The sequence below is a fragment of the Flavobacterium melibiosi genome (assembly GCF_048158545.1).
Taxonomy (GTDB): Bacteria; Bacteroidota; Bacteroidia; order Flavobacteriales; family Flavobacteriaceae; genus Flavobacterium; species Flavobacterium melibiosi.
Window position 1 is genome coordinate 1 of record NZ_JBLNKU010000002.1, and the last position, 57,671, is coordinate 57,671.

Here is a 57,671-nt window from a genome sequence, read left to right on the forward strand (position 1 = left end):
GGACTGCTACTGATTCTTGTGGTCTTACTACAACTCATACTCAAATTGTGACTGTTGAAGATACAACGGCTCCTGTATTTGTTGAAGCTTTACCAGCGAATGTTACTGTTCAATGTGGTGCTGTTCCAACTGCTGCTACACTAACCGCTACTGATAATTGTAGTGATGTAACTTTAACTTACGATCAAACAACTACTCCAGGATTATGTGCCAGTGCTTATACACTAACGCGTACTTGGACTGCTACTGATTCTTGTGGTCTTACTACAACTCATACTCAAATTGTGACTGTTGAAGATACAACGGCTCCTGTATTTGTTGAAGCTTTACCAGCGAATGTTACTGTTCAATGTGATGCTGTTCCAACTGCTGCTACGCTAACCGCTACTGATAATTGTAGTGATGCTACTGTGACTTACGAACAAACAACTACTCCAGGATTATGTGCCAGTGCTTATACACTAACGCGTACTTGGACTGCTAATGATTCTTGTGGTCTTACTACAACTCATACTCAAATTGTGACTGTTGAAGATACAACGGCTCCTGTATTTGTTGAAGCTTTACCAGTGAATGTTACTGTTCAATGTGATGCTGTTCCAACTGCTGCTACGCTAACCGCTACTGATAATTGTAGTGATGTAACTTTAACTTACGATCAAACAACTACTCCAGGATTATGTGCCGGTGCTTATACACTAACGCGTACTTGGACTGCTACTGATTCTTGTGGAAATGTTACTACGGCTATACAAGCAATCAATGTAATTGACACTACTAGTCCTACAACAACTACTGAATTCAATACAACAGTAAATGCTAATTGTAATGCAATTCCTGAGAAACCTGAACTTGTATTTGTAGACAATTGTTCTGTAGTTACAACAGCAGTATATACAGAAACAATTATTAACAAAACTGATAATTCCTATTCAATTGTTAGAAAATGGTCTGTTGCAGATACTTGTGGAAATGCATCTGAGTTTATTCAAATCATCAATGTTACTGTTCCTAATAGTATTGTCTCTATAAACGGTTCCGTTTGTAATAGCGGAGAAATTACAACCGCCAATCTAAGAGAGCTTTTACCACTAGGAACACCTACAAACGGAACTTGGATTGATGTAAATAATTCTGGTTCATTACAGGGTGACATTCTTAATGCTTCGGGACTTACTGGTGGAAATTATACATTTGAATATAAAATCGAAAATGCTTGCTCAGAAACTATAAGAATTATAATGGCTATAGATACTGATTGTGGCGGTATTGTATTAGCCTGTGGAACTGTATTAGTTCATAATGCCTTCTCACCAAATGGAGATGCAATCAATGAGGTATTTGTAATCGACAATATTGATGATACCGTTTGTTATCCAGAGAACACTGTTGAAATTTATAACCGTTGGGGTGTATTGGTTTTTGAAACCAAAGGATATAACAATACTGATAAAGCATTTAAAGGGTTCTCTGAAGGGAGAGCAACTGTTAGTGGATCGTCAGGATTACCTACCGGTACTTACTTTTACATCTTGAATTATACTTCGGTTGATAATGACGGAAAAATTTTAACGAATAAAAAAGACGGGTATTTATACCTTACTAAATAATGAAATGTATACCTGAGGCTTTTTGTCCTCAGGTATAATAACAACAATAAGAATAGCCCTATTTCACTAACTAATAACCGTTAGTAAATTTATCAACTGACCTGCCGGACTCTTACAAATGAGTTCGATAGATAATTTAAATAATAAATATCTACTATGAAAACAAAATTATTTTCTTTCGTTTTGATGTTTACAGCCATAGTAAGTTTTGCGCAACAAGACGCTCAATTTACTCAGTATATGTACAACACAATAAATATTAATCCCGCTTACGCAGGATCTAGAGGTGCCTTAAGTATTTTTGCATTACACCGTACACAATGGGTAGGTTTAGATGGAGCTCCTGTTACTAATGCTGTGTCTGTAAATACACCCCTTAACGGAAATAATTTAGGTTTGGGAGTATCTATTATAAATGATAAAATTGGGCCTACCACTGAAAATACGATTTCGGCTGATTTATCATACACGGTTCCTACTTCTGAAACGTTTAAACTATCTTTTGGAATCAAAGCAACTGCAAATCTTTTCGATTTGGATGTAACCCGATTAAATCCTGTTGACGATGATCCTAGCCTGCATGATTACAATAATAAATTCTCTCCAAATATTGGAGCTGGTGTTTATTTACATTCTGATAAGGCTTATATAGGGTTTTCAATACCCAATTTCATCGAAAGTAACCGTTATGATGATAATGAAGTGGCTATTTTTAAAGAGAAAATTAATTACTACTTAATTGCAGGTTATGTATTTGATTTAAACAATTCAATTAAATTTAAACCTGCCGTACTTTCTAAAATAGTTGAAGGCGCACCTCTTCAAGTGGACGTATCAGGGAATTTTATGTTTAACGATAAATTTGTTGTTGGGCTTGCCTACAGATGGAGTGCTGCGATGAGTGCTATGGTTGGATTTCAAGCTACTCAAGGGTTGTATATCGGATATGGATACGATCTTGAAAATACTAATTTAGATAATTATAATTCTGGTTCGCATGAAATTTTCCTGCGATATGAAATATTCAGAAATAACAAAAAAATTACAACTCCAAGATTCTTCTAAAAACAATTATTATGAAAAATAATATACTCTTTTACATAACAATAGTAAGTGTTTTTTCTATTAACATTTATTCCCAAAAAGCAAAATTGGCTACAGCCGATAAAAAGTATGACGGCTATGCTTATGTAGATGCCATCAAAACCTATGAAAGAGTTGCTGAAAAAGGATATAAATCAGCAGATCTGTTTAAAAAGTTAGGCAATGCCTATTACTTTAATGGGGAGCTTGATAAAGCCGCTAAATGGTATGGTGAATTATTTACTATGGATACCTCCAATCTAGAACCTGAATATTATTATCGTTATGCTCAATCTTTAAGATCAATCGATCAAAATGATAAAGCGAATGAAATGATGGAACTATTCAATCAAAAATCAGGAAACGATAGCAGAGCTAAACTGTTTAAAAAAGACACAAATTATTTAGAAGCTATAAAAGCGAATTCTGGAAGGTATAAAATTGAAGATGCCGGAATAAACTCTATGTATTCTGATTACGGAACAGCACTCTATTCAAATAAATTAGTTTTTGCTTCAGCAAGAGATACCGGAAGTCTTGGACAGAGAAAACACAAATGGACCAATCAGTATTTTACAAATTTATACACGGCTGATTTGGGGGAAGACCTTGCGCCTAGTACTCCGAAAAAGTTTGATGGAACTATAAATTCGAAGTTTCATGAATCTACACCTACTTTTACTAGTGATGGAAAAACCATGTATTTTACACGAAACAACTATCTGGATGGCAAAAAAGGAAAAGATGGAAATAAAATTACTTTAATAAAAATATACAAATCCACTTTAGAGAATGACAAATGGACAAATGTAACCGAACTGCCTTTTGACAGTGATAATTACAGTACAGCACATCCTGCTTTAAGTCCTGATGGAAAAACATTGTATTTTGCATCTGATATGCCTGGAACATTAGGCCAGTCTGATTTATTCAAAGTAAAGATAAATGAAGATGGTACTTTTGGAACCCCTGAAAATTTAGGGAATACAATTAATACCGAAGGAAGAGAAACATTCCCTTTTATTAATGATGAAAATGAAATTTACTTTGCATCAGATGGACATCCTGGACTTGGAGGATTAGATATCTTTATGTCTAAAATAAATGAAGATAGTTCTTTCAGTGAAGTTCAAAATGTAGGTGCTGATGTGAACTCTCCTAAAGATGATTTTGCTTATTTAATCGATACAAAATCAAGAAGAGGATTTTTTACTTCCAATAGAGATGGTGGTCAAGGCTATGACGATATTTATAAATTTTTGGAAACAAGAAGACTTATTTGCGAACAACTTCTTTATGGTGAAATTACCGATATAAAAACGGGAGAAATACTTGCTAATACAAAAATAACCTTATACGATAGTCAATTTAAGGTTGTCAATACTGCTACTTCAGATGAAAAAGGAAATTATAGCTTTACAGTTGAATGTGGAAAAACGTACAATGTAAGAGCTGAAAGACCAGAATACACAACCAAAGAAGAAAAAATCACTATCACTGCAACAACTGGAAAAACATATTTACCAATTGCATTAGAAAAAGAAATATGTAAAGTAGCTGTTGGTGATGATTTGGGTAAATGTTTTGGTATCAAAATGATTTATTTCGATTTAGACAAATCGAATATTAGACAAGAAGCAGCTTTAGATTTAGAAAAAATATTAGACGTTTTAAATCAAAATCCAACAATGAAAATTGACATACGTTCTCATACTGACAGCAGACAAACCTTCAAATACAATGAAGCATTATCTGAAAGAAGAGCAAAATCAACCATTAACTGGTTAGTTAAAAATGGCATTGATTCAAGCAGATTGGCAGGTAAAGGATATGGTGAAACTCAACTGGTAAATAAATGCGCTGATAACGTAATTTGTACCGAGGATGAACACCAACTTAATAGACGCAGCGAATTTATAATCACTGCACTATAAAATATAGCTTTATGTAAAAAATAGCTGATTTATATCAGTCCATAAAATCTTATGAACTAAGCCTCTGAAGTAAAACTTTGGAGGCTTTTTTATTTTAAATACAAAACTTTTAAATAACTATTAAATGTTAAAATTAATATAGATTTTGCAATCCCAAATCTTTATTATTTTTAAATTCAACTTTAAAAAAATTTTAAAAAAGATTATATCCATAATTCCTTTGTTATCATTTTTTAACTTCTTTTTAATAACTATTTTTTCTCTTCCTTAACTTTTTTTTACAAAACATTTTAAAATTATTAGGGCATAACTTATTTTACAACTAAATAAATGTTAAAATTTTTGCGTCAAAAATTGTTTTTTTTAATTAAAAATTACATTTCAACGAGTATTTTGGTTACTCGTAGAAAAAAAAAATCAATAGTATTAATTCTTTGTAACTTTGATTGTATATACTAATAGTCTGTTAAACATCTAAAAAACAGCTAATTATTTTACGAGGAAAAGATTCTTTAACCCCAAAAAAGAAAGCTTTCATCCCTGAAAAAATTTAGAAATACATCTAAATTTTTAGAATTTAATTTTGAAAGAATAGATTAACTATTGATTCAAAAAAGGGTTAATTAAAAATATACAGATTAAACTATATTTTAAATAGTTTAAAAAACAAAAAAAGATAATTGCCATACGAGAAAAAGATTCTTTAACCCCAAAAAAGAAGGCTTTTATACCGGGAAAAATTTAGAAATGCACCTAAATTTTAGATTTTGATTTTGAAACAATAGATCTACTGTTGCTTCAAAAATTGCTCTTAAAAAAGTAGAAGTTAAACTACATTTTAAAAATAGTAAAAAAAGATAGTTACTATACGAGGAAAAGATTCTTTAACCCCAAAAAAGAAGCCTTTTCTACTGAAAAAAAATTAGTAATATACCTAAATTTTAGATTTTTGATCATACGAGGAAAAGACTCTTTAACCCCAAATAAGAAGCTTTAATCCCTGAAAAAATTTAGAAACACATCTAAATTTTTAAACTTTTATTTAGAAATAAAAAATAATTAATTCAAATTATTATAGCAATGAAAACAGGCAAAAAAATAGCCCATTTTTGCTTTTATCAAATTTTAAAACATAAACCTCCCCAATACTATTTAGATATAATTAAATACCGCTATACCAGAAAAATAATACCCCAGAATCAATCAGTTTTATAACTAATAAATTAAAATTTGAGCGTATGAATTCAAAAATTACTTTCCATTTACTAGCTTTCTTATTGTTTGGTAGTACTCAATATTCTCAATTCAATGTACAAAAGTATTGGCATACACTATTTCAGTGTTTCAATCAAGATATTTTATATTATAGTCAAATAATAAACTACTTGAGTACCTATTCAATTAGTATTATTTCTAAGCTCTTTAGGCATGAAAGTGCAGCAAGAACTAACCATCCATCAAATTACATAACAACTTTCAAATATGAATTTTGCTATGTATAATCATTTCACTTTCTAACGATTTAAAACAAATCAATATGAAATCAATTTTTACTAATTCGACAAGACTATTTACTATTTTTTTATTAGTTTTTTTAAGTTTTCCAGCAGTAACACTTGCCCAAATAGGCCCTGGTATTGCACCCGTTAGTACGCCCACGGGTGGATTTAATATTGACGGAACACTACTAGCAAATTCAGCCACAGGAGATTGGGTCGATGGGACAGGCACTGGCGGTTTTACACTTAATAATTTAGGAGTTCCTTTAAATGCTGGAACTACCTATCATCTGTATGACCCATACAACACCTCTTCAGATAATATATTTGGAGGAGGTGATAAAGTAGGTGACAATCCAAACAGTTGGTCTTGGGTTACCGGTACAGCGAACGATAAAACCGATATGAACAATGCACTTATTCATTTAACTACCGATACAAATGGAAATGTATGGGTTGTTTTTGCGGCTGACCGTTTGAGCAATAGTGGTAATGCTTACGTGGATTTTGAATTCCTACAAGCACCTATGACTAAAACTGCTAGTGGATTTTCAACCTCAGCTCCAACCTCAACTGGAGGTCGGACGGAAGGAGATTTTTTACTAACTGTATATTTTGAAAGCGGAGTCGCCAAATTTGACATTCAAAGATGGGAGGAAACTTTCATTGGAAGTGGCGTTTGGGAATACAAAACTTATTTTACATCCCTCCCTATACCTACACCTCCAAATCCGTCATCAGTCTATGCAGCCGGAAATACAACCAATGTCCCTGTACCCTATCCTGCATTTGGCACCACTAGTTATATTCAGAACACATTTATAGAATCGGCAGTAAATTTATCAGTTGTTTTAGGGACAATCGACCCATGTACTAGCCTTAAAATAAAAACCATTTTTGTTAAATCTAAAACTTCTACATCGCCATCCGCAGCCATTAAGGATTTTTTTAACCCATTAGCTATTGATAACCTCACCCTTGGAAGTGCTGATGCTGGAGATGATGATAGTGTTTGTTCCGGATCATCCTATATGCTTCAAGGATCTGCTATACCTAGCAATGGATATCAAGTTATATCCAAAACTTGGTCTGTTTTAAGTGGTTCCGCTACCATAGCAGACCCAACAAATCTCAATTCAAATGTTAGCATCACTGGAAATTCTGCAACATTCCGACTTACAGTAGTAACAGGTCCAATAAGTGGCGCAGGATCGCAATGTACAGTATTTGATGATGTAACTATAACAGTTAATCAACCATCTATATGTTCCATTACAGGTCCAGATGGACCGTTATGCCCCTCCTCCACTTCTAATATTTATTCAGCCCCAGTAAGTGCTTCTTATGCATGGAGCATTTCAGGAAACGGGTCAATAGTTGGAAGTACAAATTCTCAAAGCGTTTCAATTACTGCAGGTTCCGGTTGTAATGCAACATTCTTGTTATCATTGATAATTACAGATGCAAATGGATGCATTTCAACTTGTACAAAAACAGTTACTGTCATCGATACTACAGTACCGCTAATAAGTACTGCTGCAACTACATTGAATCAGACCCTTCAATGTAACAATACTGCTGCTATAAACGCTGCGTTAGCCCAGACGCCAACAGCTACTGATAATTGTACGCTAACTCCAACCATACATTTAGTCAGTGATATAACCACTGCAGATGCAAATTGTAGCAACGCATATGTGAGAGTCCGTACTTGGAACTTTAGTGATGGCTGTGGAAATACCAGTGCCAACTTTGTGCAAACAATTACGGTTATCGATACTACAGCACCACTAATAAGCACTGCTGCAAGTAGTTTGAATCATATCCTCCAATGCAACAATACTGCTGCTATAAACGCTGCGTTAGCCCAGACGCCAACAGCTACTGATAATTGTACGCTAACTCCAACCATACATTTAGTCAGTGATATAACCACTGCAGATGCAAATTGTAGCAACGCATATGTGAGAGTCCGTACTTGGAACTTTAGTGATGGCTGTGGAAATACCAGTGCCAACTTTGTGCAAACAATTACGGTTATCGATACTACAGCACCACTAATAAGTACTGCTGCAACTACATTGAATCAGACCCTTCAATGCAACAATACTGCTGGTATAAACGCTGCATTAGCCCAAGCGCCTGCAGCTACTGATAATTGTACGCTAACTCCAACCATACATTTACTAAGTGATATAACCACTGCAGATGCAAATTGTACTAACGCGTATGTGAGAGCCCGTACTTGGAACTTTAGTGATGGCTGTGGAAATACCAGTGCCAACTTTGTGCAAACAATTACGGTTATCGATACTACAGCACCACTAATAAGTACTGCTGCAACTACATTGAATCAGACCCTTCAATGCAACAATACTGCTGGTATAAACGCTGCATTAGCCCAAGCGCCTGCAGCTACTGATAATTGTACGCTAACTCCAACCATACATTTACTAAGTGATATAACCACTGCAGATGCAAATTGCACTAACGCGTATGTGAGAGTCCGTACTTGGAACTTTAGTGATGGCTGTGGAAATACCAGTGCCAACTTTGTGCAAACAATTACGGTTATCGATACTACAGCACCACTAATAAGTACCGCTGCAACTACATTGAATCAGACCCTTCAATGCAACAATACTGCTGGTATAAACGCTGCATTAGCACAAGCGCCTGCAGCTACTGATAATTGTACGCTAACTCCAACCATACATTTGCTCAGTGATATAACCACTGCAGATGCCAATTGCACTAACGCATATGTTAGAGTCCGTACTTGGAACTTTAGTGATGGATGTGGAAATACCAGTGCCAACTTTGTGCAAACAATTACGGTTATCGATACTACAGCACCACTAATAAGTACCGCTGCAACTACATTGAATCAGACCCTTCAATGCAACAATACTGTTGGTATAAACGCTGCATTAGCCCAAGCGCCTGTAGCTACTGATAATTGTACTGTAGCTCCAACCATACATTTGATCAGTGATATAACCACTGCAGATGCAAATTGCACTAACGCATATGTGAGAGTCCGTACTTGGAACTTTAGTGATGGCTGTGGAAATACCAGTGCCAACTTTGTGCAAACAATTACGGTTATCGATACTACAGCACCACAAATAAGCACTGCTGCAAGTACATTGAATCATACCCTTCAATGCAGCAATACTGCTGGTATAAACGCTGCGTTAGCTGAAGTCCCTACAGCTACTGATAATTGTTCTCCAGCTCCAAGCATACATGTGGTCAGTGATGTAACGACCGTAGATGCAAATTGTACTAACGCCTATGTCAGAGTCCGTACTTGGAACTTTAGTGATGGTTGCGGAAATACCAGCGCCAACTTTGTGCAAACAATTACAGTAATTGATAACACTAAACCAACCTTCTCTGCTCCTGCAAACATCACAATTTTCAAAGATGCAAACTGTACCTATAATGGATCAGTGGGAATAACAGGAGATGTAACGGATGAAGCCGACAATTGCGACACTACTCTCAACGCAACATTCACTGATGCAACAGCAAACGGAACTTGTATAGGAGAACAAATCATTACGCGTACATGGAATTTGATTGATGACTGTGGTAACTCAACAACACACATGCAAACTATTACTGTTAAAGACAATACTGAACCAGTATTAACTGTCCCAGAAAATATAACTGTAGAATGCAATAATTTACCATCATCTGGAACGGTAGCAAACGCAACTGCAACAGATAATTGCGACCCCGCACCAATCGTAACTTATCTTGGTGAAGAACGTATCGATGGTAATTGCGTAAGTAATTATACTTTAAAAAGAACTTGGAAGGCAGAAGATGCTTGTGGAAATTCAGCAACGAAATCTCAAACAATAAAAGTTCAAGACACTACACCTCCTACTTTTACACCCCCTGCTAACATAACACTAATTAGTGATGAAAATTGTTTTGCTGATATTAGTACAGCTTCAACTGGAAAAGTAACAAATATCCAAGATAACTGCGATTCCAATGCAACAGCTACATTTGTAGACTTTAATTGTTTTGGAAACTCAGATTATACAGCCATAAATACTGGAACTGGTAATTATTTCCCATTCACTATCTCAGGTTTTGATGATTTAACGGCTAATAATATCGAAAAGCTTACTTTAGAATTTGAAGCAAACCAAGGAAAAGGCAGAGTCGAATTTACTTTAGTCTCACCAAGCGGTCAAGGTATTGTTTTAGTTGCTCCCTATTGTTCTGGTGGAAATTGTGATACCGCATCACCAAGTAATCCAGAATTATACCTACCTGTATTTTATCCCAATAGTGCTGCTTATCCTAAATGGGATAACAATAATCCTATACCGACTGATGTTATTCAAAACTTTACCCCCTACGGAGCCCTTTCTTCTACAAATACTATCACTGGTTTAAATTCATATGTATCCAGTTTTGAAGAACTTACCGGTAGTATGAATGGGGATTGGTTTATTTATGCAAGAAAAAATGGAACGGAACTTGGTACTGTTCATTTCAAAAAGGTTTGTTTAACGCCTGTTAATTTATGTCTAAATAATAAAGTAGTTGTACGACACTGGTCTGTTAGTGATACTTGTGAAAATACGGTTGGATTTAATCAGGTAATTAAAATAGTTGATAAAACTGGGCCAACTTGGATTACGGAAGCTTCAGCTTTAAATACTACTATAGAATGTCTTGATGATGAAGCTTTGACTACTGCTCAGGCAATGTTTCCAGTAGCTAAAGACAATTGCGATACTGATGTAACCAATATTTTCAAAAATTGGGGTCTATTTATACCTTCTGAAGGTTGTGCCAGTGCTGGTACTTATACTAATACTTGGACTGTAAAAGACGATTGTGGCAACCCTTCGTTAGTCTTTACTCAAGTAATCACTATTGAGGATACTACAAAACCTGTTATTACTGTTACAGCTTCCAATTTAACCGTTGAATGTGATGGTCAAGGAAATCAAAATTCCATTGCGGATTGGTTAGCCAATAACGGAGGAGCAAGCGCTTCTGATAATTGTTCTGCTGTAACCTGGTCCAATGACTTTAATGCACTTGCAAACGATTGTTCGGCGGAAGTACCAGTAATTTTTACAGCAAAAGATGCATGTGGAAATACTTCTTCAACTTCAGCTACATTTAAAGTGCAAGACAGTACTAATCCGATAGCTCCAATAGCTCCTGACGCGGTAACTGTGGCTTGCGTTGCGGATGTTCCAATAATGACTTCACTTACCGCTACTGATAATTGCGCTGGTGAAATAATTGCTCAAGGGATTGATACTATTGTTCAGGGTGACTGTATTAACTCGTTTGTTATTACCAGAACTTGGACTTTTACTGATGCTTGCAGCAATTCATCTTCTACTTCACAAACTATTAACGTGATTGATAACACTGCACCTGTTATTGCAGCACTTCCAGAAGAGTCAACTATCTCTTGTCCTACAATGCCTGAGTTCACAACAGCTATTGCGACGGATAATTGTGGTTCTGATGTTAAATTGACTTTTGCAGATGTAACCACTACTGGTGCATGTGCCGGTTCGTATGCTGTAACTAGAACTTGGACAGCAACCGACGCTTGTGGAAATGCCTCAACAGCTTCACAAACTATCAATGTTCAGGATATAACTGCTCCAGTTATTACTGTATTGCCTGAAGCTTCCACTATATCTTGTCCTGCAGTACCTGAGTTCGCTCAAGCTTCTGCAACTGATGCGTGTGGTTCTGATTTCCAATTGACTTTTGTAGATGTCACTACAAATGGTCAATGTGCCGGCTCCTATTCTGTAACAAGAACTTGGACCGCAACTGATTCGTGTGGAAACGACGCAACAGCTTCTCAAACTATCAATGTTCAAGATATTGCTGCTCCGGTTATCGCTACATTGCCTGAAGCTTCAACTGTATCTTGTCCTGCAATACCTGAGTTTGCTCAAGCTTCTGCAACTGATGGATGTGGTTCTGATTTCCAATTGACTTTTATAGATGTTACTACAAATGGTCAATGTGCCGGTTCGTATTCAGTAACTAGAACTTGGACTGTTACCGATACTTGTGGAAATGCCGCTACAGCTACACAAACTATTAATGTTCAAGATACAAATGCTCCGATTTTCGCTGCATTGCCTGAAGCTTCAACTATATCTTGTCCTGCAGTACCTGAGTTCGTTCAAGCTTCTGCTACTGACGGATGTGGTTCGGCTGTTACTTTGACTTTTACAGATGTAACTACAAATGGTGCGTGTGCAAGTTCCTATTCTGTAACCAGAACCTGGACTGCTACCGATGCTTGTGCAAATAGCGCTACAGCTTCTCAAACCATTAACGTAATTGATATAACTGCTCCGGTAATCGCTGCATTACCTGTAGTTTCAACCATCTCTTGTCCTGCAGTACCTGCGTTCGCTACTACTACCGCTACGGATAATTGTGATCTTGCTGTAACTTTGACTTTTGCTGATGTAACCATAAATAATCAATGTGCCAGTTCCTATTCTGTAACCAGAACTTGGACCGCTACCGATGCCTGTGGAAATGCTTCAACAGCTACTCAAACCATTAACGTAACTGATACAACTGCTCCAGTTATCGCTGTATTGCCTGAGGCATCAACTATATCTTGTCCTGCAACACCTGAGTTCGCTCAAGCCATTGCTACTGATGAGTGTGGTTCGGCTGTAACTTTGACTTTTGCAGATGTAACTACAAATGGTCAATGTGCAGGTTCCTATTCTGTAACAAGAACGTGGACCGCAACCGATGCTTGTGGAAATGCTTCAACAGCTGCACAAACAATTAGCATTCAAGATACAACTGGTCCTACAACGACAACCGAGTTTAGTGCAACCATAGATGTTGGTTGTGATGCAATTCCTGCCAAACCGGAACTTGTATTTGTAGACAATTGCTCCGCAGTTTCTCCTGCAGTATTTACAGAGAATATTATTAACAGAACCCAAAATTCTTACTCAATAGTTAGGGAATGGAATGTTGCTGATGCTTGCGGAAATCCATCAAAATTTGTTCAAATATTAAATATAACTGTTGCCAATGGTGGAGTAGCGATAGTAAGTTCTGCCTGTAATGCCGACTCATCAATCGTTGATCTAAATAGTTTACTACCTCAGGGTACCTCTACAAACGGAACATGGACTTGGACAGATGCCGTTAGTGCGAGTGCATTACAAGGCAGTATATTCTCCCCTCTAGACATTCCTGTTGGTGACTATGTTTTTGAATATAAAATCAGTGGTGGGGATTGCCCTCTAAGCTTAATAGTAAATATGAATGTAAACTTTGATTGCAAAGTGCTGGGATGTGGAATAATATTAGTTCACAATGCCTTTTCACCAAACGGAGATGGAATCAATGAAAATTTCATAATCGATAATATCGATGATAGTATCTGTTACCCGGATAACACCGTTGAAATTTACAATCGTTGGGGTGTATTGGTTTTTGAAACTAACGGTTATAACAATACAAGTAAAGTGTTCAAAGGTATCTCTGAAGGTAGATCAACCATTAGTCAATCTTCTGGTTTACCTACCGGTACCTACTATTATATCTTGAATTACACTTCATTTGATAGCACCGGAAACACACTAACCAATAAAAAAGACGGGTATTTATACCTTACTAAAAACTAAATTTTATTACCTGAGGACTTTATTGTCCTCAGGTTTAATAATGAGTATAGCAATAGCCCTATTTCCTGAATGATAAACAGTAATCCAATTTATCAACTGACCTGCCGGATTCTTATAAATGAGTTCGATAGATAATTAAAATAATAAATAGCTACTATGAAAACAAAACTATTTTCTATCGTTTTGATGTTTACAGCCATTGTAAGTTTTGCCCAACAAGATGCTCAATTTACGCAATACATGTACAACACAATAAATATCAATCCTGCTTATGCAGGATCTAGAGGTGCCTTAAGTATTTTTGCATTACATCGTACGCAATGGGTAGGACTCGATGGAGCTCCAGTTACAAACGCTGTCTCCATGAATACGCCATTAAACGCAAATAATTTAGGATTGGGAGTATCGATTATAAATGATAAAATTGGGCCTACCCATGAGAACACCATCTCGGCTGATTTATCTTATACCATTCCAACTTCTGAGACTTTTAAGCTTTCTTTTGGAATTAAAGCAACTGCGAATCTTTTCGATTTGGATGTAACCCGATTAAATCCTGTTGATGATGATCCTAGCCTACATGATTACAATAATAAATTCTCACCAAATATCGGTGCCGGTGTATATTTACATTCAAATAAGGCTTATGTGGGGTTTTCCGTTCCTAATTTTATAGAAAACAATCGTTATGATGATAATGAAGTGGCTATTTTTAAAGAAAAAATTAATTACTACTTGATTGCAGGGTACGTATTTGATTTGAATAATTCTATTAAATTCAAACCTGCAGTTCTAACCAAAATGGTTGAAGGTGCGCCGCTTCAAGTAGATGTATCCGGGAATTTTATGTTCAGTGAAAAATTTGTTATAGGACTTGCTTATAGATGGAGCGCTGCGATGAGTGCAATGGTTGGTTTTCAAGCTACTGAAGGTTTGTATATAGGATACGGTTATGACCTTGAAACGACTAATTTAGACAACTATAATTCCGGTTCGCACGAAATTTTCCTGCGATATGAATTATTCAGAAATAACAACAAAATAACAACTCCAAGATTCTTCTAAAAACAAGTATTATGAAAAACTACATATTCCTTTACATAACACTAGTGGCTATTTTTTCTTTTAAAGGATATCCTCAAAATTCAAAATTTTATGTAACTGATAAAATAAGTGACAAATATGCCTATGTAGATGTAATAAAAACTTATGAAAGGGTCGCAGAAAAAGGTTATAAATCAGTAGATCTATTTAAAAAAATAGGAGATTCTTATTTTTTTAACACAGAGTTGGAAAAAGCAGCTGAATGGTATTGTGAATTATTTGCAATGAATACCAACGATTTAGAACCGGAATATTATCATCAATATGCTACATCTTTGAAATTTATTGGTCAACATGATAAAGCCAATGAAATACTAGAGAAATTAAAACAAAAATCGAAGGTTATAGCAAAGACAAAAAATCAAAAATAAAGATAGAATCACAACACCGAAATTCTTTTAAAAACAATTATTATGAAAAATAATCTACTCCTTTACATAACAGTAGTAAGTGTTTTTTCTTTTAACATTTATTCCCAAAAAGCAAGAGTAACTATAGCTGATCAAAAATATGACAACTATGCTTATGTAGATGCCATAAAAACCTATGAGAGGGTTGCCGAAAAAGGATACAAATCAGCTGATATGTTTAAAAAATTAGGTAATGCCTATTATTTTAATGCGGAACTGGACAAAGCTGCTAGATGGTATGGTGAATTATTTGCCTTGGATACCACCAATTTAGAACCGGAATATTATTACCGTTATGCGCAGTCTTTGAGATCAATTGGCGAAAATGATAAGGCTAATGAGATGTTAGAGCTATTTAATCAAAAAGCGGGAAATGATATGCGAGGAAAACTTTTCAAAAAAAACACCAATTACTTAGAAGCCATAAAAGCTAATTCTGGAAGATACCAAGTGGAAGATGCGGGTGTTAACTCGAAATATTCCGATTATGGAACAGCACTATATTCAAACAAAATAGTATTCGCCTCAGCAAGAGACACCGGAAGCTTAGGACACCGAAAACACAAATGGACCAATCAGTATTTTACAAATTTATACACTGCCGATTTAGGAGATAACATGACTCCAACGGCAGCTCAAAAGTTTGATAAAAATATAAATTCAAAGTTCCACGAATCTACACCTGCTTTTACAAAAGATGGAAAAACCATGTATTTTACCCGAAACAACTATATTGATGGTAAAAAAGGAAAAGATGGAAATAATATCACTTTAATAAAAATATACAAAGCCACTTTAGAAAATGACAAATGGTCAAATATAACTGAACTTCCTTTTGACAGTGACAATTACAGTACGGCACATCCTGCCTTAAGTCCGGATGAAAAGACATTATATTTTGCTTCTGATATGCCGGGAACAATAGGCCAATCAGATTTGTTTAAAGTGAAAATAAATGATGATGGTAGTTTTGGTACACCTGAAAACTTAGGAAATGCAATCAATACAGAAGGAAGAGAAACTTTTCCGTTTGTAAATGAAAGTGAAATCTATTTTGCCTCAGACGGTCATCCTGGTATGGGAGGATTGGATGTTTTTATGTCCAAGATAAATGAAGACGGCGCTTTCAGTGAAGTCCAAAATGTAGGTGCAGATGTCAATTCTCCTAAAGATGATTTTGCATATTTAATTGATACAAAATCGAGAAGAGGATTTTTTACTTCAAACAGAGATGGTGGTCAAGGCTATGATGATATTTATAAATTTTTAGAAACGAAAAGGCTAATTTGTGAACAACTTTTATATGGTGAGATAACGGATTTAACTACTGCAGAATTATTGCCAAATACTAAAATAACCTTATATGACCGCCAATTTAATTTGGTCAGTACAACTACTTCGGATGAAAAAGGAAATTACTCTTTTACTGTCGAATGTGGAAAAACCTACAATGTAAGAGCTGAAAAAACAGAATACACCACCAAAGAGCAAAAAATAACTATTGCTTCAGAAGATGGGAAAACCTATTTACCAATCACATTGGAAAAAGCAAAATGTAAAGTAACCATTGGCGATGATTTAGGTAAATGCTTTGGCATTAAAATGATTTACTTTGATTTTGACAAATCTAATATTAGAGTAGAGGCGGCTTTAGATCTAGAAAAGATATTGGATGTTCTTAATCAATATCCAACTATGAAGCTTGATATACGCTCCCATACAGATAGTCGTGGAACCTTTGAGTACAATGAAGCACTATCAGACAGAAGAGCCAAATCCACTATAAACTGGCTAATCAAAAATGGAGTTGATTCAAGTAGATTGATAGGTAAAGGTTATGGAGAAAATCAACTCGTAAACAATTGTTCTGACGAGGTAGAATGTACTGAGGATGAACACCAATTAAACAGACGCAGCGAATTTATAATTACTGCACTGTAATTATTAAAAGCTAAAGAAGCTATATTTTTCGGCAGCTTCTTTTAAGATGATTCACAATAATATAGAAAAGCCTAATGAAAGTGATTTCATTAGGCTTTTCTATATTATTAAACATTAAAGTTATGTGTTTTTAAAACATTATGCAGTTTAGTTCTTTTTAGGTTTCTAATACTCTTAAAATATAAGAGGCTGTCTTTTGGGGGGAAGACAGCCTCTAAATTCCAAAAAAAAACAAAAAATTAACTTATATTTTTGCAAAGATATTTGTGTAATATTTTTTACCTGTCGCTGGATCCTCTTTAATTGCAATTCCAAAATGAGTAAAATTACCTTCAATATTTTCTTTATGTCCTGGACTAGCCAACCAAGCATTCAAAACTGCCTGAGGTGTACTATAATTGTAAGCAATATTCTCGCTAACAGTTTTAGCACCCAAAGTTTTCATAATATTTTCAGAGCGAGCAACAAAATCATTATGATTAACTACATTATTAGCAATCATATAGTTATCATGCTCTTCTGACTTATAAGACATGTGATTAATTTTTTCTAAAGGATTTAACCCAATACTTACTCTATAGGAATTTATCAAATCCATCGTTTCTATTTCGATAGCATTATAAGAATAATTAACTACCTTTTGTGATGTTGTATCTACTACTGGTGCATCAGAAGCATCAGAAGAACAAGAATTCATAGTGCATATCACAGCCACGAGCAATAATGCGCGAAGTAATTTTATTTTCATAATAGTAGTAGTTTAAGTTTAAAGTAGATTGTGGGGCAAACTTCTTTAAGGTATTTACAAATATTGTTCTTTATTATATTTTAAAACTACATATTTTATCGCTAAACTACCAAATAAAATCGATAAACTACATCATAAAAATAATTAAATATATAATTTTCTTACATTAAGGGGATAATCGTTCAATTTTCCAAGAGAAATCTTCTTGACTTGTGTATCTGATTCTATCATGCAATCTGTTAGGTCTTCCTTGCCAAAATTCAACTTCTAAAGGAGTTACCAAAAAACCTCCCCAATGCTTCGGTCTTGGAATAACCATACTATCATAATCTTTTTCTAATTGTTTTAGATTTTCCTCTAAATATGCTCGCGAGGGTACTACCTCACTTTGGTTTGATACTATCGCTCCCAATTTACTTCCGTCAGGTCTGGAATCAAAATAATTATCTGAAATGGTTTCAGTAGTTTTCTGTGCAATACCTTTTATAATAACTTGACGTTCCATGGTATGCCAAAAGAAAGAAAGACATATTTTAGGATTATTATCAATAGCCTTACCCTTTTCTGAATTATAATTGGTATAAAAAATAAATCCTTCTTCATTAAATTTTTTCAATAAAACAACTCTAGACTTTGGAAAGCCATCCAAACCAATTGTAGAGACAGTCATTGTATTAACTTCTTCGGTACCTCCCAAATCCTCTGCTTCATGAAACCATCTATTAAATAGGTTTATTGGATCTTCTGGAATATTGGACTCTAATAGTTCACTCTTTTCGTAGGATTTTCTGTAGTTGCTTAAGTCGCTCATTTTTTTATTTTTAAGATTGTTCGATTTTAAGATTATTCAGAATCGATAATCTTAAAAATACAAGTGCCAATTTTATATGTTGTAGATTATAATCTTTTTTTAAAACTCAAAAATTTTTCCGTCATCGGCTAAAAGAACCTCTGAGAAAATAGTTTCAGCTTCTTCCTTAAATAGTTCGATACTATCGTATCGGGTAGAATAATGTCCTAAAATTAATTGCTTCACATTAGATTTCAAAGCAATCATTGCCGCTTCTTTTGCAGTGGAATGCAATGTTTTTTTAGCCAGATTTTCTTCTGATTGCAAGAAAGTAGATTCATGGTATAAAACGTCTACATTTTCAATAAATGGTATCATTAATTCATTATAAACTGTATCGGAGCAAAAAGCATAATTCTTTGCGGGTATGGGGTCAAAAGTTAATTTATCGTTTTCAATGACTCTTCCGTCTTCAAGAGTAATGTCTTTCCCATTTTTTATTTTCTGATAATAACAGGTATCAATTTCATAATTTTGAACGGCATCCAGATTAAGTTTTCGCTCTCCTATCTTTTCTTGGAACAAAAAACCATTGGTATAAATACGATGTTTTAATGGAATGGTTTTCACCAAAACCTTTTCATCTTCAAAAATCACTTCGCTGTCAACCGATTCTAATTCATGAAAAAACAGACCATAATTTGTCCAGGAATTAGACAATCTCAATTGTAACTTGATGATTTCTTTAATTCCTTTTGGACCATAAATATGCAAATCAGTCGTTCTGTTTAGTAAGGTGAAAGTAGACACTAAACCTACTAATCCAAAGAAATGATCTCCATGTAAATGCGAAATAAAAATATGATTAATCTTAGAAAATCGGATTTTGTTTTTGCGCAATTGCACTTGGGTTCCTTCTGCACAATCAATCAGAAAAAGTCTGTTTTTTATTTCTAAAATCTGTGAAGTAGGATTAGTAAATGTCCGAGGAGTTGCTGCGTAGCAACCAAGTATTGTTAATTTCAATTTTTTGTGTATTCGGTTATTTGGTTAACCGGTTAATCGGTTATTACGTATTTGGTTAAATCAATTAAACGGTTAAACAAATAACCGAATACACTAATTTAAAAACCTAATTCTCTTTCAATCTCTTCCATTTCTATAATATCATGCGCTTCTAATAAGGAAGGCACAACAGTTAATTTGTCAGGAACTGCATTATAATCAAAATCTGAGGCTACAATAACAAATGACTTTTTACCTTTTTTGTGTTGTTTTGATAATGGTAAAAATAACTTTATACTATTTATAGGTAAATCTTTGTAAAACAAAAGATCAATAATCAAGTTGTGTTTTTCAAATGTTTTGTATTGGTGGGTTACCTTCATCAAAAAAGAGGTAAAATCACCTTGTGTATCTTTAATTGTAATCGTGTGGCCTTTTTGATCTACTTTCATTTTTTTGAGTTTCAGAGACTGCGTAGCGGCAGACAGGTTAGTATATAGCTAAGTTACTAAGTTTTTCTTTGAAATTACTGAATTTTTGAAGCCAAAAGATAAATAACTGCCATTCTAATCGCCACACCATTTTCTACTTGGTTTAAAATCACCGATTGATTCGAATCAGCTACTTCACTGGTAATTTCCACACCACGATTAATAGGTCCAGGATGCATGATTACGATTTCTTTATTGAGTGAATCCAATAGTTTTTTATCAACTCCATATTGCTGTGCATATTCTCTTGTTGAAGGAAAATAATTCACGTCCATTCTCTCGTTTTGCACACGCAACATGTTAGCTACATCGCACCATTCCAATGCTTTTCTCAAATTAGGTTCTACACTTACTCCAAGCGATTCAATATGTCTTGGAATAAGCGTTTTAGGACCGCAAACTTTTACCTCCGCACCTTGCATTTGCAAAGCATATATATTAGATAATGCCACCCTGGAGTGCAACACATCACCTACAATAACTACTTTTTTACCTGCAACTTCTCCCAGTTTTTCTCTAATCGAGTAACTGTCTAATAAAGCTTGTGTAGGATGTTCATGCGCTCCGTCACCTGCGTTTACAATACTGGCTTTTACGTTTTTGGATAAAAAATAAGCTGCGCCAGGATTTGCATGTCGCATCACTACCATGTCTACTTTCATCGAAAGTATATTATTAACAGTATCTATTAGTGTTTCTCCCTTTTTGACTGAAGATTGTGCAGCCGAAAAGCTAATAAAATCTGCAGATAAACGTTTTTGTGCTAGTTCAAAAGAGAGTTTTGTTCTGGTACTGTTTTCGAAAAAAATATTGGCAATGGTAATATCTCGTAAAGAAGGTACTTTCTTAATTGGTCGATTGATAACTTCTTTAAAATGATCGGCAGTTTCAAAAATTAAGTCAATATCATTCTTGTTGATGTATTTTATTCCTAATAAATGATTTACGCTTAATTCTTTCATTTTTTTTTACGATTATTAGTTTTTTAATAATTAGATTTCAAATAGAATGTTGTCTAACTTGTAATTAAATATACGCCATCTTCACCATCATTTTCTTTCCAACTCACTTTTACTTTTTCGTTATTTATAGCATCAACCTGTCTTCCTCTATAATCCGGTTGAATGGGTAAATTGCGACTAAAACGTCTGTCTATCAAAACCAGCAATTCTATTTCTGAAGGTCTTCCGAAGGATTGAATGGCGGTCAAAGCGGAACGAATGCTTCGTCCGGTAAATAAAACATCATCAATGAAAATAACTTTTTTATTTTCAACAATAAAATTAATCTTGGTTTTATTTGCTTCTAATGGCTTATCAGTTCTTCGAAAATCATCTCTGAAAAATGTAATATCCAAATAGCCCAATTGAATTTCAGGTGTTTGGTATTCTTTTTCTAATATTTCTTTCAAACGTTCCGCTAAAAAAACGCCTCTAGGTTGAATACCCACTAAAATAGTGTCTGAAAAATCTAAGTGTTTTTCAATTAATTGACAGGCCAAACGATGTAATATGATAGTAACTTCTTTTGCAGTAAGTAATACTTTTTGACTCATGTTAAAGTGTGTTGTTTGGTTTTACAAATATACGAATTCCACTTTATGATTTAATGATTATAAAGAGAGAAAATAATTGCACTTATTATTTACCGAATGAAATCCATGTTGCTTTGTGCCAAATATATTCTAAAGGTCCTTGCTTATGGGTTTTAAGCCACCAGGTACAAAATGATAATTGAACAATAAATAATATAATCCCTATCAATAAACAATATGTTGCCCCAGTATATTCAAAAAGGCCAAGACCATATCGATAATAAATAAAGGCCCCAATCATAGATTGCATGATGTAATTAGTCAAACTCATTTTTCCAAAAGGAACTAGCTTAGAAAGCACTTTAGTAACCGAATCCTTTTGATACAATAGAACAAATCCTGAAACGAGAACTAACATAAATGCTACGTTTGACCAAGAAGCAAATATAACCGTGAGTTTATTAGATAACGTTACTCTCGCTATAACATCTACCGTATGAGTCTTTAATACAAATAATGGTATAAATAAAATACTTGAATATAGTAATACTTTTTTCCAAAACTGTTGGTTTGCATCGGTTGCATTAAAAAGTTGTTTTCGACCCAGTAACATTCCAAACAAGAATAAAGCCGGAGCCTGAAAAAACCTTCCATTTTCCCAAGACCATAATAAAGAGGCAATTTTTCCTAATGTCAAGTTTCCAACTACGTAATCTACGAAAGAACCATTTTTCATAAAAAGTCCAATGCTTTCATAATAGGCATTAGACAAATTAGGTGGTGCAACATAATCCGGATTTAGAATATAATAAATACATCTTCCCCATTCTAAAGGTTGCAGCATCAAAATAACTGCAGTAATAAAAACAGCTTTGTTACTCCAGTTGACAACCGGTATCAATAAAAGTCCTAGAAATGCATATAAAGTTAGAATATCTCCTTGATAAAATGCAGTATTAATAAGTCCAAAAACTAATAACAACATCATACGCCAAAAAAATCGCCCTCGAAAATCATTTCCTTTTTTAGCTTGATTATCATTTTGAATGTAAAAACTAAAACCAAAAAGAAGCGCAAAAATGGCATAAGACTTTCCTCCAAAAAGAAAAAATAAAGAATCCCAAACTATTTTATCCAAAGCTACAAGCCAAATTGGAAAATTTTCCGGTAAATGATAATATTCAAAATGTTCTACATTATGAAGTAACATAATAGACATAATAGCAAAACCACGTAAGGCATCTACCACTTCTATTCTAGGAGATTTTAAATTTAAAGTAATGTTGGTCATATTTTGAATTGGATAAAAATAAGAAAATTCAAAAATATATTTTTTTTTGGATGAAAAGTAGTTTAAAAAAAATAATTCATAGTTATAAACAAACATTTTGTTATTTTTTTTTCAATAACTATAAAATTTTACAAAAAACTGCAAAAATTATATAATGAATCGTTAATCTGATTCTATACCTTTATTATGATATAAAACTTTCAAAATTAAAAAATCATGCAAAAAGAAACAACAAGATTATTGATACTTTTTATAATACTAATTTCATTTACAAGCTGCTCAGTAATAGAAGGTATATTTAAAGCCGGAATGGGTGTCGGTATTTTTATTGTAATTGCAGTAATCGCCATCGTAGTTTTTATCATAAGTAAAATCTTTGGAAGGAAGTAAACTGTACTTAATCTATTTACATTTTCAATTAGACAAAAAAATCTCCCACAAGTGCGGGAGATTTTTCTTTAATCTTTTGGACATTATTGCTTTTATACTGTGTACATCTTAACTCTCAATTCCTTTACTTTTTCATCGTCAAGGTAATCATCAAAAGTCATATAACGGTCAATCGCACCATTTGGAGTCAATTCAATAACTCTATTAGCAACCGTTTGAGAAAATTCATGATCATGAGTAGTAAAAATTACTGATCCTTTGAAGTTTTTCAATGAATTATTAAAGGCTGTAATGGACTCTAAATCCAAGTGATTCGTAGGTTCATCAAGCATTAAGACATTGGCTCTTTCCATCATCATTCGAGACAACATACAACGTACTTTTTCTCCTCCAGACAATACTCTACAAGTTTTCAACGCTTCTTCTCCAGAGAAAATCATTTTTCCAAGAAAACTACGAATATTTACCTCATCACGCTCTTCTTCTGTTTTTACCCATTGACGCAACCAATCTACAAGCGAATAATCACTTTCAAAAAACGAATGATTTTCTACTGGCAAATACGCTTGGTTTGTAGTGACTCCCCAATCATAAGTTCCTGAATCTGCTTTTTGGTTTCCATTTAAAATTTCATAGAAAGCAGTTGTAGCACGAGAATCTTTTGAGAAAAGAACGATTTTGTCGCCTTTCGCCATATTCAAATCTACTCCTTTAAACAAAACATCACCATCTATAGAAGCACTTAGATTTTGTACGTTCAAGATTTGATCTCCTGCTTCACGCTCTTGGTCAAAAATAATCGCAGGATAACGACGACTTGATGGTTTTATCTCAGAAATATTCAACTTGCTAATCATTTTTTTACGAGAAGTAGCTTGTTTTGATTTGGCCACATTCGCACTAAAACGACGAATAAATTCTTCTAATTCCTGTTTCTTTTCTTCCGCTTTTTTGTTTTGTTGAGCACGTTGTTTTGCAGCTAATTGGCTTGATTCATACCAAAAAGTATAATTACCTGAATAATGATTTATTTTACTGAAATCAATATCCGAAATATGTGTACAAACTGAATCTAAAAAGTGTCTATCGTGAGAAACTACAATTACTGTATTTTCATAGTTGGCCAAGAAGTTTTCTAACCAAGCGATAGTTTCAAAATCCAAATCATTGGTAGGCTCATCCATAATAAGTAAATCCGGATTTCCAAACAGTGCTTGTGCTAAAAGGACACGAACTTTTATCTTTCCTTCCAAATCTCCCATTAAAGTATAATGATGTTCTTCTGTAATACCAAGATTTGATAACATTGATGCGGCATCAGAATCAGCATTCCAACCGTTCATTTCTTCAAATTGAACTTGTAACTCTCCTATTCTGTCTGCATTTGAATCATTGTAATCTAAATACAAAGCATCCATTTCTTTTTTGATGGCATACAACGTTTTATTACCCATCATTACGGTCTCAAGAACGGTACTCTCATCAAACATATTATGGTTTTGGTTTAAAACCGACATACGTTTACCTGGTTCCAAATGAATATGTCCCGATGTTGGATCCATTTCACCTGCAATTATTTTAAGAAAAGTAGATTTTCCAGCACCGTTGGCTCCAATAACTCCGTATATATTACCGTGTGTGAAGGTAGTATTTACTTCGTCAAACAAAATTCGTTTGCCAAACTGAACTGATAAATTATTTACTGTTAACATGAATATTTTTTTATAAAATTTTTGCAAAAATACGAAAAAAATACTGATTTTTTTAATTCGGAAAATACATTTTTATGAATTGTAATTTGCTTAAACATTAAAGCGCTAATCAAAAAAAATCCTGACAGAATCATACCTGTCAGGATTACAATATTAATTTTCTTTAAAACAAACCATTAACCAAATAGAAAAAAACTAATATTTTATATCGATTTAGAACTTAAAGTAATTTTTTTAAACTATTGTAAACTGCTAATTCTACATCGGCATTCTTCTTAGAATTACATTGTTCCAATAAATCATTTAATACCGTTGGGTTTACCGTTTGTTTTTTCTCCATTACGAGTAACAATTGTTGTGATAAATCACTTAAACTTTTTGATAATGGCAAAAGCGGTTGCACCAGCGGAGCATTAGCACTTAAACCAATTAAATCACTATTCATAGTAATCCATTTTTTGAAAAAATTGGTTACCAAAACTTGATTTTCTTTACTTTTATTTTCTAAATAGTTTTTTACCGCAGTATCAAAATCAAAAACATCTAATGCATCGGCAGTACACGCATCCGCAAATAAGGTCAATGGAGAATGCATTCGATATTTTTTCCCTCCACCATTACGGGTATAATTTTTCAACGGTTCACAAACATTAGAAAAATCATTCAGTGCCGCAGTTTTTTGATTGTTACTAATGTTTCTTAAAATCACTTCTTTGTTTCTCAAATGCGTAATTCCTAGTTCTTCTAATCTAAAAGAAATAGTTTTTAATCTTTTGTGCAAGCTATTCATATCGATAACATTTTCATTGGACCACAACCGTTCCGCAATAGCAGCTGTTCGTGGCCAAATCCTTGAATCTATATTTACAGGCGTTGCAAGTTCACTCCACATGGCTGCTTCTCCTCCCAATATTCTGGCTTTTTCTTCCGGAGTCAGAATACTGTTTTTGGGTATCGGGTCATTCAAATAATGTTTCTCCACACCAAGCATTAAATCAATATAATAGCCATTCGATAAAACTGTTTTAAAACCACTTTTTGCTGCTTTGATTAATGATCCTCCAGAAGCAAGACCTTCATTCGTTCCTCTCCAAGCATGAATTATAGCATCTTTAGACATGTTTTCGGTCATTATTTCTTCCCAGCCCATCATTCTTTTGTTGTGCTTTTTCAACATTGGAATTAACTGCATGTTAAAATAGGTTTGCAAATCATGATTATTAGCCAGATTATATTTCTTCTTAAATTCCTGTATTTTAGGATTTGCATTCCACTCCTTCCCATTGTTTTCATCACCACCAATATGAAAATAGGCACCTGAAAATAAAGGACAAACTTCATCAAAAATTTCGCTTAGCAATTGATAGGTTTTTGGGTTTGAAGGATCTAATGTTGCATTAAAAATTCCTGAATTTCTTTGCACCTCATAGGTAACTTTCCCTTCACTTACTTTACTTCCTACTTCAGGATATGCTGCAAGGAATGCCGAAGCATGACCTGGAACATCTATTTCCGGAATAACTAAAATTCCTCTATCATCAGCATATTTTACGATGTTTTTAATTTCTTCCTGAGTATAATAATACCCATCTGAGGCCAATTCAGTCAATTTAAGATGTTTTTTCATTTCAATCCTCCATCCTTGATCGTCGGCTAAATGCCAATGAAAAACATTCATTTTCATTGAAGCCATCGCGTCCAGATTTCTTTTGATTACATCCACCGGCTGAAAATGTCTTGCACCATCAATCATTAATCCTCTCCAGGTAAACCTTGGTGAATCGGTAATTTCAACAGTAGGAAAATAATAGGCAGTACTACTATTTTGCAGTAATTGCAATAATGTCTCCAAACCATGCAACGCACCTAAATCGGATGTGGCATTGATTGTTATTTTATTGGACTCAATAGTAAGGCTATAACTTTCATCTTCATTTATTTCTATTTTTCCGTTGCGAACACAATTAATTTGCAATTCTGCTTCTGGACTTTCATTGACTTTTGTCAAAAAACTTTGCTCCAAAAACAATCCTGTTCTGCCGTCCAATCTTCGTAAAAAGCGGGTTGCTCCTATAAAAATTCTAGAATTTGGATTACCGGTAATATTTACTTTAAAATTTTTGCTTAAAGCAAAAGTACCAGCGGTCAAATTTATATTTTGAGGCCACGGCATAAGATTTAATTGTTCTTTTTGTATCTGGGCATTAGACACAAAAGCAGCAAATAGTAATATTAATATGTATTTCATATTTTTTTATCCGTTTTTAAAGGTAATTTTTAATAACTAAAACGCTTAAAAGCTTCAATAGCTTCATATTCAGCAAGACCTAAATTATCATACAATTTTGCGGTATTCTTATTGCGATCTTCAGCTCTTACCCAAAATTCTCTGGAGTCGTTCCCTTGAAACATCACCCTGTCTTTTTGAGATTGGTGGTATAAAATAGCATGTCTTTTTAACAAAACCTCATCAGGGCTCAAAGGAACTGCCATATCTATTTCGTGAATATCCCATTCATGCCAAGCACCTCTGTACAGCCACAACCAACAATCATCCATGTATTTCTCTGGCTTCAATTGTTTCATAGCAGTAAAAATGGCATTCAGACAAACTTCATGTGTACCATGTGGATCTGCTAAATCTCCTGCTGCAAAAACTTGATGCGGTTTTATTTTGGCAATAATAGCCGCAACTAAAGCTACATCTTTTTCTCCTACTGGATTTTTCTTTACTTGTCCGGTTTCATAAAAAGGCATGTCTAGAAAATGAATATTTTCATCTTTCAATCCAATGTATCTTGTGGCTGCGTAGGATTCACGGCGTCTAATTAGTCCTTTTAACTTTCTAACTTCAAGAGAATCAATTTGGTTTTCGTTTTTATTATTTAAAAAATCGATAACCTCCTTAAAATTAATTTTAGTTTCATCGGTGCCAACAAAATCGTTGCAAACTTCAGCAAATTTTAATGCTTCGTCATCAGTAACAGCTATGTTTCCAGAAGTTTGATACACTACATGAACATCATGTCCTTGTTTTATTAGTTTTGAAAAAGTTCCTCCCATAGAAATCACATCATCGTCTGGATGCGGGCTGAAAAGGATTACTCTTTTTTTAGCTGGAGTAGCTCTTTCAGGTCTATGTGTATCATCCGTATTGGGCTTCCCTCCTGGCCATCCAGTTATTGTATGTTGCAACACATTGAACATGTTTATGTTCAAATCGTAAGCTGAACCTTCCAAAGCCAAAAGATCAGACATTCCATTATTATTGTAATCTCTATCGGTTAGTTTTAAAATAGATTGGTCTGTTTTTTGGCAAAGCCAAACAATTGCTTTACTTTTTAATTCTTGAGTCCAAATGCATTCTCCAACCAACCAAGGTGTTTTAAAACGGGTTAATTCTGAAGCTGCCGATTGGTCTAAAACGAAAGTGGCATTAGTATGATTTTGCAAAAATGTAGCCGGAACTTCAGAGCTGATATCTCCTTGAATGGTTCTTTTTATAATATCGGCTTTATTTTGGCCCCAAGCCATTAGCACAATCCTTTTAGATCTTAGAATAGTTGAAACTCCCATGGTAATAGCTCTTTTAGGAACATTGTCAATACCATTAAAATCTGAGGAAGCATCTACTCTTGTAATGTGATCCAAAGTGATGATTCGAGTTCCTGAATTGATGTGAGACCCTGGCTCATTAAAGCCTACGTGACCCGTACGACCAATTCCTAATAATTGAAAATCGAGCCCACCTGCATTTTTAATATTCATTTCATAATCAATGCAATATTGATTCAACTCTTCAATAGCTACTGTTCCGTCTGGAATATGAATATTTTCAGGCTTAATATCAATATGATTAAAAAGATGCTGATGCATAAAATAATGATAGCTCTGATTGTTCTCTTTAGTCATTGGATAATATTCATCCAAATTAAAAGTGATTACATTACTAAAACTAAGTCCTTCTTTTTTATGCATTCTAACTAGTTCTTCATACACCTTTATAGGTGAAGATCCAGTAGCTAAACCAAGAACACAAGATTTATTTTCCTCTTGTTTGGATCTAATTAATTCCGCAATTTCTTGAGCTACAATTATAGAAGCTTCCGTTGAGTTTTTGAAAATTTCGTTATGAATTTTTTCAAATCTAGTTTCTTCAAATTTACCGGCACTTTTATAGCTAATGTCAGGTTTAATTTCTAAAGCACTTTTCATTTTATTTTGTTTTAATTCTAATTTATAAAGATATGCTTTTTTTAAAATGGTATAAGTAATGAGAATCACTTATACCATTTAAATTCCATTCTTTTTATTTATTTTTTAGAAGTTAGGTCCGGTAGTATCCCACCAAAGTCTAGTTCCTCCATTATCAGCTCCGCCCAGTTTAGTTAGTCCAATGGCTACACCCCCAGCATTTCCATCTTTTTCAGATTGTACAAAGTTTACCCTTCTTACACCTAAATTAGAATCAATTTTTCCGCCACTAGTATTCTTAAGAACTGGTAATAATTTTGGATATCCTGTTCTTCTGTATTCTGACCAAGCCTCTTGACCTTCCGGGAAACCGGCAATCCATTTTTGAGTAATGATTTTTTGCAACTTCACTTCATTTGTGGCAACAGCATCCCAAGCAACTGTCACATTATTTAATGCTGCACCATTATTTGCTGGAAAATTAGGATCTACATACGCTTTTGCTATTTTCACATTATCAGTGATATAAGCCGTCGCACCTGAAACTCCATGTTGATTGAAAGAAGCAGTTATACCCATTTCATACAAACTTTGCGCTGTTCCACCCATATTCCAACCTCTTAAAGCTCCTTCGGCTCTTAACAAATAAACTTCTGAAGTAGTCATTAAAACAATTTCTTTTGAATTTACAATTGGTCCGATTGCTGAAAAATCAACATGATCTGCTTTGGCAGCAATTTCTATTCCGGTACGAACTCCTTTGAACTGCCCCGGAAATTGTACTGATGTATTAAAGAAAACTGGCAACCTAGGATCAGCATAACCTCCCATTATTGATTCCATATCGGCAGACATACGTATGTCTCCCCAAGCGGCACTAATTGTAGCAATTGGATTATTGAATGTAGGCGATACTACTTTGAATAAATCATCATTTGAAGTCATCACACCAAATTTTTGAGCAATTGCTTTTTCAGCTTCTGTTTTTGCTAAAGCCGGATTCTTTTTAACAATACGCATGGCTAATCTTAGACGCAATGAATTTGCAAATTTTACCCATTTTTTATAATCTCCTTTGTAGGAAGAAAGATCAGTAGTTACAAATGTAGAAGCTTCATTTGCATCCACTCTTTTTGTTAATTCAGCAACTGCAACATCTAATTCTTTGAACATTTGATTGTAAACTTCGTCTTGAGAATCATAAGCAATTACCGGATCAGTAGTTCCAAATTTTGAATATACAATAGGACCATAAGTATCCGTAATTCTATGCATTCCTTCTACTTTCAAAATCAAAGACAGTGCATAAAATTGATCGTATTTTCCTTTTGCTTTTTGTTCTACATTGTAAGCATTAAACATTACATCTCCATAAGCAGCACCCCACGCAAAACCATTCCAGCCATCTACAAGATCGTAGGTAGTGTTATTTGTTCCTCCTCTAAAAGCAGTTCCCGTTGCCATATAACCCGACCAAATATCTCCTTGCAATCCTTGTTGCACTTGGTATTTCCATTCTGGTGTAAGAACTATTATATTGTTGAACATTGGTCCAAATGAACCTTTAATATGATTAAAATCTTGTTCTAATAATTCTGGGGTAATACCGTTTGGATTAGTATTTATTTCTTCAAAATTATCTGTACAACTCACTGCAGCAAGCAAGGAAATACAAATAGCTGTTCTTTTTATAGTATTTAATTTCATGATTTTTTGATTAGAAAGTTACGTTTAAATTAAGACCGATACTTCTTGTAGATGGCATTCCGTAAACATCAATACCTTGCAAACCTTCCCCTGTGCTTAATGAAATATTAGGATCAAATGGAGCATCTTTGTAAATAAAACCTAAATTTCTGGCAATTAATGACAAACTGGCTGTTTGTAAGAAGGGCAATCTTTTAGTATTAAAAGTATACCCTATTGAAACTTCTCTTAAACTTACATTAGTAGCATCGTATACATATTCTCCTGTTGCACCTGCTCTGCCTCCTGTTTGTTTGTAATAACTTTCAGCCGGATATTTTCCTGTATATGCAGAGCCATCAGGATAAACTGCGTTGATAGTAACTCCATCGGCATTTCTGGCATCTCCTGTAGCTTTTGATACTCCAAATTCGTCATTTACTGCTTCAGTCAAACTCATAACATTACCCCCAAATCTTCCATCGATAAGTACATTTGCAAAGAAAGAACCTAATTTAAATGAGTTAGAAAAACCTAACATAAAGTCTGGATTAGAATTTCCTACTTCTTCAAAATCTGTTTTTTGAATGGTGCCATCAGCATTTAACAGTACTCTGCCTTGAGCATCTCTTTTGATATTTACACCTTCAATAACACCATAGGGTTTACCTTGTTCTAAAACATATCGATAATTATTCACTCCAGCTTCAGTCAAAATTACTTTTCCGCCTAATTCAATTGGAATTTCCTTAACTGTATTTTTATTTTGAGAATAATTTACCGTTGCATCCCAAGAGAACTTATCGGTTTTAACAATTTTTCCGGTAACAACCGCTTCAAAACCTACGTTTTTAATACTACCTGCATTAATACCATAGTATTTTACACCAAGAGGATTCGTTAGTGGAGCAAGAATTTGTAAATATTGATGTTTAGTTTCTGAATTATAATAAGACAATTCGAATCCCAGTCTGTTATTAAACATTCTCCATTCTGTACCAATTTCAACTTCTGATTTTAATTCTGGACGCAATGACGTTCCAGGTTTTGGAGCTGCAATAGCAGGCTTATTACCTTCTGAAGTAAAACCATTAGTTGGAGAGGTAACAAAAGGAAAAATATCATTCCCTACTTGCGCATACGTGGCACGAACTTTTCCATAATTAATAAATTCTGGCAAAGTTGTCATTTCGCTAATAATAGCAGTTACACCCACAGATGGATAAAAGAAACCTGAATTATTCGTATTGACTAATGTAGAAGACCAGTCGTTTCTTGCTGCAAGATCTAAAAACAACATGTCTTTGTATCCAAAAGTAGTAGCTGCAAAAACAGATTGTACTTCTTTCGAAGAATCTAACGTTTGTAAATTTCCTGCATTGTTCACAAAATTACCCAATGTAAACCAGTTTGCTATTTGTAAACCTCCACCAATACCAGAATCCAAAGTTGTTCTTTGATTTCCTATTGTATTGGTAATACTTGTTCCTACATTAGCATTAAAACTAAAATCTTCATTGAATTTAGTATTAATTGTAGCAATCAAATCACCATAGCGTTGCGTGCTTAAAGTATTCACGTTTATGTATCTTCCGTTTGTGTGAGATAAAGTACCTTGTGTAGTGGCATATATCTTTTTATCAAAACCACTTTCGACACGATTGTAACTGTATCTTGAAGCAACACTTAACCAGTTATTTACTTTATAATCTAAAGCAATTGATCCGTTAAAAAATTGATTGGTATCTTCGGACTTATTTCTATTGATTCCCCAATATGGATTTTGAAGAATATCTCTGTTAGTCATCCAGTTTTGAACCATCATATTTCTTGAAGGATCAAAAACTTCGAAGTTCTCTTTGTAAGCATTAAAATCATTTCCCCTTGGCATCAAATAAACTCCGGTCAAAGGATTAAAATAGAGTCCGTTTACAGGTCTATTGATAACTTTTTGAGTAGTATAATTTGCATTAGCGGCAACATTCAATTTATCATTGAAAAATTTTGCAGTTTGACGAATCCCAAAATTATTCTTCTTTAAACCACTTCCTGGTATAATTCCAGATCCACTAGTGTTCGCATAAGATAAAGTAGTAGATGATATTGCCGAAGCCGAAGAAAAAGCCAATGAAGTAATCTGTGTGTTTCCAGTATCAAAGAAATCTTTCACATGGTCATTAGAAGCTCCTTTTGCTCCCCAAGTTTCTTCACCTCCTGCTACAGCAACGTATTCATTTTGAAATTTTGGCAAATATGCAGCCGACTCAAAAGTAGTTACTGACGAAGCTTTAAGATTTGATTTTCCTTCTTTTGCTTTTTTTGAAGAAAGCAAAATTACTCCATTTGCACCTTGACTTCCGTACAATACTGATGCAGCAGCTCCTTTAAGAACTGTCATACCTTCGTAATCATCAGGATTAATAAGAGACACAACATCTCCTCCATCACGGTTTCCACCAGCAGTATCTCCAAAAGCATTATTAGGTTGTCCTGAAGTTCCATTAAACAAAGGAATACCATCAATTACATAAAGCGGCTGGTTATTACTTACAGAAGAATTTCCTCTAATAACCACTTTTGTAGAGCCACCCGTACCACCAGCACTTTTTGTTACGGCAACACCAGCAATTTTACCTGCAATAGTATTAATGATATTTGCATCTTTAACACGAGTTAATTCTTCTCCTTTTAATTCTTGAGCGGAATACGTTAATGATTTTCTGGTTTTCTTGATACCAAGAGAGGTTACTACTACTTCAGTAAGTGCAGTAGAAGCAGCTTCTTTCAATTGTACTTTAATAACGCTATCATCACCCACTACAACTTTTTGAGTCTCTGATCCTAGATAAGAAATTATCAAGGTTTTTCCTTTTTGTACTTCAATAGAAAAATTACCGTCAAAATCGGTAACGGTTCCTTTTGATTCTCCTTGTACTGCAATAGATGCCCCAGGCAATGGTGAACCGACAGCATCGGTTACTGAACCCTTGACAGTTTTTACTTGAGCAAGCGTAACTTGCGAAGTAAAAATGATCATAAAGATTAAGATAATTTGTTTCATTTTTGAAAAGTTTTTGTTAGTTATGGCGTAAATTTATCTTTAAGGGTATTCTAAAAAAAATAATTTATACCAACTGTCCTTTTTTTTAAACCAACGACATAATTCCGTCAACAATACGTTTTTCAAGTACGCCTTTTATGTGTTTTTTTCACCTCTTTTCTATTTTTTGATATTTTTATTTAAAAAAAGGTGTTTTTTATTGTCAAATTGATTAAAGTTGTAAAAAAAATTAAGAACCCATATTTTAATGCATAAACGATTAATTATTAAGTAAAAAAGTGAGTAAACAAAAAGAAATAAAATTCGATATCAGACTTCAAAACCATTTTTGGTTTTGGGGATTATTTTTTTTGATGAACTTTCTTCGATGGGGCGCGTATTTTAATGACTATGGATATTCATTAAAATCTAATATTTTAGAATTTTCACTTCACATTCCATTAGTATATTTCAATCTATATTTCCTTATACCTCGCTATGTATTAACTTCAAAATATTTTAAATATAGTTTAGGCTTACTATTGAGTTTAATGGTGGTTTATTTATTGAAAACTGAATTAACCTATTATATCATTTCCGAAGATATTTGGCCAGAAGCCAACAGAGAATACAAGCCCTTTGAATTGAATCATATTGTAGCAGTATGCATTGGTGAAATTTATGTGCTTGCAATCGCATCTTCGGTATATTTAACTTTAATCTGGCTTAAGGAAAGAGAACGAAATAGAGCCATAAAAGAGAATCAATCTAAAATTGAATTGAAATATTTAAAAAATCAAATTCAGCCTCACTTCTTCTTTAATACTTTAAATAATTTGTACGCTTTATCGCTTGAATCCTCTAATAAAGTTCCAGATGTGATTATAAAGCTTTCAAATTTGATGGAATATGTTTTATACGATATTGAAGGGACTAAATTTGTTCCTTTGATAAATGAAATTAATTATATTCAGAATTATATTGAAATCGAAAAACTTCGTTTTGAAAACGTGGAAGTATCCATAAATATAGATTCTAATATTGACGCCGTTAAAGTTCCCCCTTTACTTTTTATATCTCTTGTAGAAAATGCCTTTAAACATGGTGGCATAAATAATGGCAACCTTAAAATAAAGATTAATTGTAAAGTCATTAATGGAACTACCTTGAGTTTTGAAATTCTGAATAATTTTGTACTTTCACAGCATACAAAAACAAAAAAAGGTATCGGTCTAATAAACACTAAGAAGCGGTTGAAATTAATTTTCAAAAACCAATACACTTTCGAACACAAAGTAAAGTTCAATTATTATATCATCTCTTTACAAATACCTATCCATAATGAAGATTAAATGTGTTTTAGTAGACGATGAACCATTAGCTATAAAAGTCCTTCAGAATTATTTTACCAATTTTGCAGATTTTGAAATTATTGGCACGTTTAGCAATGCACTGGAAGCACTGGAGTTTATCAATAACAATAGTGTAGATGCCGTATTTCTCGATATCAATATGCCTATGATGACTGGTTTTGAATTGATCCGATTAATAGAGTACAAAACTAAAATTGTAATCACCACAGCCTTTAGGGAATTTGCTGCCGAAAGCTATGAATTAGACGTTTTAGACTATTTAGTAAAGCCAATCCCATTACCCCGATTTATTAAATGCATCAATAGAATTTCAACCGAAATCAATTTAAAGAATAATATTAAAACGGAGATGCATCGAATCGAACCCCATATTTTTATCAAAGTAGATAAAAAAATGGTAAAAATAACAATCGATGAAATTCTGTTTATCGAAGGAATGAAAGAATATATTAAGGTTGTGACTATTGATAAAACCTACATTACGCACAAATCATTAACCTCTTTATCTGAAGAATTACCTCTAGACCGATTTGTGCGCATCCATAAATCATACACCATTGCTATAGACAAAATAAAGTCTATTGAGGGGAACCGAATCCAAATACTTTCTTACACTTTACCCATAGGACGGAATTACAGTAAAGATGTAAAAAGTAAAATTTTAGAATAAAATTCAATTCAATACTTTATTCCAAATAGATTGAATCTTCAAAAAAAAAGCATCTTTTTATAACAAATAGTGATTATTCAACAATTTTAACAATATTTATTCTAAATAATTTTTTTTTAATTTACTTAACAAATATATTTACCGTCTTACAGCAAAAAAATAATTAATTAAACTAAAAAAAACCAAAAAAAAATTATGAATTCAGAACAGACGAAGTCGAATAATTCGGCTCTTTATACCTTAATTACAGTATTCTTCTTCTGGGGATTTATTGGAGCATCTAATGGTGTTTTTATCCCTTTTTGTAAAGCCAAGTTTGGCTTAGACCAGTTTCAAAGTCAGCTTATAGATTTTGCTTTTTATGGAGCTTATTACATAGGTGCTATACTTCTTTTCATTTTTAGCAGCATTGCAAAAAAAGACATTCTTAATGATTGGGGATTCAAAAAAGGAATCATTTATGGATTATTGATTAGTACATTTGGAGCAGCTTTAATGATATTGGCAGTAACACAAGGAAGTTATTTATTCATTCTTGGTGCTTTATTCATAGTTGCATTGGGATTTTCATTACAACAAACTTCTGCTCAACCTTTCGCAGCATCATTAGGTGAGCCTCATAGTGCATCAAGCAGATTAAATCTTGCTGGAGGCGTTAATTCATTAGGAACCACAATAGGACCAATAGTTGTTTCTTTTGCTTTATTTGGTGTAATCTCTGGTGTAAGTATTGAAGAATTTGCTCAAAAAGAAGATTCATTAGATTCAATGAGGATTCTATATGTATTTGTTGGCGGTCTATTTTTATTAGCGGCTGCTTTATTTCATTTTTCTAAAAAATTACCTGCTGGAAAAAGTGACTCTACTTTTGAAACAGCAAATAAAGCAATGAAAACATTAATTGCAATTACTGTAATTTTAGTTGCCATTTTTGCCTATATATTTTCTCGTTATGAGGATCCTGAATTTATTTCTCGTTTTATAGAAAATAAAGAAAAAGATTATTTAGGATTATCATTAACTATTTCTACCCTAGTAGTTGTAGTGATTGGATTGTTGTTCGCTAACACTACAGCACAGAAAAACCCTGAAGGTTGGGGAGCAATGAAATATCCTCAATTAGTGTTGGGTATGTTGGCTCTATTTTCTTATGTTGGAGTAGAAGTAACAATTGGAAGTAATCTTGGAGAATTATTAAAAACTACTGCTTTTGGTTCAATTGAAGGTCCCGGTTTAGCTCCTTACATGTCTATGTATTGGGGAAGTTTAATGATTGGACGTTGGGCAGGAGCAATTTCTGTTTTCAATCCGTCATCACAACTTAAGAAGATTTTACTTATCGTTATACCTTACCTTGCATTTGGTGTAGTTTTAGCTGCAAATGCTATTTCAGGACAAGACATAACACCATTATATGCATACGCATTCGTAATTTTATTCCAAATTGCAGGTTTCTTTTTAGGTAAAGATCAACCGTCAAGAACATTAATGATTTTTGGTTTAATGGGAATGGCAGCCATGCTTATTGGTTTATTCACAACTGGAACCATAGCTATTTTTGCTTTTATGAGTGGTGGATTGTTTCTAAGTATTATGTGGCCATGTATTTTCTCTCTAGGAATTGCTGGTTTAGGAAAATATACTTCACAAGGATCAGCATTTTTAGTAATGATGATTTTGGGTGGTGGAATTATCCCGCCATTACAAGGAAAACTAGCTGATATCATCGGAATTCACGCCTCTTATTTTATTCCTGTATTGTGTTTTGCATTCATCGCATTCTATGGTTGGAAAGTAATTGGAATACTTGAAAAACAAGGAATCGGACAAGAAATAGAAGTTGGTGGAGGACACTAATTTTAACAAAATATAATACCAAACCAAAAAACCAAACCAACCAATAAAAAATCCCATTTCAATTTGAAATGGGATTTTTTTATTTAAAACTTGAACGTATTCAACTCAACACTGAATACTAAAATATTATTTATTTCCTTTCTCGAAATCAGCAACAAACTGTGCCAATCCAATATCAGTCAATGGGTGTTTCAACAAGCCATAAATTGCAGATAATGGTCCAGTCATAACATCAGCACCTATTTTTGCACAGTTTACAATATGCATCGTGTGACGAACTGAAGCAGCAAGAATTTGTGTTTCGTAACCATAGTTATCATAAATCAATCTAATTTCTTCAATCAAAGCCAAACCGTCTGTAGATACATCATCCAAACGACCAATAAATGGAGAAACATAAGTTGCTCCCGCTTTTGCAGCCAATAAAGCTTGTCCTGCAGAGAATACTAAAGTTACATTTGTTTTAATTCCTTTATCCGAAAAGTATTTAGCAGCCATAACTCCTTCTTTAGTCATAGGTAATTTCACAACGATTTGATCGTGTAAGTCAGCTAATTCTTCACCTTCTTTGATCATTCCGTCATAGTCCAAAGCATTTACTTCGGCACTTACATCACCATCAACAAGATTACAAATATCAACGTAATGTTTCAAAATGCTATTTTTCCCTGTGATTCCTTCTTTTGCCATCAATGATGGATTAGTTGTAACACCATCCAAAACGCCTAATGCTTGTGCTTCCTTAATTTGAGCTAAATTAGCCGTGTCAATAAAAAACTTCATAATATATCTATTTAATTGTGTGTTTTATAATTCTTTGGGCGTGACCCAAGGGTCGGGCTTTCCGTTACAAATGAAATTCACTGAACTCCAATGAAAATAAATGTAATGTGAAGTAATCTTTTACTTTTTAAAGAAAAAAGTAAAAGGATTTTCACTGCAATCCCTCACGCAACCTAAAATACCTAACAGCCACTGGCTGTTCTCCTCTTAATCTCAAATCTCACGCAAGCGTAAAATCAATAAATTCGGTGCAAAATTACAATTTATAATGGTTCATAAGCATTTTTTCATATACTTTATCCGGTAAAATTCTCTTCAAGACAATCGAGAACTTTTGCATAAAAACACCTACTTTATAATGAATGTTAGGATTTGGAGTTTGGATAATTTTATACACCGCTTCTGCCATTTCATTTGGATTACTGCCACTGTCCACATGTTCATCCATAGTTTTTAAAGTATTCCCATAAGGACTTTCATAAGCAGAACCTTTTATAACCGAAGCATGAAAACGTCCCGAAGCAATATTTGTCGCAAAATCACCCGGAGCTACATTCGTAATATGAACACCAAAGGATTTCACTTCCATGCGCAACCCTTCTGTTATCAGTTCAAGAGCACCTTTAGAAGCTGAATAAACACTTCGGTATGGTAAACCCATATACCCAGCAATAGACGTAATATTGATGATTAAACCCGATTGTTGTGAACGCATTTGAGGCAAAACGGCTTTCATCACTTCAATTGGTCCAAAGAAATTAGTTTCAAAATTATTTTTGATTTCATGCATTGGAATTTCTTCCAGCGGCCCTGTAATTCCAACACCAGCATTGTTAATTACAACATCTAATCTTCCTGAAATAGCAATTACTTTGGCTACAGCCGTATGAATCGAATCCGTATCCCGAACATCTAAAGAGACCAATGGAAAAACTGAATTTATAACTCGTTCCGGATTTCTGCTGGTTCCATAAACAACAAAACCTTTATGATGCAAAAACTCGCCAATAGATTTTCCTATTCCTGAAGAACCTCCTGTAATTAGAACTACTTTATTCATGATTATTGATGTTTATTATACGAAAGGTCCAAAAATAAAAAAATCCTCCCGAAGGAAGACTACTTATTTGTGTGAATTTCGAAAAAGAATCTGAAATAAATTCAGATTTAAAAATGGCAAGCGACCTACATCGCACCGCTCAACCACGTACCCTTGCTATGTTCCCATCCTGGGGGAGTCTGCAGGAGCTGGTCGTGTAGGACTTGCCGATGCAAATATACAAACTTTTTATATTTTTGCAAGTGCTTTGTACCTATAAAAATAACGTTGTATATTGGTACATCAAAAAATCAAACTATGAGAAATTATAACTTCCTATCTTTCATTTTATTAGGAATCACCTTGGCAAGTTGCAATGACACAAAAAAAGGAGAAAATACTTTATTTGCCTTCGATATTTCTAAATTTAAGGAAAAATATCAGCCACAAGAAGCAATAGAATTAGGAATTTCGAACCCAAATTCGAAAGCGGTTGACAGTATTATCTACTACGTAAATGATAAAAAAATAGCTTCAAAAAAAGGACTTGAAAAACTAACTTTTGAATTAAAAGACCAAAAATTAGGCTATCAAAACCTAAAAGCATTAGTATATTATGAAGGAGAAAACGCAGAAGCTACAGCAAGAGTAGAATTAGTTTCAAATGTGCAGCCAAAATTATTGAATTACAAGATAGTAAATACATTTCCTCACGACACAACCTCTTTTACCGAAGGTTTAGAGTTTTACAAAGACACTTTATACGAAAGTACAGGATTAAAAGGGAATTCATACTTTAGAAAATACGACTATAGAACAGGAAAAGTTTACAAACAAATTAATCTTGACGCAAAATATTTTGGAGAAGGAATTACTTTCTTGAACAATAAAATGTACCAATTAACTTGGCAAGAAAAAACCGGTTTCATATATAATGCAACCACATTAAAGCTTGAAAAAACGTTCGCTTACGATAAAGATATTGAAGGTTGGGGAATGACGAATGACGGTAAATACATTTATCAAACAGACAAAACTGAAAAAATTTGGAAAATGGATCCAAACACCCAAAAAATGATAGATTATGTCAATGTGTATTCTGGAGAATCAAAAATTCCAAGTATTAACGAATTGGAATGGATTAATGGAAAAATTTACACGAATGTGTGGCAAAAAGATGCTATCGCTGTAGTAAACCCTGTAAATGGAGCTGTTGAAGGTATTTTAAATATGTCAGGTTTGAGGAAATTTGTAAAAAATGAAACTGCTGAAGTATTAAACGGTATAGCTTACAATCCAAAAACTAAAACCATTTTTGTAACTGGGAAAAATTGGGATAAAATGTTTGAAATAACAGTTTTAGAATAATTTTTCAAATGACAACATTAATCATCAATATTAAGGAATTACTTCAAATTCGGGAAACTTCAATTGCTAAAGTTTCCGGTACTGAAATGGCTATTCTTCCAACAATCAAAAATGCTTTTTTAGTAATTAAAGACAACTTAATTGCTGATTTTGGTTCGATGGATAATTTGCCTAAAATACATGCTGATAAAACTATTGATGCTACTGGAAAAATGGTTTTACCATCCTGGTGTGACAGTCATACGCATATTGTTTATGCTGGCAATCGCGAACAAGAATTTGTAGATCGAATCAATGGCATGACCTATGAAGAAATTGCTAATCGTGGCGGTGGAATCTTAAATTCAGCTAAAAAACTAAACGAATCCACTGAAGAAGAAATCTACGACCAATCAAAAGCTCGACTGGAAGAAGTCATGCGTTTAGGAACTGGAGCTGTAGAAATCAAATCGGGATACGGATTGACATTGGATGGAGAATTAAAAATGCTTCGCGTGATTCAACAATTAGCTCAAAACTACCCCATAACCATAAAAGCAACCTTTCTAGGAGCTCATGCTTTTCCATTGGAATATGCATCAAATCATCAAGGTTATATAGATTTAATCATTAACGAAATGCTCCCTGAAATTGCAAAACATAAACTAGCAAACTTCATCGATGCATTTTGTGAAACCGGTTATTTTACTGTTGATGAAACCCAACAAATTATGGAAGCTGGAATTAAATTTGGCTTAAAACCAAAAATCCATGTCAATCAGTTCAACTCTATTGGCGGAATCCAGGCTGGAATAAAATACAATGCCCTTTCTGTAGACCATTTAGAAGTTATGAAACCCGAAGATGTTGCAGCTTTAAAGAATACCGAAACAATGCCAGTTGCTTTGCCTTCCTGTTCTTATTTCTTGAGTATTCCTTATACGCCGGCACGAGAAATGATAACAGCTGGACTTCCTCTCGCTCTCGCAACCGATTATAATCCTGGTTCCACTCCATCGGGAAATATGAACTTTGTAGTGGCAACCGCTTGTATCAAAATGAAAATGACTCCCGAAGAAGCTATAAATGCAGCCACAATAAATGGAGCTTACGCTATGGGAGTTTCCGATACACATGGAAGTATAACTATTGGAAAAAAAGCGAATCTGATTATTACGAAACCTATTCCCTCCTACTTTCAATTGCCGTACGCTTTTGGCAGTAATCTAATTGACACTGTATTGATAGAAGGTGAAATTTTTGCATAAAAAAAGAGGAATATAACGTTCCTCTTTTTTTATGCAAAAATTTTGAAATATTATCTTAAAACAAAACTTGTTTTAGAAACCAATATATCTCTATCGAAAATATTGATGTAATAAGTTCCTTTAGCAAAATCTTTACCTCTTAAATCTTCAGAAACACTTATTGTTTTGTTTTCATATTTCACATTAGTTATAAAACTATATGTTAAAGTATTATCTCCAAAAGTCTCTGTTTTTTTGTCGCCTAAAACATTATTCTTACTGTCAATTACTTGAACATAATATGTTTTATCACCAGATTTAGCTATTTGATTTTCAGCAATTGTAAAATTAACTCTAAGAACGTCAGCTCTACTCGCTTTATCAGTTTCTATTTGTTTACCAGAACTTCTTAATTTAAAAGCAGAACCTCTAGTGTTTAAAACAGTCAATTTTGAACCAATTTCAACTGCTTTTGCCAATTCTTCATTTTGGCCTGTTAATGCTTCTACATTTTTTTTAGTTTCTCCTAATACAACAACCGTACTATCACGTTGTACCGTTAAAGTCGTGTTTTCTTTTTTCAAACCTTCATTCTCTGCCATTAAAACTTTCATATTCCCTTGCAAAGCAATGAATTGTGTTTTATACTTTGACATAGAAGTTACATCGCCTTTAGATTTACTTAAATCAGACATTAAGTTTACCACTTTATCTCTTTCTTGAATTAGTTCATCAGACATCGATGTGTTTTCCGCAATTGCAGCATCATAAGTCGATTTTAACTCTTGTAAATCTTTCATAACGGATTCTTTCTCGGTCAAGGTAGTTTTTAATTCTGTTTTAACTACATCGGCATCAGAAGTCATTTTAAAAATATACACTAAACTTCCCACTAATAAAACTGCCAAAACCGCTATAACTGCTTTAAGACTTGAACTGCTTTTTTGATTTTCCATAATTTGATTTTAATTTTTATTTTATACAAATTTAACAATATATAACCATGTAATAACGTAAGTTAATACAATTATATTATTTTTGGGAAAAATATTTTTTTTAATGGAAAAAATTATCCCGTTTACTATCAATGATCTTGCAAAAATTACAAACCACAGAAGTGGAGAAATAAAATTTGGAGAAAAAATGATAACAGTTCCGAAAGAGGCTGACCCAATTGCATTTCTAAAAACTTGTGACGCTAAATATGTACTATTAGGAATACCCGAAGATATAGGAATAAGAGCTAATTTTGGCAGACCTGGCGCAGCATCAGCTTGGGATAGCGCTATAAAAAGTATTGCTAACATTCAGCACAATCGTTTTTGCAAAGGAAATCAATTGGTTGTCTTAGGACAATTAAATGTGACTGCAGAAATGAAAGAAGTGGAGCATTTAGATTTTAATGACATTGATGATCGCTTCAAATTAAGTCAACTGGTGGAGAAAATTGACAAGGATGTTTCTCATATAATTTTTAGCATTATAAAATTAGGAAAAACACCAATAGTTATCGGTGGAGGACATAATAATGCCTATGGAAATATAAAAGGTGCGGCTCTTGCCAAAGGAAAACCTGTAAATGCGATAAATTTTGATGCGCATTCTGATTTTAGAATTTTAGAAGGACGTCACAGCGGTAACGGTTTTTCATATGCTTTTGAAGAAGGCTTTTTGAAAAAATATTTCATTTTTGGTTTACACGAAAATTATACTTCTAAAAGTGTCTTGGACATTATAAAAAAAATTGACGACCGTGTTCGCTATAATACCTATGATAGTGTAAACATCCGAAAAGAAAAAGAATTCAACCAGGAAATGGCTCAAGCCTTAGAATTTATAAATGACGACTTTTTCGGAATTGAAATCGATTTAGATGCAATTCCAAACATTGCATGCAGTGCAATGACTTTAAGTGGTTTCTCAGTGGAACAACTTCGTCAATTTATATCCTATTTTGCAAAAAATAAAAATGCTGCATATTTACACATTTGTGAAGGTGCACCCGATTTAAGTGAAGAAAAAAACAATCATTTAATAGGTAAACTTATTGGCTATCTTGTAACCGATTTTATTAAATCGAATAATCAATAGTCCATTTTATTGCTGAATTTCTTCTTTAAAACTCCAGAAATTCTTTCGATAATGCCACATAAATAGCCATCAAAAATATTAACACTATCTTTGCAAAACTATTTATGTACTTAATACAAGATATTTAATACCAAAAATATGTTATTCGAAGATTTATCGCTCTCAAAAAGTATACAAAAAGCCGTATTTGAACAAGGCTACACCAACCCAACTCCTATTCAAGAACAATCTATCCCGCTAGTATTATCGGGACGTGATTTAATAGGTTGTGCACAAACAGGAACAGGAAAAACAGCTGCATTTGCTATCCCAATTATACATCAATTACACCGAATTGTAGGTTCTTCAAAAAAAGCCAAGCAAATTCGTGCTTTAGTAGTTACTCCAACCAGAGAATTAGCAGTCCAAATTGGACAAAGCTTTGATACGTATGGAAAATATACCAACTTGACTCAACTGACGATTTTTGGTGGAGTTTCACAAAACCCTCAAGTCGATACTTTAAAAAATGGTGTGGATATTTTGATAGCAACTCCCGGAAGATTACTTGATTTACACAAACAGGGTTTCATTGATTTAGACCATTTGCATACTTTAGTTCTTGACGAAGCAGATCAAATGCTTGATATGGGATTTGTAAATGATGTAAAGAAAATTGTAAAGCTTACGCCAAAAAACAGACAAACATTATTTTTCTCTGCAACAATGCCAATTGCTATTAGAGAATTAGCCGAAATGTTCCTTACAGATCCTGCTACAGTTACCGTTTCACCTGTTTCTTCTACTGCAGAAAATGTAGAACAACGCGTTTATTTTGTTGAAAAAACAGAGAAAAGAAATTTACTGTATCATTTGATTAAAAATGAAAATTTATCAGATGTATTGGTTTTTTCCAGAACCAAACATGGTGCAGATAATGTTGTAAAAGCATTGCGCAAAAATAATATTGCCGCTGAGGCAATACATGGTGACAAATCTCAAAATGCAAGGCAACGTGTTTTGGATGCTTTCAAAAATAAAGAAGTTGGTGTTTTAGTCGCTACGGATATTGCAGCGCGAGGAATTGACATTGATCAATTGCCGTTTGTCATTAATTTTGATTTACCAAATATTCCTGAAACCTATGTTCATAGAATAGGTAGAACCGGTCGTGCCGGAAATGGTGGAATTGCCATTTCTTTTTGCAGTAAAGACGAACATGCCTATTGGAAAGACATCCAAAAACTAATAAAAGTGGATGTAAAAACCGTAAATGACCATCCGTATCCTTGGCATTCAGGAAGTCCGGAAACAGCCCCTGCAGCTGCGCAAAAAAATTCAAATCGAAGTGGTGGAGCTCATAAATCCAGAAAATCAGAGGTTTCAAAACAGAATAAGAAACGCTGGTATTAATAACTTCTTCAAAACTAAATTTTCCGCTGTAAGAAATGCCTTTTTAACTTTAGTTAAAAAGGCATTTTAGCGTTAATTGATTTGTTTTCAACGTTTTATATGTTAAATACAGTTTCTGAAGTGAATAATTTCATTAAATTTGACTAACTTATATAAACATTTAAAAATAAAAACTATGGAAAATTTAGTTAAAAGAAGCAGCTCATTCCCTTTGATTAATACTGGCTTATTTCCGTCAGTGAACACATTTTTTGATGATTTTGTATCTAGAGATCTTTTTGATTGGGCAGATAAAAATTTTACAGCACTTGGCAGTAATTTACCTTCTGTAAACTTAAAAGAAACAGAAGATAAGTTAGAAGTAGATTTGGCTGCTCCAGGTATGAAAAAAGAAGATTTCAAAGTTGAAATTGACAACAACATGCTTATGATTTCTTCAGAAAAAGAAGAGGAGAAAGAAGAAACAAGAAAAAAAGATAATTACATTCGAAAAGAATTTAGTTATCAATCCTTCTTCAGATCTTTCAATCTACCGGAATATATAGATGAAAGTAAAATAGAAGCAAGTTACAAAGATGGAATCCTCCATGTTGTTATTGCGAAAAAAGAAGGCGCTAAGAAAAAAGCACATAAAACTATTGCTATCAAATAAAATTTATTTTTAATATATCCTTACTATTAAACAATAGATTAAAATCGTTAAGCCATTTTAAGCATCTGGTTTAACGATTTTAATTTTGACTCATTAGTTTCTCTACTCAACTTTTACCAGAAGACAATTAAAAATAACATCAAAAAGTGATATTATGAAAACGTCAAAATATTTTTTAAAAAAAAATCAATCTTTAATAGATTACAGAAACGTTCAAAATAAAGCGTTCGAATTGACTCATCCAAAACTTGAAATAACAATCACTCTTGATACTTCGGGAAATAAAAAAACGCCACATCTCTTATTGTTGCAAATGTATTCGAAAGAAAACGAAGTGCTTTTTATTTAAAATAGATTTGCAATAAATAAATGAAGCTTTTAAGACTCCATTTATTTTGTTTATAGGAAATAGTAACAATGCAAAATCAAATATTAATCCCATCATCTTTTAAATCAAAAACTACAAAACCGTTGTTAAATCATGTCTCTTATTTTTTGTTATCAAAACATTGATAATTTTAAATAACTTAGCCGAGTCAAAAGGCTTTACTATAATATCGTCTATTCCGGCTGAAATAGCTTCTTCAGTAATTTCTTCCTTATCAAACGCTGTTAATGCAATAATAGGAGTCTCAATCCCTTTAAATCGAATTCTTCTTGATGTTTCAAAACCATTAATCAAAGGCATATTAATGTCCATTAAAATAATATCAAAACTTTCGTCTTCCAGTATTTTTATAGCCTTATATCCATCATCAACGAGAGTACACATGTAATTGTTTTTTTTGAGAATTTTTTCAGTAACAATTTGGTTAATCTTATTGTCTTCAACTACTAAAACTTTCAATTGTTTGTTTGAGGACAAATCCACTGGAATATTATTTATAATTTCATTGGTTTTCTCAGGATCAAATTCAAATGCAATTGTAAATGTAAATTCTGTTCCTATACCTATTGCACTTTCGAGTGCAATATCACTTCCAAATAATCCCAGTAAACGCTTTACGATAGATAAGCCCAAACCAGTACCTTGATAATCTACTTCTTTTCTTCCAACCTGAACAAACTTTTCAAAAATCTTATCTTGATCTTCAATTGCTATACCTACTCCGTTGTCCCTGATTTTAAACTCGATAAAATGGGACTTATCATTAATTTTCGCCAAATTCACATCAATAAATACCTCTCCATTTTTGGTGAATTTTAGTGCATTACTTACCAAATTTATAATTATTTGGGAAAGTCTTAATTTATCTCCGATCAAATATTCAGGAATTGCCTGATCAATATTGACAATGATGAAATTATTATTATTCTTGGCAAGGAATGACAATGAGTTTTTAATCATGTTTATCTCATCCGATATATTGAACGTCAAATTTTCAAGTATTATCCTATTTTCTTCAATTTTATTAATTTGAAGAACATCATTAACAAGCGATAACAGATACCTTGCTGAAAATTTAAGGGAACTCAAATGGGGACTGTTTGCCAATTCTTTATGCTCGTCTAACAGCATATTAGTAATTCCTACCACTCCATATAAAGGAGTTCTTAATTCATGGGTTATAGTTGAGACAAATTGTGATTTTAGTATTGATGCTTCCTCTGCTTTCTCTTTGGCAATGAACAATTTGTCATTGGCAAGAGTAAGCTCGTTATTCGTTTTTTTCTTGAAATTATTATTTTTATACAAAGTATAAAGCAGCAGTAATAAAACACCTAATATAATGACAAACAATAAGACGATGATTTTAGATTTTCTCAAACTTTCATATTGTGAATCTTTCTCAATTTCAATTTTCTCAATCTCTCTTTTATATTCATCTAACTCGAGATTAACACCTGCCATATTTGCCTTTTTAAGGATCTCCTTGTTAAAAATCTCTTCTGATATTTTATCATAAAGAGCAAGATTCTCATACGCTTTTTTGTAATCTCCTTTTTTTAATAAATACTTAGAATATTCGTGATGAGTAAAGGATAAATCTGATTTCTCAATTCCTTCATTTCCTAATTTTATACTTAGTAAAAAAGAAGCATTTGCTTTTTCATGTTGCCCCTTAAAACCATAATACATTCCATTGAGCATATTTAAGGCTACAACAGATGATTCATCTCCATATTTTTTATGGTACTTATTGATAAATTTTAAATGTGGAAAACCTTCATCAAAAAGACCAATATCAAAATAAGCCCACGTGATATTGAGTTTTGTCAAGACAATTTTACTTGAATCGGATATTTTGTCACTGTATTTTAATGAGTTTTTATAATAATTTATTCCTTTTTTATATTGCTTTTTTTCAAAACAATATATATTTCCCAAATTATTATTGATCCAGGATTTTATAGTATCATTAGAAGTTTTATTACCATAGATTAAGGCTTTTTTAAAAAAAAAGATGGCTTTATCATATTCTGATAATTTCTCATAATTAGAGGCAATTATATTATAAGAATTCGCTATTAGATTATCGTCCTTAGCATTTATTGCATGATGCAAAGCAAGTCTTGAAGTTATTAAAGACTTTTCAAAATTTGCATTACGCAAGTATTTAGATGCTTCTTTTGTTAGTTTTGAAATCTCTTTTTTTGAGTGAGTTGGAGGAAAAGAATAACAATTAACATTAAAAATATTTAATGCCAATAATAATAAAACGATTCTAATTTGATACATATGTTGCTATTATTGAGTCAAATATACAATATATTAATAAGAAAAGAGCCCTATTTGTTAATAATATCATAAAGCCAAGAAATGGAATGTAAAATGTGGATTTCAAAAAATTAAATGCAAAAGTATAAATATAATTGTCCGTTAGAACTTGAAATGAATTATTTAGATGAATAAAAAAAACCTATCTGAAAAAATCAAATAGGCTTAGAATATTTATAAGATACAATTTTTAAGTTTATTCTGATGCTGCTATTTCATGTTCATCTTCAACTTCCCATTGCCCTACAACTGATGTAGCTAATGCATTCCCTAAAACATTAGTTGCACTACGAAACATATCGCAAAAATGATCTATTGGCAAAATCAAAGCGATTCCTTCAATTGGAATATCAAACATACCACATGTTGCAGCTACCACTACTAAACTCGCTCTTGGTACACCTGCAATTCCTTTGCTGGTTAGCATCAAAACTAAAAGCATCGTCATTTGTGTTCCCAAATCCAAATCAATTCCATACGCTTGAGCAATAAAAATACTGGCAAAAGTCATATACATCATACTCCCATCCAGATTAAAAGAATAACCCAGTGGTAACATGAAAGAAACAATCCTATCTTTTACTCCAAAACGTTCCAATTCTTCTGTAAGCTTAGGAAAAACGGCTTCGCTACTCGTTGTTCCAAAAGCAATGATTATAGGACCTACAATTCTTTTAAGTAAAACTGTCATTCTGTTTTTAAGAAAAATATACCCAATAAGGATTAACACAACCCAAATTGATGAAATTCCAATTAAGAAAGAGCCAAAAAATTTAAAGTATGTGATTGCTAATTCCTGAAAGTCCCTTACTGCAAATACACCCGCAATGGCTCCAAAAACACCTATTGGGGCAAATTTCATTACATAGTTCACCATTTTTAAAACAATATGGGAAGTTTTGTCTAAAGCATTTACAACTGGTTTCACGTAGTCCCCTAAAGCTGCTGCCGCTAAGCCGAAGAAAATAGAAAAAATAACAATTTGTAAAATTTCATTTGTTGCCATTGCCTCAAAAATACTTTTTGGCACAATGTGTTCTATAAAGTTTTCGAAAGATATGCTTTGAGTTTTTGCGGTCACTTCTGATGCAGCAGCTAAATCAACATTTGTCAAATTAAGTCCAACACCTGGCTCAAGTATGTTTACAAAAAACATCCCCAATAACAAGGATATAAATGAGGCTGTAAAAAACCAAGCTAATGCTTTACCACCTATTCTACCTACCGCTTTGATATCTCCTAATTTAGCTATTCCAACAACTAGAGTTGTAAATACTAATGGAGAAATTATCATTTGAACCAATCGGATGAAAACCGTAGCCAGCATTTTTATTTTACCGCTAAAGGATTGGGCAGCTTCTGCTGAAATTGAATTATGGATAATAATTCCTAAAACAGCACCTAAGAACATTGCTATTAGAATTTGCCCTGTAAGGCCTGAGAAAAATGATGGTTTCTTTGTTGTGGTTGTAGTCATTAAATTAGCATATTAATTTCAAGGTTATGGCTCAGGATTTAGCTCGTCAAAATACTGAGTATGCGATTCTATTTTATATAGGTTTTATTGATTAAATAAAAATCAGCCAGTACAATTGCCGCCATAGCCTCTACAATAGGAACTGCACGGGGAACCACGCAAGGATCATGACGCCCTTTTCCTGTCATTTCAGTGATATTTCCTTTATTGTCCAGTGATTCTTGTTTTTGCATAATGGTTGCCACTGGTTTGAAAGCCACACGGAAATAGATATCCATTCCGTTACTTATTCCGCCCTGTATCCCACCTGAAAGATTGGTTTTAGTTGTTCCATCAGGGTTGTATAAATCATTGTGTTCGCTTCCTTTCATTTTGGCTCCACAAAAACCGCTTCCAAATTCAAATCCTTTTACGGCATTTATAGAAAGCATTGCTTTACCAAGTTCAGCATGAAGTTTGTCAAAAACAGGTTCTCCTAAACCAATGGGCACATTTTGAATCACGCAAGTTACGGTTCCTCCCACGGTATCGCCTTGTTTGCGAATATCACGAATATATTCCTCCATGATTATAGCTGATGCTTCATCAGGACAGCGAACGGGGTTGCTTTCCGTTTTAGAGAAATCTAATTCTTGGTATGGTTTTTCTAAAAAAATAGGACCAACAGAAGAAACGTAAGCATTGATTTTAATTTCTGGTAACATTTGTTTTGCAATAGCTCCCGCCACTACTCTACTAGCAGTTTCACGAGCGGAGCTTCGTCCACCACCGCGATAATCACGCACTCCGTATTTCTTCTCATATACATAATCCGCATGACTCGGTCTGTAATTATCTTTTATATGGGAATAATCATCTGATTTTTGATTGGTATTAGGAATTATGAATCCTATTGGTGTTCCGGTAGTTTTGCCTTCAAAAATTCCAGAGAGAAATTGTACATCATCCGGTTCTTTTCTTTGGGTAACAATAGCCGATTGACCTGGTTTTCTTCTTGACATTTCTAATTGAATTGCTTCTAGATCTATTGCTATTCCTGAAGGACAACCATCAATTATTCCGCCTAAAGCTTCTCCGTGTGATTCTCCAAAAGTTGTTATTCTAAATAGTGTTCCGTAGCTATTTCCTGCCATTATATTAAGTTTTGAACAAAAGTACTATTTTAGTTTAAAGTTTAAAACTTTATCCCGACATTTCAGGATAAAGTTTAAAAAATTGCGAATTTATTGGCCTTGTATTGACATTAAATATCTTTTTTTACCTTATAATCTAGCAGTTCTTATATTACTTTGTTAAACTCAAATTAAAATCTATTGAAAAAGAAAAGCCAAATTAATCTTTATATAAAAGTATATCTCGAGACATATGTAAATTAGGTTGAAAACTCAACCACATTGAAATACAACAAAAAGTAATGAAAATTGCTCCATGATTCCCAAACCTACTACGCTAAAAAACAATAAGTTAATTTAAAATGGTAACTAAATATTGAACAATAAATTGGTTGCTACATTAATTTTTCCAGACAAGATTTTTTAATTTAAATACTGTTATTTAAATCTTAAAAATTTCGAAAAGTGTAAATTATATAACTTTTCTGTAAAATTTTATAAACTTTCATATCTAACTAAACTCTACTTTTGTATAAACAAAAACTTACTTATGAAAAAAATTATTTTATCAGCAATAATGTTAATTGGATTAGCATTTACAGCACAAGCACAAGACATTTCGAAAAACGCATTGGGATTACGTTTAGGTGGTAATAATGGTTTTGGTGGAGAACTTTCTTACCAAAGAGCATTAGGAAGCAACAATAGACTTGAACTTGATTTAGGTTGGAGAAACAGAAGTAACTATAACAATAATGGTTATGATGACAATGCAGTAAAATTAGCAGCTTTATACCAATGGGTATGGAACATTGATGGTGGTTTCAACTGGTATGCTGGTGTAGGTGGTGGTGTAGGAAGCTACAATTACGATGACAATGACAACAATTCATTTAATGAAACGTTTGTATTTGCTGCTGGAGATATTGGTATTGAATACAATTTTGACATTCCTTTGTTAATTTCATTAGATTTCAGACCTGAGTTTGGAGGAAATGGATATTACGAAAACAATTACGGTTCTGATATTGCACTAGGACTTAGATACCAATTCTAATATTTAGCAAATAAATATATTTAAAAATGCCACTAGAAATAGTGGCATTTTTTTTATTTAATAATGATTTCTTTTTTAGAATTTATCTTAACCACACAAAAAGGATTTGTAAAAGCCTGAGTAACCATTCCATCTGGTTCAGGATTAGTTTCTTTTACAGTAACTATAATATTGTTATCTGTTTCAACTGCAGTATCAATTCCGATAGAATAGCCTCCAGATGTTTTTTCGCCCATATTTAAAACAATAAAATTGGAAGTCTGAATATCATTTGGACTAATTTTATCTTTTAGATTTTCGTCATTTTGCAACATTCGAATTTCATTTGGCTCCGAAAGAATCTCAAAAAAACGAATGCTTGCCCCTCCATCAGTTTGTTGGGTCAAGACCTCAAACAATGGTCTTTTATCAGTACCTGTTTTAGTAGAAGCTCCACAGGAAACTAATAATATACCCAAAAATAACAGCGGTAATTTTTTCATCTTATTTTTTTATAGATTAAATTAAGAACTCATTTTAATAAGTAACCTTATAGATATTTATTTATTGCTTTTTGATATAACTTTTCATACAAAGGCAAAATGTATTTAATGTCAAACCTCTTTGCAACTGATAGTGCATTTTCTTTAAATTTAGAAAGAGTTGCATCGTCTTTTAAAATTTTTAACGCATTCTGAGCCATTTCATCAGTATTACCTACATCACTCAAATACCCCGAAATACCGTCAAAATTTACCTCTGATAAACCTCCAGAATTACTGGAAATAACAGGGACCCTACACGCCATTGCCTCAAGAGCTGCCAAACCAAAGCTTTCAGTTTCGGATGGAAGTAAAAATAAGTCGGTCAAACATAAAATTTTGTCGATTTCATTGCTGTTTCCAAAAAATATTACCTTGTCGACAATACCTAATTCCTGACACAAATATTCAGCTTTCTCTTTTTCAGGGCCATCTCCTACCATCATCAATTTAGCCGGAATCTCTTTTTGAATATTATAGAAAATTTTAATCACATCAGGAATTCTTTTTACTTTTCTAAAATTACTGATGTGCGTTATAATTCTTTCATTTTCCTTAGCCATTACCGAACGCTGACAAGGAACGCTTGGGTCGTTTATATTTTTATCCAATTCTATAAAGTTTGGAATAACCTCGATTTCATTTTTTATATTAAATAATTTAAGCGTGTCGTCTTTCAAACTTTGGGAAACCGAAGTAACAAAATCAGATTTATTGATACTGAAAGTTACAGCTGGTTTATAAAATGGATGATTCCCAACTAATGTAATATCAGTTCCGTGAAGTGTAGTCACCATTGGGATATTAATTCCTTCATCTTTCAGCATTTGTTTAGCCATATAACCCGCATAAGCATGTGGAATAGCATAATGTACGTGCAGTAATTCGATTTTATAGAGCTTCACCATATCGACTAATTTGCTTGACAAAGCTAATTCGTAGGGTTGATAATGAAATAACGGATATTCCGGAACATTCACTTCGTGGTAATGCACATTTGGATTTAAAAGCGCCAAACGTACGGGTTGACTGTACGTTATAAAATGAATTTCGTGACCACGTCTTGCCAATTCAAGACCTAATTCTGTAGCGACAACACCACTTCCTCCAAAGGTAGGATAACAAACTATTGCAATTTTCATCTATATATTTTAATGAAACGAAATTAATAAAAATAGGAATGTGTTTTATGGAAATTTAAGTTAAATCCTTCCAAGCTTAAAACTTAATACGCTGGATCCTTACGGCATTTAAAATCGCTAACAATGCGACGCCAACATCAGCAAAAACAGCTTCCCACATCGTAGCTAATCCTCCTGCTCCCATTACCAACACAATCAATTTAACTGTAAAGGCTAAAAAAATGTTTTGCCAAACGATTTGTTTTGTCTTTTTTCCAATATTAATTGCTGTAAAAATCTTTGTGGGTTGATCATTTTGAATTACTACATCGGCAGTTTCAATAGTTGCGTCACTTCCTAAACCTCCCATTGCGATTCCTACATTTGCCAAAGCAATTACCGGAGCATCATTTACTCCGTCACCAACAAATGCAACGCTTATATTTTGCTTCAATAAAGCTTCTAATTTTTCAACTTTGTTTTCAGGCAATAAATTTCCAAAAGCCTGATCAATATTCAACTCTTTGGCAACAACAGAAACTATTGATTGATTATCGCCAGAAAGCATAATGGTCTCTACATTTAATTTGTGTAAGCTCTGAATTGCCTCTTTTGCATCTTCTTTAAGTTCATCAGCAATAATAAAATAACCTGCATATTTTTGATTGACAGCAACAAGTATAATTGTAAATGGAATAGTATCAATTTCAGTGTCATAAGCGACATTGTAATTTTGCATCAACTTAGCATTTCCTACTAAAATCTCTTTTCCATCCACAAATCCTTTTAATCCCAATCCTGCAATTTCCTTTACTTCAGTTACAATAGTAGCTTTTGTATGGTCTTTGGCAAATTCTATAATTGCCGAACCCACGGGATGTGTGGATTTAGTTTCAATTGCGGCTGTATATTTTACCAAATCAGTTTCTGAAATCCCAACAGCCACTACTTTTTGAACTTTGAAAACCCCTTTAGTCAATGTTCCTGTTTTATCAAAAACGACTACTTTGACTGATGCTATTATATCCAAAAAAGTGGACCCTTTGAATAAAATTCCGTTTTTACTTGCTGCGCCAATTCCCCCAAAATATCCTAACGGAATAGAAATTACCAATGCGCAAGGACAAGAAATTACCAAAAAAACTAATGCTCTATACAACCAATCCTTAAAAATATAATTGTCTATAAATACCATTGGTAGCACACAAATTGCTATTGCGAGATAAACCACAATCGGTGTATAAATTTTAGCAAATTTCCTAATAAACAATTCGGTTGGCGCTTTTTTTGCAGAGGCTTCCTGAACCATTTCCAGAATTTTCGATAATTTACTATCCGTGAAAGCTGTAGTGACTTCTACTTGAGAAATAGTATTTAAATTGATCATTCCTGCCAAGATTGTTTCTCCTTTTGATTTGGTATCAGGCTTACTTTCTCCTGTTAATGCTGCTGTATTGAAAGTGGCGTAATCAGAAAGTAGTTTTCCGTCTAAAGCTAATTTCTCACCGGGTTTTAATTCTATAATTTCTCCAATAGTTACTTCCGAAGCTTTTTTGGAAAAAATATTCACTCCTTCAATTACATTTGCAACATCAGGTCTTTGGTCTAATAATGATTTTATATTCGATTTTGCTCTTCTTACGGCTAACATCTGGAATAATTCACCTATTGCGTAAAATAGCATTACAGCCACACCTTCGGCATATTGACCAATTCCAAACGCACCCAATGTAGCAATTCCCATTAAAAAAAATTCAGAAAAAACAGCTCCTTTGCGGATGCTTTCATAAGCTTCTTTCAACACTGGAAAACCTACCGGAATATAAGCTATAACATACCAAACGATTCGAATCCAACCAGTAAACCAAGATTGTGGAACGTAATTATCAAACAATAAAGCAATCAGCAATCCTATAAAACTAATTATGGAAGGTAAAAACATTCTGAAAGTACTTTCGCTTCCATTAGAATGATTGTGATCTTCCTCATCGTGATTTTCTGATTCACTGTGAGAAGAACAACATCCTGCATCTTCCTCTGCTTTATTGGCTTTTTTTTCTTCTAAAGCACAGCAAGCTTGTTTATGAACCGTATCATGTTTGTGTGTCATTTTAGCTAATTTATTTTTAAGAAAAAGAAAGTACTAATAATCAAAAGCACTACTATTACTGTAAAGTTAGTTGAATTTAATGTCTTATCTTTTGATACAGCACATAAAATTACTAGTAATAATAGCCTGACAATTATTTATTTACAATTAACTATTTTAGACTTGAATTCTGTTCTCTTTCAAACAATAATTGCATTGTTACATACACTACTTGTCCTTTTTAGATCTTTTTTTATTAATCCATTTATTCATTTTATAGCTTAAATATGCTGAACCGCTGCCAATAATTGCTCCTGCAAATACATCGCTGGGATAATGAACCCCTAAATGCATTCGAGAATATCCCACTGCACCTGCCCAAACAAATGATGGGGCAATAATATACCATTTGGGATAAGCCAAACTGAGTGATGTTGCTGTCGCAAAAGCTAAAGAAGTATGTCCCGAAGGAAATGAATTGCCTACAGACGATGTTGCTTGATCGATATCCGGATAGGTTTCAAATGGTCTGTCTCTTTTTATAGTATGTTTCAATGCTGTGGTAATAAATGCATTTACTAAGAATACTTCTCCTATAAAAATTGCTTGTTTCTTGATGGTACTGTCTTTCTTTATTAAAGCAACAGAATATAGAATAATGGGAGTTGCAACACTGATTGGAACCGCACTATTTGTTACTAATTTAAAAGTAGGATCTAAATTCTTATTTCTATGAACATTGATATCCCGTAGAATATTTATATCACTATTTTGAGCATTTACAAAAGTCATGCAAAAAAGCAATACAATTAAATTAACTCTTGTAAAAACGGTACTCCTATTTCTCATTAAGCTGTTTTTATCTCAAATATACTATAATACAAGGTGAAATTTGTAACTAAATACTTCTTATAAAATCATTTTAACAAAAAATAGTCCAAATGAAATTGTCTATAATTTCATTTGGACCATTTTATTATTCCGTCAAA

General features: G+C 33.3%; 40 protein-coding genes and 1 other RNA gene. 17 read left to right on the forward strand and 24 right to left on the reverse strand.

Going from position 1 to position 57,671, the window contains the following annotated elements:
* The 7 genes from ACM55F_RS02025 to ACM55F_RS02055 all read left to right on the forward strand — a co-directional run.
* Positions 1–1,610, forward strand: a 1,610-nt coding sequence (locus tag ACM55F_RS02025; protein ID WP_416852045.1) for a gliding motility-associated C-terminal domain-containing protein, incomplete at its 5' end; no start/stop codon positions are given.
* 156 nt (positions 1,611–1,766) lie between these two features.
* Complete coding sequence (locus tag ACM55F_RS02030) at positions 1,767–2,675, forward strand: PorP/SprF family type IX secretion system membrane protein (RefSeq protein WP_416852046.1); 909 nt, start codon at positions 1,767–1,769, stop codon at positions 2,673–2,675.
* 11 nt (positions 2,676–2,686) lie between these two features.
* Entirely contained in the window at positions 2,687–4,627 is a 1,941-nt protein-coding gene (locus ACM55F_RS02035; RefSeq protein WP_416852047.1) for an OmpA family protein, read from the forward strand.
* Between the two features lie 1,537 nt (positions 4,628–6,164).
* Complete coding sequence (locus tag ACM55F_RS02040) at positions 6,165–13,799, forward strand: HYR-like domain-containing protein (RefSeq protein ID WP_416852048.1); 7,635 nt, start codon at positions 6,165–6,167, stop codon at positions 13,797–13,799.
* A gap of 156 nt (positions 13,800–13,955) precedes the next feature.
* Entirely contained in the window at positions 13,956–14,864 is a 909-nt protein-coding gene (locus ACM55F_RS02045) for a PorP/SprF family type IX secretion system membrane protein (RefSeq protein WP_416852049.1), read from the forward strand.
* Between the two features lie 11 nt (positions 14,865–14,875).
* Positions 14,876–15,274 carry a tetratricopeptide repeat protein gene (locus ACM55F_RS02050; RefSeq protein ID WP_416852050.1) on the forward strand — a complete coding sequence of 133 codons (399 nt, stop codon included), beginning with the start codon at positions 14,876–14,878 and terminating at the stop codon, positions 15,272–15,274.
* Positions 15,275–15,316: 42 nt separating this feature from the next.
* Positions 15,317–17,254 carry an OmpA family protein gene (locus ACM55F_RS02055; RefSeq protein ID WP_416852051.1) on the forward strand — a complete coding sequence of 646 codons (1,938 nt, stop codon included), beginning with the start codon at positions 15,317–15,319 and terminating at the stop codon, positions 17,252–17,254.
* Positions 17,255–17,498: 244 nt separating this feature from the next.
* Here ACM55F_RS02055 and ACM55F_RS02060 read toward each other — a convergent pair whose 3' ends face one another.
* The 13 genes from ACM55F_RS02060 to ACM55F_RS02120 all read right to left on the reverse strand — a co-directional run bounded on the left by ACM55F_RS02060 (position 17,499) and on the right by ACM55F_RS02120 (position 34,156).
* A complete protein-coding gene (locus tag ACM55F_RS02060) occupies positions 17,499–18,002 on the reverse strand; it encodes a CAP domain-containing protein (protein WP_416852052.1) in 504 nt (167 codons plus the stop codon).
* 166 nt (positions 18,003–18,168) lie between these two features.
* A complete protein-coding gene (gene pdxH, locus ACM55F_RS02065) occupies positions 18,169–18,813 on the reverse strand; it encodes a pyridoxamine 5'-phosphate oxidase (protein ID WP_416852053.1) in 645 nt (214 codons plus the stop codon).
* Between the two features lie 99 nt (positions 18,814–18,912).
* Positions 18,913–19,818: a ribonuclease Z gene (locus tag ACM55F_RS02070; RefSeq protein ID WP_416852054.1), complete on the reverse strand. Its 906-nt coding sequence runs from the start codon at positions 19,816–19,818 to the stop codon at positions 18,913–18,915.
* Positions 19,819–19,916: 98 nt separating this feature from the next.
* On the reverse strand, positions 19,917–20,249 hold the full coding sequence (locus ACM55F_RS02075) for a ribonuclease Z (RefSeq protein WP_416852055.1): 333 nt from the start codon (positions 20,247–20,249) through the stop codon (positions 19,917–19,919).
* 74 nt (positions 20,250–20,323) lie between these two features.
* Positions 20,324–21,250, reverse strand: a complete 927-nt coding sequence (locus ACM55F_RS02080) for an aspartate carbamoyltransferase catalytic subunit (protein ID WP_416852056.1) — start codon at positions 21,248–21,250, stop codon at positions 20,324–20,326.
* Positions 21,251–21,303: 53 nt separating this feature from the next.
* Entirely contained in the window at positions 21,304–21,843 is a 540-nt protein-coding gene (gene pyrR / locus ACM55F_RS02085) for a bifunctional pyr operon transcriptional regulator/uracil phosphoribosyltransferase PyrR (protein ID WP_282716456.1), read from the reverse strand.
* A gap of 85 nt (positions 21,844–21,928) precedes the next feature.
* On the reverse strand, positions 21,929–23,113 hold the full coding sequence (locus ACM55F_RS02090; protein WP_416852057.1) for a DUF418 domain-containing protein: 1,185 nt from the start codon (positions 23,111–23,113) through the stop codon (positions 21,929–21,931).
* Between the two features lie 206 nt (positions 23,114–23,319).
* Positions 23,320–23,478, reverse strand: coding sequence for a hypothetical protein (locus tag ACM55F_RS02095; protein WP_416852058.1), 159 nt, complete (start codon positions 23,476–23,478; stop codon positions 23,320–23,322).
* Positions 23,479–23,595: 117 nt separating this feature from the next.
* Positions 23,596–25,215, reverse strand: a complete 1,620-nt coding sequence (locus tag ACM55F_RS02100; RefSeq protein ID WP_416852059.1) for an ABC-F family ATP-binding cassette domain-containing protein — start codon at positions 25,213–25,215, stop codon at positions 23,596–23,598.
* 220 nt (positions 25,216–25,435) lie between these two features.
* On the reverse strand, positions 25,436–27,463 hold the full coding sequence (locus ACM55F_RS02105; protein ID WP_416852060.1) for a beta-N-acetylhexosaminidase: 2,028 nt from the start codon (positions 27,461–27,463) through the stop codon (positions 25,436–25,438).
* A gap of 29 nt (positions 27,464–27,492) precedes the next feature.
* Positions 27,493–29,430, reverse strand: coding sequence for a glucosamine-6-phosphate deaminase (nagB, locus tag ACM55F_RS02110; protein ID WP_416852061.1), 1,938 nt, complete (start codon positions 29,428–29,430; stop codon positions 27,493–27,495).
* A 105-nt stretch (positions 29,431–29,535) separates the two neighbouring features.
* Positions 29,536–31,116, reverse strand: coding sequence for a RagB/SusD family nutrient uptake outer membrane protein (locus tag ACM55F_RS02115; protein WP_416852062.1), 1,581 nt, complete (start codon positions 31,114–31,116; stop codon positions 29,536–29,538).
* A 10-nt stretch (positions 31,117–31,126) separates the two neighbouring features.
* Positions 31,127–34,156 (reverse strand): SusC/RagA family TonB-linked outer membrane protein, encoded by a 3,030-nt coding sequence (locus tag ACM55F_RS02120; RefSeq protein WP_416852063.1) that lies wholly within the window; start codon positions 34,154–34,156, stop codon positions 31,127–31,129.
* A gap of 278 nt (positions 34,157–34,434) precedes the next feature.
* Between ACM55F_RS02120 and ACM55F_RS02125 the strand changes: the two genes are divergently transcribed.
* The 3 genes from ACM55F_RS02125 (at position 34,435) to ACM55F_RS02135 (ending at position 38,035) form a co-directional block, all read left to right on the forward strand.
* A complete protein-coding gene (locus ACM55F_RS02125; protein WP_416852064.1) occupies positions 34,435–35,487 on the forward strand; it encodes a sensor histidine kinase in 1,053 nt (350 codons plus the stop codon).
* Positions 35,477–36,178: a LytR/AlgR family response regulator transcription factor gene (locus ACM55F_RS02130; RefSeq protein WP_039109884.1), complete on the forward strand. Its 702-nt coding sequence runs from the start codon at positions 35,477–35,479 to the stop codon at positions 36,176–36,178. The genes ACM55F_RS02125 and ACM55F_RS02130 overlap by 11 nt, the downstream gene beginning before the upstream one ends.
* Positions 36,179–36,373: 195 nt before the next feature.
* Positions 36,374–38,035, forward strand: a complete 1,662-nt coding sequence (locus tag ACM55F_RS02135; RefSeq protein WP_416852065.1) for an MFS transporter — start codon at positions 36,374–36,376, stop codon at positions 38,033–38,035.
* 126 nt (positions 38,036–38,161) lie between these two features.
* Here ACM55F_RS02135 and fsa read toward each other — a convergent pair whose 3' ends face one another.
* The 3 genes from fsa to ffs form a co-directional block, all read right to left on the reverse strand.
* On the reverse strand, positions 38,162–38,818 hold the full coding sequence (fsa, locus tag ACM55F_RS02140) for a fructose-6-phosphate aldolase (protein ID WP_035672771.1): 657 nt from the start codon (positions 38,816–38,818) through the stop codon (positions 38,162–38,164).
* A 256-nt stretch (positions 38,819–39,074) separates the two neighbouring features.
* Positions 39,075–39,878, reverse strand: a complete 804-nt coding sequence (locus tag ACM55F_RS02145) for an SDR family oxidoreductase (protein WP_416852066.1) — start codon at positions 39,876–39,878, stop codon at positions 39,075–39,077.
* Positions 39,879–39,989: 111 nt separating this feature from the next.
* Positions 39,990–40,087, reverse strand: an RNA gene (gene ffs / locus ACM55F_RS02150) — signal recognition particle sRNA small type.
* Positions 40,088–40,175: 88 nt separating this feature from the next.
* On the opposite strand from ffs, the gene ACM55F_RS02155 reads away from it, so the two are divergent.
* Complete coding sequence (locus ACM55F_RS02155) at positions 40,176–41,225, forward strand: glutaminyl-peptide cyclotransferase (protein ID WP_416852067.1); 1,050 nt, start codon at positions 40,176–40,178, stop codon at positions 41,223–41,225.
* Between the two features lie 8 nt (positions 41,226–41,233).
* Positions 41,234–42,472 (forward strand): imidazolonepropionase, encoded by a 1,239-nt coding sequence (gene hutI, locus ACM55F_RS02160; RefSeq protein WP_416852068.1) that lies wholly within the window; start codon positions 41,234–41,236, stop codon positions 42,470–42,472.
* 50 nt (positions 42,473–42,522) lie between these two features.
* Here the strand turns inward: hutI and ACM55F_RS02165 are convergent, their stop codons facing one another.
* Positions 42,523–43,407, reverse strand: a complete 885-nt coding sequence (locus tag ACM55F_RS02165) for a hypothetical protein (protein WP_416852069.1) — start codon at positions 43,405–43,407, stop codon at positions 42,523–42,525.
* Positions 43,408–43,510: 103 nt separating this feature from the next.
* Between ACM55F_RS02165 and ACM55F_RS02170 the strand changes: the two genes are divergently transcribed.
* The 4 genes from ACM55F_RS02170 (at position 43,511) to ACM55F_RS02185 (ending at position 46,935) form a co-directional block, all read left to right on the forward strand.
* Positions 43,511–44,542, forward strand: a complete 1,032-nt coding sequence (locus ACM55F_RS02170) for a formimidoylglutamase (protein ID WP_416852070.1) — start codon at positions 43,511–43,513, stop codon at positions 44,540–44,542.
* A gap of 138 nt (positions 44,543–44,680) precedes the next feature.
* A complete protein-coding gene (locus ACM55F_RS02175; RefSeq protein ID WP_416852071.1) occupies positions 44,681–45,934 on the forward strand; it encodes a DEAD/DEAH box helicase in 1,254 nt (417 codons plus the stop codon).
* A 175-nt stretch (positions 45,935–46,109) separates the two neighbouring features.
* Positions 46,110–46,586 (forward strand): Hsp20/alpha crystallin family protein, encoded by a 477-nt coding sequence (locus ACM55F_RS02180; protein WP_416852072.1) that lies wholly within the window; start codon positions 46,110–46,112, stop codon positions 46,584–46,586.
* Positions 46,587–46,740: 154 nt separating this feature from the next.
* A complete protein-coding gene (locus ACM55F_RS02185) occupies positions 46,741–46,935 on the forward strand; it encodes a hypothetical protein (protein ID WP_416852073.1) in 195 nt (64 codons plus the stop codon).
* Between the two features lie 111 nt (positions 46,936–47,046).
* Here ACM55F_RS02185 and ACM55F_RS02190 read toward each other — a convergent pair whose 3' ends face one another.
* From ACM55F_RS02190 to aroC, 3 genes are all read right to left on the reverse strand, one after another.
* The gene (locus ACM55F_RS02190; protein ID WP_416852074.1) at positions 47,047–49,266 is read right to left on the reverse strand and encodes a response regulator; all 2,220 of its coding nucleotides are present in this window, start codon (positions 49,264–49,266) and stop codon (positions 47,047–47,049) included.
* Positions 49,267–49,501: 235 nt separating this feature from the next.
* Positions 49,502–50,782 (reverse strand): dicarboxylate/amino acid:cation symporter, encoded by a 1,281-nt coding sequence (locus ACM55F_RS02195; RefSeq protein WP_416852075.1) that lies wholly within the window; start codon positions 50,780–50,782, stop codon positions 49,502–49,504.
* 68 nt (positions 50,783–50,850) lie between these two features.
* On the reverse strand, positions 50,851–51,915 hold the full coding sequence (gene aroC / locus ACM55F_RS02200) for a chorismate synthase (protein ID WP_416852076.1): 1,065 nt from the start codon (positions 51,913–51,915) through the stop codon (positions 50,851–50,853).
* Positions 51,916–52,444: 529 nt separating this feature from the next.
* Here aroC and ACM55F_RS02205 point away from each other — a divergent pair.
* Positions 52,445–52,951: a hypothetical protein gene (locus ACM55F_RS02205; protein ID WP_416852077.1), complete on the forward strand. Its 507-nt coding sequence runs from the start codon at positions 52,445–52,447 to the stop codon at positions 52,949–52,951.
* Positions 52,952–53,004: 53 nt separating this feature from the next.
* On the opposite strand, the gene ACM55F_RS02210 is transcribed toward ACM55F_RS02205, so the two are convergent.
* From ACM55F_RS02210 to ACM55F_RS02225, 4 genes are all read right to left on the reverse strand, one after another.
* Positions 53,005–53,433, reverse strand: coding sequence for a protease complex subunit PrcB family protein (locus tag ACM55F_RS02210; protein ID WP_416852078.1), 429 nt, complete (start codon positions 53,431–53,433; stop codon positions 53,005–53,007).
* A 47-nt stretch (positions 53,434–53,480) separates the two neighbouring features.
* On the reverse strand, positions 53,481–54,614 hold the full coding sequence (bshA, locus tag ACM55F_RS02215; protein WP_416852079.1) for an N-acetyl-alpha-D-glucosaminyl L-malate synthase BshA: 1,134 nt from the start codon (positions 54,612–54,614) through the stop codon (positions 53,481–53,483).
* Between the two features lie 76 nt (positions 54,615–54,690).
* Positions 54,691–56,703: a heavy metal translocating P-type ATPase gene (locus tag ACM55F_RS02220; RefSeq protein ID WP_416852080.1), complete on the reverse strand. Its 2,013-nt coding sequence runs from the start codon at positions 56,701–56,703 to the stop codon at positions 54,691–54,693.
* A 207-nt stretch (positions 56,704–56,910) separates the two neighbouring features.
* Positions 56,911–57,531 (reverse strand): phosphatase PAP2 family protein, encoded by a 621-nt coding sequence (locus ACM55F_RS02225; protein ID WP_416852081.1) that lies wholly within the window; start codon positions 57,529–57,531, stop codon positions 56,911–56,913.
* Positions 57,532–57,671 lie beyond the last annotated feature (140 nt).

Excerpts from the sequence above, each read along its gene's own strand:
- ACM55F_RS02030 (WP_416852046.1), top strand. The coding sequence starts at position 1,767 with ATGAAAACAAAATTATTTTCTTTCGTTTTGATGTTTACAGCCATAGTA.
- ACM55F_RS02035 (WP_416852047.1), top strand. The coding sequence starts at position 2,687 with ATGAAAAATAATATACTCTTTTACATAACAATAGTAAGTGTTTTTTCT.
- ACM55F_RS02040 (WP_416852048.1), top strand. The coding sequence starts at position 6,165 with ATGAAATCAATTTTTACTAATTCGACAAGACTATTTACTATTTTTTTA.
- ACM55F_RS02045 (WP_416852049.1), top strand. The coding sequence starts at position 13,956 with ATGAAAACAAAACTATTTTCTATCGTTTTGATGTTTACAGCCATTGTA.
- ACM55F_RS02050 (WP_416852050.1), top strand. The coding sequence starts at position 14,876 with ATGAAAAACTACATATTCCTTTACATAACACTAGTGGCTATTTTTTCT.
- ACM55F_RS02055 (WP_416852051.1), top strand. The coding sequence starts at position 15,317 with ATGAAAAATAATCTACTCCTTTACATAACAGTAGTAAGTGTTTTTTCT.
- ACM55F_RS02060 (WP_416852052.1), bottom strand. The coding sequence starts at position 18,002 with ATGAAAATAAAATTACTTCGCGCATTATTGCTCGTGGCTGTGATATGC.
- pdxH (WP_416852053.1), bottom strand. The coding sequence starts at position 18,813 with ATGAGCGACTTAAGCAACTACAGAAAATCCTACGAAAAGAGTGAACTA.
- ACM55F_RS02075 (WP_416852055.1), bottom strand. The coding sequence starts at position 20,249 with ATGAAAGTAGATCAAAAAGGCCACACGATTACAATTAAAGATACACAA.
- ACM55F_RS02080 (WP_416852056.1), bottom strand. The coding sequence starts at position 21,250 with ATGAAAGAATTAAGCGTAAATCATTTATTAGGAATAAAATACATCAAC.
- pyrR (WP_282716456.1), bottom strand. The coding sequence starts at position 21,843 with ATGAGTCAAAAAGTATTACTTACTGCAAAAGAAGTTACTATCATATTA.
- ACM55F_RS02090 (WP_416852057.1), bottom strand. The coding sequence starts at position 23,113 with ATGACCAACATTACTTTAAATTTAAAATCTCCTAGAATAGAAGTGGTA.
- ACM55F_RS02095 (WP_416852058.1), bottom strand. The coding sequence starts at position 23,478 with ATGATAAAAACTACGATGGCGATTACTGCAATTACAATAAAAATACCG.
- ACM55F_RS02100 (WP_416852059.1), bottom strand. The coding sequence starts at position 25,215 with ATGTTAACAGTAAATAATTTATCAGTTCAGTTTGGCAAACGAATTTTG.
- ACM55F_RS02105 (WP_416852060.1), bottom strand. The coding sequence starts at position 27,463 with ATGAAATACATATTAATATTACTATTTGCTGCTTTTGTGTCTAATGCC.
- nagB (WP_416852061.1), bottom strand. The coding sequence starts at position 29,430 with ATGAAAAGTGCTTTAGAAATTAAACCTGACATTAGCTATAAAAGTGCC.
- ACM55F_RS02115 (WP_416852062.1), bottom strand. The coding sequence starts at position 31,116 with ATGAAATTAAATACTATAAAAAGAACAGCTATTTGTATTTCCTTGCTT.
- ACM55F_RS02120 (WP_416852063.1), bottom strand. The coding sequence starts at position 34,156 with ATGAAACAAATTATCTTAATCTTTATGATCATTTTTACTTCGCAAGTT.
- ACM55F_RS02130 (WP_039109884.1), top strand. The coding sequence starts at position 35,477 with ATGAAGATTAAATGTGTTTTAGTAGACGATGAACCATTAGCTATAAAA.
- ACM55F_RS02135 (WP_416852065.1), top strand. The coding sequence starts at position 36,374 with ATGAATTCAGAACAGACGAAGTCGAATAATTCGGCTCTTTATACCTTA.
- fsa (WP_035672771.1), bottom strand. The coding sequence starts at position 38,818 with ATGAAGTTTTTTATTGACACGGCTAATTTAGCTCAAATTAAGGAAGCA.
- ACM55F_RS02145 (WP_416852066.1), bottom strand. The coding sequence starts at position 39,878 with ATGAATAAAGTAGTTCTAATTACAGGAGGTTCTTCAGGAATAGGAAAA.
- ACM55F_RS02155 (WP_416852067.1), top strand. The coding sequence starts at position 40,176 with ATGAGAAATTATAACTTCCTATCTTTCATTTTATTAGGAATCACCTTG.
- hutI (WP_416852068.1), top strand. The coding sequence starts at position 41,234 with ATGACAACATTAATCATCAATATTAAGGAATTACTTCAAATTCGGGAA.
- ACM55F_RS02165 (WP_416852069.1), bottom strand. The coding sequence starts at position 43,407 with ATGGAAAATCAAAAAAGCAGTTCAAGTCTTAAAGCAGTTATAGCGGTT.
- ACM55F_RS02170 (WP_416852070.1), top strand. The coding sequence starts at position 43,511 with ATGGAAAAAATTATCCCGTTTACTATCAATGATCTTGCAAAAATTACA.
- ACM55F_RS02175 (WP_416852071.1), top strand. The coding sequence starts at position 44,681 with ATGTTATTCGAAGATTTATCGCTCTCAAAAAGTATACAAAAAGCCGTA.
- ACM55F_RS02180 (WP_416852072.1), top strand. The coding sequence starts at position 46,110 with ATGGAAAATTTAGTTAAAAGAAGCAGCTCATTCCCTTTGATTAATACT.
- ACM55F_RS02185 (WP_416852073.1), top strand. The coding sequence starts at position 46,741 with ATGAAAACGTCAAAATATTTTTTAAAAAAAAATCAATCTTTAATAGAT.
- ACM55F_RS02190 (WP_416852074.1), bottom strand. The coding sequence starts at position 49,266 with ATGTATCAAATTAGAATCGTTTTATTATTATTGGCATTAAATATTTTT.
- ACM55F_RS02195 (WP_416852075.1), bottom strand. The coding sequence starts at position 50,782 with ATGACTACAACCACAACAAAGAAACCATCATTTTTCTCAGGCCTTACA.
- aroC (WP_416852076.1), bottom strand. The coding sequence starts at position 51,915 with ATGGCAGGAAATAGCTACGGAACACTATTTAGAATAACAACTTTTGGA.
- ACM55F_RS02205 (WP_416852077.1), top strand. The coding sequence starts at position 52,445 with ATGAAAAAAATTATTTTATCAGCAATAATGTTAATTGGATTAGCATTT.
- ACM55F_RS02210 (WP_416852078.1), bottom strand. The coding sequence starts at position 53,433 with ATGAAAAAATTACCGCTGTTATTTTTGGGTATATTATTAGTTTCCTGT.
- bshA (WP_416852079.1), bottom strand. The coding sequence starts at position 54,614 with ATGAAAATTGCAATAGTTTGTTATCCTACCTTTGGAGGAAGTGGTGTT.
- ACM55F_RS02220 (WP_416852080.1), bottom strand. The coding sequence starts at position 56,703 with ATGACACACAAACATGATACGGTTCATAAACAAGCTTGCTGTGCTTTA.
- ACM55F_RS02225 (WP_416852081.1), bottom strand. The coding sequence starts at position 57,531 with ATGAGAAATAGGAGTACCGTTTTTACAAGAGTTAATTTAATTGTATTG.